Origin of the sequence: Streptomyces sp. NPDC048142 (genome assembly GCF_043202835.1) — a bacterium.
Lineage (GTDB): Bacteria > Actinomycetota > Actinomycetes > Streptomycetales > Streptomycetaceae > Streptomyces.
The window spans coordinates 1-54,249 of sequence record NZ_JBIDBC010000017.1 but is presented as its reverse complement, the minus strand read 5'-3'; the positions used below and the strand labels follow the sequence as shown (position 1 = coordinate 54,249).

At 71.5% G+C, this 54,249-nt stretch carries 57 protein-coding genes, 1 tRNA gene and 1 pseudogene (1 of these 59 only partly in view); 24 read left to right on the top strand and 35 right to left on the bottom strand.

Translation table 11 applies throughout. The annotated features are described in order from the left end of the window. Together ACGF2Y_RS21660 and cdgB are read right to left on the bottom strand one after the other, a co-directional pair. Positions 1-670, bottom strand: partial view of a carbohydrate-binding protein gene (locus ACGF2Y_RS21660; RefSeq protein WP_392949840.1) — the 5' portion only. Its footprint begins 359 nt before the window's first position; only the first 670 of its 1,029 coding nucleotides appear in the window; the start codon lies at positions 668-670; the stop codon falls past the left edge of the window. Between the two features lie 143 nt (positions 671-813). Beyond that, positions 814-2,469, bottom strand: a complete 1,656-nt coding sequence (gene cdgB, locus ACGF2Y_RS21655; protein WP_392949837.1) for a diguanylate cyclase CdgB — start codon at positions 2,467-2,469, stop codon at positions 814-816. 406 nt (positions 2,470-2,875) lie between these two features. Between cdgB and ACGF2Y_RS21650 the strand changes: the two genes are divergently transcribed. Continuing rightward, positions 2,876-3,382, top strand: coding sequence for a flavin reductase family protein (locus ACGF2Y_RS21650; RefSeq protein ID WP_392949834.1), 507 nt, complete (start codon positions 2,876-2,878; stop codon positions 3,380-3,382). Between the two features lie 158 nt (positions 3,383-3,540). Here ACGF2Y_RS21650 and arfB read toward each other — a convergent pair whose 3' ends face one another. Beyond that, positions 3,541-3,975 (bottom strand): alternative ribosome rescue aminoacyl-tRNA hydrolase ArfB, encoded by a 435-nt coding sequence (gene arfB, locus ACGF2Y_RS21645; protein ID WP_392949832.1) that lies wholly within the window; start codon positions 3,973-3,975, stop codon positions 3,541-3,543. Between the two features lie 178 nt (positions 3,976-4,153). Here arfB and ACGF2Y_RS21640 point away from each other — a divergent pair, with 178 nt between their 5' ends. Beyond that, positions 4,154-4,729 carry a TerD family protein gene (locus ACGF2Y_RS21640; protein WP_392949831.1) on the top strand — a complete coding sequence of 192 codons (576 nt, stop codon included), beginning with the start codon at positions 4,154-4,156 and terminating at the stop codon, positions 4,727-4,729. A gap of 208 nt (positions 4,730-4,937) precedes the next feature. Here the strand turns inward: ACGF2Y_RS21640 and ACGF2Y_RS21635 are convergent, their stop codons facing one another. From ACGF2Y_RS21635 to ACGF2Y_RS21625, 3 genes are all read right to left on the bottom strand, one after another. Continuing rightward, on the bottom strand, positions 4,938-6,185 hold the full coding sequence (locus tag ACGF2Y_RS21635) for a YncE family protein (RefSeq protein ID WP_392949828.1): 1,248 nt from the start codon (positions 6,183-6,185) through the stop codon (positions 4,938-4,940). Beyond that, complete coding sequence (locus ACGF2Y_RS21630; RefSeq protein WP_392949825.1) at positions 6,182-6,778, bottom strand: ankyrin repeat domain-containing protein; 597 nt, start codon at positions 6,776-6,778, stop codon at positions 6,182-6,184. The genes ACGF2Y_RS21635 and ACGF2Y_RS21630 overlap by 4 nt, the downstream gene beginning before the upstream one ends. 231 nt (positions 6,779-7,009) lie before the next feature. Next, positions 7,010-7,567: a heme-binding protein gene (locus tag ACGF2Y_RS21625; protein WP_392949823.1), complete on the bottom strand. Its 558-nt coding sequence runs from the start codon at positions 7,565-7,567 to the stop codon at positions 7,010-7,012. Positions 7,568-7,828: 261 nt separating this feature from the next. On the opposite strand from ACGF2Y_RS21625, the gene ACGF2Y_RS21620 reads away from it, so the two are divergent. Beyond that, positions 7,829-9,313, top strand: a complete 1,485-nt coding sequence (locus ACGF2Y_RS21620) for a sensor histidine kinase (RefSeq protein WP_392949820.1) — start codon at positions 7,829-7,831, stop codon at positions 9,311-9,313. After that, on the top strand, positions 9,310-9,948 hold the full coding sequence (locus ACGF2Y_RS21615; protein ID WP_392949817.1) for a response regulator: 639 nt from the start codon (positions 9,310-9,312) through the stop codon (positions 9,946-9,948). The genes ACGF2Y_RS21620 and ACGF2Y_RS21615 overlap by 4 nt, the downstream gene beginning before the upstream one ends. 58 nt (positions 9,949-10,006) lie before the next feature. Here ACGF2Y_RS21615 and ACGF2Y_RS21610 read toward each other — a convergent pair whose 3' ends face one another. Beyond that, positions 10,007-10,252 carry a hypothetical protein gene (locus ACGF2Y_RS21610; RefSeq protein WP_392949815.1) on the bottom strand — a complete coding sequence of 82 codons (246 nt, stop codon included), beginning with the start codon at positions 10,250-10,252 and terminating at the stop codon, positions 10,007-10,009. 218 nt (positions 10,253-10,470) lie between these two features. Between ACGF2Y_RS21610 and ACGF2Y_RS21605 the strand changes: the two genes are divergently transcribed. Further along, a complete protein-coding gene (locus tag ACGF2Y_RS21605) occupies positions 10,471-10,968 on the top strand; it encodes a hypothetical protein (RefSeq protein WP_392949813.1) in 498 nt (165 codons plus the stop codon). Between the two features lie 36 nt (positions 10,969-11,004). On the opposite strand, the gene ACGF2Y_RS21600 is transcribed toward ACGF2Y_RS21605, so the two are convergent. Further along, positions 11,005-11,778: a pentapeptide repeat-containing protein gene (locus ACGF2Y_RS21600; RefSeq protein WP_392949810.1), complete on the bottom strand. Its 774-nt coding sequence runs from the start codon at positions 11,776-11,778 to the stop codon at positions 11,005-11,007. A gap of 102 nt (positions 11,779-11,880) precedes the next feature. On the opposite strand from ACGF2Y_RS21600, the gene ACGF2Y_RS21595 reads away from it, so the two are divergent. Then, positions 11,881-13,074 (top strand): NAD(P)-binding protein, encoded by a 1,194-nt coding sequence (locus ACGF2Y_RS21595; RefSeq protein WP_392949808.1) that lies wholly within the window; start codon positions 11,881-11,883, stop codon positions 13,072-13,074. A gap of 155 nt (positions 13,075-13,229) precedes the next feature. Here the strand turns inward: ACGF2Y_RS21595 and ACGF2Y_RS21590 are convergent, their stop codons facing one another. Further along, a complete protein-coding gene (locus tag ACGF2Y_RS21590) occupies positions 13,230-14,144 on the bottom strand; it encodes an aminoglycoside phosphotransferase family protein (RefSeq protein WP_392949806.1) in 915 nt (304 codons plus the stop codon). 143 nt (positions 14,145-14,287) lie between these two features. On the opposite strand from ACGF2Y_RS21590, the gene ACGF2Y_RS21585 reads away from it, so the two are divergent. Next, positions 14,288-15,688, top strand: coding sequence for an NAD(P)/FAD-dependent oxidoreductase (locus ACGF2Y_RS21585; RefSeq protein WP_392949803.1), 1,401 nt, complete (start codon positions 14,288-14,290; stop codon positions 15,686-15,688). Between the two features lie 179 nt (positions 15,689-15,867). On the opposite strand, the gene ACGF2Y_RS21580 is transcribed toward ACGF2Y_RS21585, so the two are convergent. The 7 genes from ACGF2Y_RS21580 to ACGF2Y_RS21550 form a co-directional block, all read right to left on the bottom strand. Continuing rightward, positions 15,868-17,574 carry an FAD-dependent oxidoreductase gene (locus tag ACGF2Y_RS21580; RefSeq protein WP_392949800.1) on the bottom strand — a complete coding sequence of 569 codons (1,707 nt, stop codon included), beginning with the start codon at positions 17,572-17,574 and terminating at the stop codon, positions 15,868-15,870. Positions 17,575-17,583: 9 nt separating this feature from the next. Beyond that, positions 17,584-18,498, bottom strand: a complete 915-nt coding sequence (locus tag ACGF2Y_RS21575) for a diiron oxygenase (RefSeq protein ID WP_392949798.1) — start codon at positions 18,496-18,498, stop codon at positions 17,584-17,586. Positions 18,499-18,780: 282 nt separating this feature from the next. Further along, positions 18,781-19,572, bottom strand: a complete 792-nt coding sequence (locus ACGF2Y_RS21570; protein ID WP_392949795.1) for an ABC transporter permease — start codon at positions 19,570-19,572, stop codon at positions 18,781-18,783. Beyond that, complete coding sequence (locus ACGF2Y_RS21565; RefSeq protein ID WP_392949793.1) at positions 19,569-20,609, bottom strand: ATP-binding cassette domain-containing protein; 1,041 nt, start codon at positions 20,607-20,609, stop codon at positions 19,569-19,571. The genes ACGF2Y_RS21570 and ACGF2Y_RS21565 overlap by 4 nt, the downstream gene beginning before the upstream one ends. A 132-nt stretch (positions 20,610-20,741) precedes the next feature. Then, positions 20,742-21,632 (bottom strand): DUF4097 domain-containing protein, encoded by an 891-nt coding sequence (locus ACGF2Y_RS21560; RefSeq protein ID WP_392949790.1) that lies wholly within the window; start codon positions 21,630-21,632, stop codon positions 20,742-20,744. A gap of 118 nt (positions 21,633-21,750) precedes the next feature. Then, a complete protein-coding gene (locus ACGF2Y_RS21555; protein WP_392949787.1) occupies positions 21,751-22,275 on the bottom strand; it encodes a toxin-antitoxin system HicB family antitoxin in 525 nt (174 codons plus the stop codon). 328 nt (positions 22,276-22,603) lie between these two features. Continuing rightward, positions 22,604-22,677, bottom strand: a tRNA-Thr gene (locus ACGF2Y_RS21550). A gap of 199 nt (positions 22,678-22,876) precedes the next feature. On the opposite strand from ACGF2Y_RS21550, the gene ACGF2Y_RS21545 reads away from it, so the two are divergent. The 3 genes from ACGF2Y_RS21545 (at position 22,877) to ACGF2Y_RS21535 (ending at position 25,444) form a co-directional block, all read left to right on the top strand. After that, positions 22,877-24,013: an ABC transporter ATP-binding protein gene (locus ACGF2Y_RS21545; protein ID WP_392949784.1), complete on the top strand. Its 1,137-nt coding sequence runs from the start codon at positions 22,877-22,879 to the stop codon at positions 24,011-24,013. A 236-nt stretch (positions 24,014-24,249) separates the two neighbouring features. Next, the gene (locus ACGF2Y_RS21540) at positions 24,250-24,663 is read left to right on the top strand and encodes a hypothetical protein (protein ID WP_392949781.1); all 414 of its coding nucleotides are present in this window, start codon (positions 24,250-24,252) and stop codon (positions 24,661-24,663) included. A gap of 64 nt (positions 24,664-24,727) precedes the next feature. After that, entirely contained in the window at positions 24,728-25,444 is a 717-nt protein-coding gene (locus tag ACGF2Y_RS21535; RefSeq protein ID WP_392949778.1) for an NDP-sugar synthase, read from the top strand. Positions 25,445-25,532: 88 nt separating this feature from the next. Here the strand turns inward: ACGF2Y_RS21535 and ACGF2Y_RS21530 are convergent, their stop codons facing one another. From ACGF2Y_RS21530 to ACGF2Y_RS21500, 7 genes are all read right to left on the bottom strand, one after another. Continuing rightward, on the bottom strand, positions 25,533-27,137 hold the full coding sequence (locus tag ACGF2Y_RS21530; RefSeq protein ID WP_392949775.1) for a DoxX family membrane protein: 1,605 nt from the start codon (positions 27,135-27,137) through the stop codon (positions 25,533-25,535). Between the two features lie 222 nt (positions 27,138-27,359). Further along, positions 27,360-28,316, bottom strand: coding sequence for a 23S rRNA (guanosine(2251)-2'-O)-methyltransferase RlmB (gene rlmB / locus ACGF2Y_RS21525; RefSeq protein ID WP_392949773.1), 957 nt, complete (start codon positions 28,314-28,316; stop codon positions 27,360-27,362). A 98-nt stretch (positions 28,317-28,414) separates the two neighbouring features. Beyond that, positions 28,415-29,815 carry a cysteine--tRNA ligase gene (gene cysS / locus ACGF2Y_RS21520; RefSeq protein WP_392949771.1) on the bottom strand — a complete coding sequence of 467 codons (1,401 nt, stop codon included), beginning with the start codon at positions 29,813-29,815 and terminating at the stop codon, positions 28,415-28,417. A gap of 193 nt (positions 29,816-30,008) precedes the next feature. Continuing rightward, entirely contained in the window at positions 30,009-30,413 is a 405-nt protein-coding gene (locus tag ACGF2Y_RS21515) for a PPOX class F420-dependent oxidoreductase (protein WP_392949768.1), read from the bottom strand. Between the two features lie 170 nt (positions 30,414-30,583). Then, on the bottom strand, positions 30,584-31,102 hold the full coding sequence (ispF, locus tag ACGF2Y_RS21510; protein WP_392949766.1) for a 2-C-methyl-D-erythritol 2,4-cyclodiphosphate synthase: 519 nt from the start codon (positions 31,100-31,102) through the stop codon (positions 30,584-30,586). Further along, positions 31,092-31,859, bottom strand: coding sequence for a 2-C-methyl-D-erythritol 4-phosphate cytidylyltransferase (gene ispD, locus ACGF2Y_RS21505; protein ID WP_392949763.1), 768 nt, complete (start codon positions 31,857-31,859; stop codon positions 31,092-31,094). The genes ispF and ispD overlap by 11 nt, the downstream gene beginning before the upstream one ends. A 455-nt stretch (positions 31,860-32,314) precedes the next feature. Next, positions 32,315-32,797, bottom strand: coding sequence for a CarD family transcriptional regulator (locus ACGF2Y_RS21500; RefSeq protein WP_003953493.1), 483 nt, complete (start codon positions 32,795-32,797; stop codon positions 32,315-32,317). Between the two features lie 769 nt (positions 32,798-33,566). Here ACGF2Y_RS21500 and ACGF2Y_RS21495 point away from each other — a divergent pair. Then, positions 33,567-34,304 carry a DUF461 domain-containing protein gene (locus ACGF2Y_RS21495; RefSeq protein WP_392949761.1) on the top strand — a complete coding sequence of 246 codons (738 nt, stop codon included), beginning with the start codon at positions 33,567-33,569 and terminating at the stop codon, positions 34,302-34,304. A gap of 106 nt (positions 34,305-34,410) precedes the next feature. Here ACGF2Y_RS21495 and ACGF2Y_RS21490 read toward each other — a convergent pair whose 3' ends face one another. Continuing rightward, positions 34,411-35,091: a response regulator transcription factor gene (locus tag ACGF2Y_RS21490; RefSeq protein WP_003968183.1), complete on the bottom strand. Its 681-nt coding sequence runs from the start codon at positions 35,089-35,091 to the stop codon at positions 34,411-34,413. Continuing rightward, positions 35,088-36,350 (bottom strand): sensor histidine kinase, encoded by a 1,263-nt coding sequence (locus tag ACGF2Y_RS21485; protein ID WP_392949759.1) that lies wholly within the window; start codon positions 36,348-36,350, stop codon positions 35,088-35,090. The genes ACGF2Y_RS21490 and ACGF2Y_RS21485 overlap by 4 nt, the downstream gene beginning before the upstream one ends. Before the next feature lie 197 nt (positions 36,351-36,547). Here ACGF2Y_RS21485 and phoU point away from each other — a divergent pair, with 197 nt between their 5' ends. Both phoU and ACGF2Y_RS21475 read left to right on the top strand, forming a co-directional pair. Then, positions 36,548-37,225 carry a phosphate signaling complex protein PhoU gene (phoU, locus tag ACGF2Y_RS21480; RefSeq protein ID WP_392949758.1) on the top strand — a complete coding sequence of 226 codons (678 nt, stop codon included), beginning with the start codon at positions 36,548-36,550 and terminating at the stop codon, positions 37,223-37,225. A gap of 194 nt (positions 37,226-37,419) precedes the next feature. After that, complete coding sequence (locus tag ACGF2Y_RS21475; RefSeq protein ID WP_164494140.1) at positions 37,420-37,569, top strand: hypothetical protein; 150 nt, start codon at positions 37,420-37,422, stop codon at positions 37,567-37,569. Positions 37,570-37,685: 116 nt separating this feature from the next. On the opposite strand, the gene ACGF2Y_RS21470 is transcribed toward ACGF2Y_RS21475, so the two are convergent. After that, positions 37,686-39,020 carry an MDR family MFS transporter gene (locus ACGF2Y_RS21470; RefSeq protein WP_392949755.1) on the bottom strand — a complete coding sequence of 445 codons (1,335 nt, stop codon included), beginning with the start codon at positions 39,018-39,020 and terminating at the stop codon, positions 37,686-37,688. A 206-nt stretch (positions 39,021-39,226) separates the two neighbouring features. Between ACGF2Y_RS21470 and ACGF2Y_RS21465 the strand changes: the two genes are divergently transcribed. Continuing rightward, positions 39,227-39,988: a phosphoglyceromutase gene (locus tag ACGF2Y_RS21465; protein ID WP_103535427.1), complete on the top strand. Its 762-nt coding sequence runs from the start codon at positions 39,227-39,229 to the stop codon at positions 39,986-39,988. A 99-nt stretch (positions 39,989-40,087) separates the two neighbouring features. On the opposite strand, the gene ACGF2Y_RS21460 is transcribed toward ACGF2Y_RS21465, so the two are convergent. Both ACGF2Y_RS21460 and ACGF2Y_RS21455 read right to left on the bottom strand, forming a co-directional pair. Beyond that, on the bottom strand, positions 40,088-40,828 hold the full coding sequence (locus tag ACGF2Y_RS21460) for a class I SAM-dependent DNA methyltransferase (protein WP_392949751.1): 741 nt from the start codon (positions 40,826-40,828) through the stop codon (positions 40,088-40,090). Positions 40,829-40,953: 125 nt separating this feature from the next. Beyond that, entirely contained in the window at positions 40,954-41,076 is a 123-nt protein-coding gene (locus ACGF2Y_RS21455) for a hypothetical protein (protein WP_392949749.1), read from the bottom strand. Between ACGF2Y_RS21455 and ACGF2Y_RS21450 the strand changes: the two genes are divergently transcribed. The 3 genes from ACGF2Y_RS21450 to ACGF2Y_RS21440 all read left to right on the top strand — a co-directional run bounded on the left by ACGF2Y_RS21450 (position 41,075) and on the right by ACGF2Y_RS21440 (position 42,174). Beyond that, complete coding sequence (locus ACGF2Y_RS21450) at positions 41,075-41,464, top strand: hypothetical protein (protein WP_392949746.1); 390 nt, start codon at positions 41,075-41,077, stop codon at positions 41,462-41,464. The genes ACGF2Y_RS21455 and ACGF2Y_RS21450 overlap by 2 nt on opposite strands. Positions 41,465-41,686: 222 nt before the next feature. Next, positions 41,687-41,935 carry a hypothetical protein gene (locus ACGF2Y_RS21445; protein ID WP_392949744.1) on the top strand — a complete coding sequence of 83 codons (249 nt, stop codon included), beginning with the start codon at positions 41,687-41,689 and terminating at the stop codon, positions 41,933-41,935. Further along, positions 41,932-42,174 carry a hypothetical protein gene (locus ACGF2Y_RS21440; protein WP_392949742.1) on the top strand — a complete coding sequence of 81 codons (243 nt, stop codon included), beginning with the start codon at positions 41,932-41,934 and terminating at the stop codon, positions 42,172-42,174. Before ACGF2Y_RS21445 ends, ACGF2Y_RS21440 begins: the two co-directional genes overlap by 4 nt. Positions 42,175-42,223: 49 nt before the next feature. On the opposite strand, the gene ACGF2Y_RS21435 is transcribed toward ACGF2Y_RS21440, so the two are convergent. From ACGF2Y_RS21435 to mshA, 3 genes are all read right to left on the bottom strand, one after another. Continuing rightward, on the bottom strand, positions 42,224-43,030 hold the full coding sequence (locus tag ACGF2Y_RS21435) for a hypothetical protein (protein WP_392949739.1): 807 nt from the start codon (positions 43,028-43,030) through the stop codon (positions 42,224-42,226). A gap of 264 nt (positions 43,031-43,294) precedes the next feature. Beyond that, positions 43,295-43,807: a YbjN domain-containing protein gene (locus ACGF2Y_RS21430; protein WP_392949737.1), complete on the bottom strand. Its 513-nt coding sequence runs from the start codon at positions 43,805-43,807 to the stop codon at positions 43,295-43,297. 139 nt (positions 43,808-43,946) lie between these two features. Further along, on the bottom strand, positions 43,947-45,338 hold the full coding sequence (gene mshA, locus ACGF2Y_RS21425; RefSeq protein ID WP_392949734.1) for a D-inositol-3-phosphate glycosyltransferase: 1,392 nt from the start codon (positions 45,336-45,338) through the stop codon (positions 43,947-43,949). Positions 45,339-45,620: 282 nt separating this feature from the next. On the opposite strand from mshA, the gene ACGF2Y_RS21420 reads away from it, so the two are divergent. From ACGF2Y_RS21420 to ACGF2Y_RS21410, 3 genes are all read left to right on the top strand, one after another. Beyond that, positions 45,621-46,406, top strand: coding sequence for a class I SAM-dependent methyltransferase (locus ACGF2Y_RS21420; protein WP_392949731.1), 786 nt, complete (start codon positions 45,621-45,623; stop codon positions 46,404-46,406). 450 nt (positions 46,407-46,856) lie between these two features. After that, positions 46,857-47,942 carry an NlpC/P60 family protein gene (locus tag ACGF2Y_RS21415; RefSeq protein WP_392949727.1) on the top strand — a complete coding sequence of 362 codons (1,086 nt, stop codon included), beginning with the start codon at positions 46,857-46,859 and terminating at the stop codon, positions 47,940-47,942. Between the two features lie 421 nt (positions 47,943-48,363). Then, positions 48,364-49,800: a PP2C family protein-serine/threonine phosphatase gene (locus ACGF2Y_RS21410; RefSeq protein ID WP_392949724.1), complete on the top strand. Its 1,437-nt coding sequence runs from the start codon at positions 48,364-48,366 to the stop codon at positions 49,798-49,800. Here the strand turns inward: ACGF2Y_RS21410 and ACGF2Y_RS21405 are convergent. The 3 genes from ACGF2Y_RS21405 to ACGF2Y_RS21395 all read right to left on the bottom strand — a co-directional run bounded on the left by ACGF2Y_RS21405 (position 49,782) and on the right by ACGF2Y_RS21395 (position 51,505). After that, positions 49,782-50,126: a DUF2516 family protein gene (locus tag ACGF2Y_RS21405; RefSeq protein WP_392949721.1), complete on the bottom strand. Its 345-nt coding sequence runs from the start codon at positions 50,124-50,126 to the stop codon at positions 49,782-49,784. The two genes, ACGF2Y_RS21410 and ACGF2Y_RS21405, sit on opposite strands and share 19 nt — an antisense overlap. A 139-nt stretch (positions 50,127-50,265) precedes the next feature. Then, on the bottom strand, positions 50,266-50,922 hold the full coding sequence (locus ACGF2Y_RS21400; protein ID WP_392949718.1) for a hypothetical protein: 657 nt from the start codon (positions 50,920-50,922) through the stop codon (positions 50,266-50,268). A 34-nt stretch (positions 50,923-50,956) separates the two neighbouring features. Further along, positions 50,957-51,505 carry a helix-turn-helix domain-containing protein gene (locus ACGF2Y_RS21395; protein WP_392949715.1) on the bottom strand — a complete coding sequence of 183 codons (549 nt, stop codon included), beginning with the start codon at positions 51,503-51,505 and terminating at the stop codon, positions 50,957-50,959. A gap of 380 nt (positions 51,506-51,885) precedes the next feature. Between ACGF2Y_RS21395 and ACGF2Y_RS21390 the strand changes: the two genes are divergently transcribed. The 3 genes and pseudogenes from ACGF2Y_RS21390 to ACGF2Y_RS21380 all read left to right on the top strand — a co-directional run bounded on the left by ACGF2Y_RS21390 (position 51,886) and on the right by ACGF2Y_RS21380 (position 53,047). Continuing rightward, on the top strand, positions 51,886-52,356 hold the full coding sequence (locus ACGF2Y_RS21390) for a DIP1984 family protein (RefSeq protein ID WP_164195707.1): 471 nt from the start codon (positions 51,886-51,888) through the stop codon (positions 52,354-52,356). 270 nt (positions 52,357-52,626) lie between these two features. Further along, positions 52,627-52,788: pseudogene (locus tag ACGF2Y_RS21385) on the top strand (DUF5958 family protein); the annotation flags it as partial. Positions 52,789-52,843: 55 nt separating this feature from the next. Next, entirely contained in the window at positions 52,844-53,047 is a 204-nt protein-coding gene (locus ACGF2Y_RS21380) for a DUF5958 family protein (protein WP_392949712.1), read from the top strand. A 99-nt stretch (positions 53,048-53,146) separates the two neighbouring features. Here ACGF2Y_RS21380 and ACGF2Y_RS21375 read toward each other — a convergent pair whose 3' ends face one another. Further along, positions 53,147-53,659, bottom strand: coding sequence for a DUF4240 domain-containing protein (locus ACGF2Y_RS21375; protein WP_392949710.1), 513 nt, complete (start codon positions 53,657-53,659; stop codon positions 53,147-53,149). A 57-nt stretch (positions 53,660-53,716) separates the two neighbouring features. Here ACGF2Y_RS21375 and ACGF2Y_RS21370 point away from each other — a divergent pair, with 57 nt between their 5' ends. Further along, positions 53,717-53,878, top strand: coding sequence for a hypothetical protein (locus ACGF2Y_RS21370; RefSeq protein ID WP_392949707.1), 162 nt, complete (start codon positions 53,717-53,719; stop codon positions 53,876-53,878). Positions 53,879-54,249: the final 371 nt, after the last annotated feature.

Here is a 54,249-nt window from a genome sequence, read left to right as displayed (position 1 = left end):
CCGTGGAGTCCAGGGCCGCCGTGCCGCCCAGCGTCAGCGTCGCCGCGTCCTGCTTCGGCAGCTCGACCGGCTTCGGGGTCTCCTCGGGCTTCGTCTCCGGCTTCTTCGACTCCTCGACCTGGCCGGCGGAGCCCTGCGCGGAGGACGCCTCGTCCTTCTTGTCGTCCTTGTCGCCGTCGTCGCCCGTGAGCAGGGCGGCGCCGATGCCGACGAGGACGACCGCGACCACGGCGACCGCCGCGATCAGGAGCGCCTTCGTGTTCGGACCGCCGCGGCCCGGACCGCCGCCATGACCGCCCTGCGGCGGATACTGCCCGTCGGACGCGCCACCGGGGTACGTCTCGGGGGCCGCGTACTGCGGGTTCGGCCGGTTGTACTGCTGTGCGGGCTGGCCGTACTGCTGTGCGGGCTGCTGGCCGTAACCCTGCTGGGGCGGGTAGCCGTACCCGCCCTGCTGCGGCGGCACCTGCTGCTGGCCGTACTGGCGCTCGCCGACGGCACGCACCTGGTTGTAGGACGTTCTGGGCACGCCCGGCTGCGCGGCCGGACCCGGGTAGCCGTAACCGCCCTGGCCGGGCGGCTGGGCGCCTGCCGCCTGTCCGTCCGCGTACAGATAGCCGAACGGATCGTCGTCCTCGGGCTTGCTCGCGCCGTTGTTTCCGGCCGTCATCCCTGGGTCACTCCTCACCATGTCGCCAGCCGTCGCCGACCGGCCGAGCCTACCTCGAACGGAGCAGGCCCCGAATTGCGCTCACCGGCCGGGGAAGCCTGCGGGGAACGGGTCGGGGTGGTGAGAGAAACGGTTCGTGAACGTCATCCGGCCCTGCGGTGAACCTTCGACCGGGACCGCTTTTCCACGTACATCCGCTGGTCGGCGGAGCGCAGGACCTCTTCCACGGTCATTCCGCACTCGGCCCAGCCGATGCCGAAGCTCGCCCCGACGCGGACCGCCCGACCGTCGACCCTTATGGGCGGAATGATGGCATTTCTCAGACGAACGGCCAGGTCAGCGGCGTCCGCCGCCCCGAGGCCGTCGGCGAGGACGACGAATTCGTCACCCCCGAGCCGGGCGACGGTGTCACCGTCGCGCACACAGGTGCTCAGCCGCCGGGCGACCTCGATGAGCACGGTGTCGCCGGTGTGGTGCCCGAAGCGGTCATTGATGGACTTGAAGCCGTCGAGGTCGCAGAAGAGGACCGCGAGCCCCTTCGTCCCGTCGTCGTGCTCCGGATCCGGGGCCGCCGTGTGTACATGGTGGTCGAAGGGCCCGCCGCCGGGGATCGCCTCGCCCTCGTAGCCGTCGGCCCGGTAGCCATGGGTCAGGGACGACTCGACGTCTCCGTACGCCGCGTCCAGCGCCTCGATCGCGGTCGCGGCCGGGGAGTGCGGCCGCTCGCAGATCCGGGCGCTGAGCCGCGACCTCAGCTCGGCGCTGTTGGGCAGCCCGGTCAGCGCGTCGTGCGAGGCGCGGTGGGCGAGGTTCAGCTCGTGCCGCTTGCGCTCCTCTATGTCCTCGACGTGGGTGAGCAGGAAGCGCGGCCCGTCGGCGGCGTCGGCGACGACCGAGTTGCGCAGCGAGACCCACAGGTAGGTGCCGTCCCGGCGGCTCAGCCGCAGCTCGGCCCGGCCGCCCTCGGCGGAGGTGCGCAGCAGGGTGCCGATGTCCTCGGGGTGGACCAGGTCGGCGAAGGAGTAGCGGCGGAGCACGGAGGCGGGACGGCCGAGCAGCCGGCACAGGGCGTCGTTGGTGCGCAGCAGCCGGCCCTGCTGGTCGCCGCCCATCTCGGCGATGGCCATGCCGCTGGGCGCGTACTCGAAGGCCTGCCGGAAGGACTCCTCGCTGGCCCGCAGCGCCTGCTGCTCCCGCTCCAGGCGGACCAGGGCGCGCTGCATGTTGGACCGCAGGCGGGCGTTGCTGATCGCGATGGCGGCCTGGGAGGCGTACATCTGGAGCGCTTCGCGCCCCCACGCTCCGGGGCGGCGTCCGTTGCGCGGCCGGTCGACGGATATCACCCCGAGGAGATCCCGGTCGCCCCCGGAGGCGTACATCGGGGCGTAGAGCCGGTCCAGCGGGTGCCACTCGTCCTCGAACCGGGGCTCGGGCCCCTCGGTGTGCCACTGGGGTACGTCGTCGTCGAGGAGGACCCAGCCCTCGGTGTGCGGGATGAACCGGAGGTCGTCCCAGGCCTCGCCCATGGAGAGCCGGCGGTTCCAGGAGTCACGGGAGCCGACGCGTCCGGTGATCAGCGCCTCGGCGGCGGCGTTGCCCGCGAAGGCGGCGATGACGAGGTCGCCGTCCGGCCGGACCAGGTTGACGCAGCCGAGCTCGTAGCCGAGGCCCTCGACGATCCCGTCGGCCACGGCCTGCAGCGTGTCCGCCAGACTCCGCGCCGTATTGAGATCAGCGACGGCCTGATGCAGCTGCCGCATGGTCGCAAGGCGGACGTACGGTTCCGACTCGGCCTCCATCGCTCGCACTCCCCGAGACCTCGACAGCAACTCCAGGTTTCATATCGACGTACTTGTTGCACTGCCACGGCCACTGAATCACAGTGAGCTGTGCACCCGGTACACAGGGTCAGCAGAAAATGGACTCTGTGACTCAAGTCACAAGCGATGAATCAGGGGTTCCGGTGACTTATGGCGACGCCTGTCGTTCGGCGGTCACGGGAGGGACGGGTTCCCGTTGGATTCCCGTTGGGTGCGCCCGCGCACGCCGTCCTTCGGGAGTCCTGGGCCCGGCAGTCCCGGAGTCCTAGGACCGGCCTGGTCCCCTGGCCCGATGCGACCGCCCGGCCCCGGCGGTTAGCGTCGGGGTGTGCTCCAGACGAAACCTCCCACCCCGCGCCCCGAGCCCATCCCCCATGCTGAGGGAGTGAGCAACGACGAGTTCCGCGCCGCACTCGCGCGGCTGGCCGCCGGGGTGGTGCTGGTCACCGCCCAGGAGCCGCCCCTCGACGAGGACGGCCGGGGCGAGGACGTGGGCATGACGGCGACCGCTTTCATGTCCGTGTCCCTGGATCCGCCCCTGGTGACGGTGAGCCTGCGCAACGGCTCCCGGATGGACGACCTGCTGGACGAGCAGCCGCTGTGGGCGGTCTCCGTCCTGGCCGCGAGCCAGCGGCACATCGCGGGGCGGTTCGCCATGAAGGGCCGGATCAGCGACCGGCTGCTGTTCGAGGATGTCGCGTACGTACGGGGCGAGGTGACGCACGCACCGCTGATCGGCGGGGCACTGGCGACGCTGGAGTGCCGCACCGAGCAGCGCGTGGTGGCCGGGGACCACACCCTGGTGATCGGGCGGGTGCTCACGGCGGACCTGCCGAGCTCGGAGGGCGACCCGCTGACGTACTTCAAGGGGCGCTACCGCCAGTTGGGCTGACGGCTCGTCGTGTTGGGCCGACGATGCGTTGCGGCGGGCTGACGATACGTTGCGGGGCGGGTCGGGCCGGTCCGGGGGCTTCGGTTCCGGTTCCGATTCGGAGGGTGGGGGCCAGGTCCGGTCCGGAGGTTCCGGCTCCGGTTCCGCGTGCCTGGCGCCTACCAGTCGCGGCCCGAGCGCCCGCGCTTGGTGTCGCCGCGCTGCTTCTTCTCGCGCAGCCTGCGCTCGTTGATCCCGCGCGGGATCTTCCGCTTGATCCGGGGCTTGGGCGGCGGCGCCGTGGCCTCGGCCAGGAGGGCGGCGAGCCGCACGGAGGCCGTTTCGCGGTTGCGCCACTGGGAGCGGTGCTCGGAGGCCCGTACGGAGACCACACCGCCCACCAGCCTGTCCGCGAGCCGCTCCAGCGCCCGCGCCTTCCACACCTCGGGGAGCGCGTCGGTCGCCGCCAGGTCGAACCGCAGCTCCACCTGGGAGTCGCTGGTGTTGACGTGCTGACCGCCCGGCCCGGAGGACCGCGAGAAACGCCACATGAGCTCGGCCTCCGGGAGGGAGACCGAGCCGCGGATGACATAGGGCCCGGACATGACACCCATGGTCTCTTCCCCGCGCCCTGTTCGTCACCTTCTTTTGCACGCGGGGCCTCTTGGGGGCGAAGTTCGGCAAAGAAAGTAAAGCGACCAGGAACCTCGTGGTCTGCTGCTTGCGTTATGACGGATGACGGTAGCTTCGTGATGGCACGAAGCCCGCACACGACGAGGAAAGGGACTTCCCATGGCAGTAAGCCTGTCCAAGGGCGGCAACGTCTCGCTCACCAAGGAGGCACCGGGCCTTACCGCCGTCACGGTCGGCCTCGGCTGGGACGTCCGCACCACCACCGGCACCGACTTCGACCTCGATGCCTCGGCGATCGCGGTCACCCCGGAGGGGAAGGTCGTCTCCGACGGCCACTTCGTCTTCTTCAACAACAAGTCGACGCCGGACCAGACCATCGTGCACACCGGTGACAACGTCACGGGTGAGGGCGAGGGCGACGACGAGCAGATCAACGTCAACCTGGCGGGTCTGCCGGCCGATGTGGACAAGATCGTCTTCCCGGTCTCCATCTACGACGCCGAGAACCGCAGCCAGAACTTCGGCCAGGTCCGCAACGCGTTCATCCGCATCCTCAACCAGGCCGGCGGCGCGGAGATCGCCCGCTACGACCTGAGCGAGGACGCCGCCACCGAGACCGCCATGGTCTTCGGCGAGCTCTACCGCAACGGCGCCGAGTGGAAGTTCCGCGCGGTCGGCCAGGGGTACGCCTCCGGCCTGACCGGCATCGCCCGCGACTTCGGCGTCAACCTCTGACCCGAGCGCGTATCTGCTCCACCTGCTTCACCTGCTTCACGGGAGCCCCCGGCCGCCTTCGCGGCCGGGGGCTCCGCCGTGTGCGCAAAGAACGCGGGGGCGATTCACCCGGTCGATCCCAGATCTTGGCGCGACGTCGCCCGGGAGACGTCTCCCGGGAGGGGATTGAGGAGCCGCCCGCCTCGGGGGAAGAACGGACGGCTCCAGCTCAGAGGATGGCAATACCGAGGGGCCGGTTGCCCGCGTTCAGGCGAACCGGCTCGCTCTTCTCGTCGTCCAGGTCGACGACCGTGATCCCGTTCCAGTAGCCGTCGCGGGTGAAGCCGCCGGTGACGTACGCCGTGCGGCCGTCCTTCGACACCGCCACGTCCTCGTGCGGCCCGTCCAGCGGGACGACCCGTTCCTCGCCGTCGGGGGTGCGGACGGTGAGCGAGGGGTACTCGTCGTCCGAGCCGATCGGGCCGGTGCCGACGACGAGGAGAGTGCCGTCGGGGGCGAGGGCCGCGCCGTGCTGGTGGGTGTTCGCGGTCATCCGCTCGATGGTCACCTCCCCGGTGCGCGGGTCGAGAACCGCGAGCCGCTCCCCCTCGAAGGGCAGCAGCAGCTTGCCGTCGTCGGGGCGTACGACGGCGTAGTGCGGCTTCAGCCAGGAGCCGAGCCCGCCCTCCGTGCCGTACGGGGCGACTTCCATGCGCCGGGTCTTGAGTGTGTCCGCGTCCACCGCCGTGACGTCGAAGGAGTCGTGACCGGTGGCGTACACCGCTCGGCCGTCCGGCGACACGTCCACGTCGAAGGGGCGCATGCCGACCGGCGCGGTGCCGGTGACCTCGCGGGTCGCGGTGTCGATGACCTCGACCGTGCCGTCGCCGCCGGGCACGTTGACCCCGACGTAGACGTGATCCCCGTCCGGGGCCAGGGCGATGCCCATGCCGCCGCCCCGGTACTCGCCGGTGGTGACCGGGCCGGACTCCGTCTCGTACGGGACGAGCGCGAGCCGGGTCCGCTTCTGTGTGTCGACGACCGCGACACCCTCGGCGGTGGCGACCCAGGCCCGCCCGTCCTCGCCGACGACGAGACCGTAGGGCGCGGTGCCGACCTCCACCGAGGCGATGGGCGCCCCGCCCTGCCCGGAACCGTCCCGTCCGGGGTCGACGAACGTCACGGTGTCACTGCCGAAGTCGGCGACGAGGAGCGTGCCTTCGGGGGTGCGGCCGGTGGAGGCGCGGGAGGGGCCGGCGGTCGCGACGGCACCGGTCGCGGCGGACGCGGCGGACGCGTCCGGGGTGCCCGGTGCCGACTCCGTCGTACCGGTCGCGCACCCGGCGAGCAGGCCGGCGGCGACGAGGGTGAGGGTGAGGCGACGGGCGCGGGAGGCATTGGAGGCGCGGGGTCCACGGGACCCACGGGGCCAACGGGCGGGAGACGCTGCGGCGCCGGGGCCGCGCTCCCCGGTCACGCGGCGTCCCGCAGCAGGGCGGCCGGCTCGGCGAAGCCGCGTCGCTCGGCGTGGGCCAGGGGCGCCACCCCGTCGCCGTCGGGCAGGTCCCGCCTCGCCCCGGCCGCGAGCAGCAGCTCCACGACCTCCTGGTGCGCGAGGCCGCCGTCACCGAGGATCACCGCCTCCAGCAGGGCGGTCCAGCCGAGCCGGTTGACGTGGTCGACATCGGTGTCGGTGACCCGCAGCACCTCCCGTACGTAGGCGACATGGCCGCGTTCGCTGGCCGGGATGAGGGAGACGCCGCCGAACCGGTTGCGCAGGGTCACGTCAGGTCCGGCCGACAGCAGCACGTGCAGCATCGCGACGCTGCCGGTGACCCCGGTGGCCAGCCACGGGCTGTGCTCGCGCCGGTCCTGGGCGTTCGGGTCGGCCCCGGCGGCCACGAGCAGCCGGGCCGCTTCGACGTGGTCGCCGTGGACGGCGAGGAGCAGCGGCGTACGCAACTCCTCGTCGCGGACATCGACCCGTGCGCCGCCCTCGATCGCGGTGCGCACACCTTCGGTGTCGCCGGTGCGTGCGGCGGTGAGCAGGTCGTGATCGAGGGCGTTCATGGAGTGCTCCGTTCTCGGCTGCCTGTGCGGATATGACGACCGGGTGCGTCTGTACGGACGTTGACGACCGGTTACGTCTGTCCGACCTGGCTACCGGCTACATCCGTGCGTCCTGGCTACCGGCTGTGCCGGTGCGGACGTGTCCTGCCCGCTCCGTCCCGTTCGGCCTCCCGGGCGCCGGGGGCGGGGCGCCGGGGACAGGGACGACCGGCTGCGTCTACGCGGTCGTGACTACCGGGCGAGGGCGGCGACGCCCGCCCGCGCGAACTTCTCGTCGAGGTCGCCGCTGGGCGCGCCGGCCACGCCGATGCCCGCCACCGGGGCGCCCTTGACCTGCACCGGGGCGCCGCCGCCGAGGAACAGGGTGCCAGGGATGTCCTTCAGGTTCGGGGCCTGCTCCAGACGCTCGACCAGCTGGGAGGTGGGGGCGTTCCAGGAGACGGCGGTGTACGCCTTCTTCGCCGCGGACTCGGGGGACTGCGGGCCCGCGCCGTCGCCGCGCAGGGTGACGATGGTGTTGCCGTTGCGGTCGACGACCGCGACGGAGATCCGCTGGTTCTCCTTCTTCGCCGCGTCCAGCGTGGCCTGCGCGGCCTTGGTGGCGGCGGCCACGGTCAGGTGGGTGGTCTGCTGGAGGTTGCGGTTGCTCGTGTCGGCCTTGACCGCGGCGGCGGGGGCGGCGGCCGGGGAGGAGGCGCTCGCGGACATCGCGCCGAAGGTGCCCGCCCCGAGGGCGGCGACGACGACGGCGCCGGTGACGACACGGGTGCGCAGCGACAGCTTCTTCATAGTGGCTCCTTGGTGATCCGGGACAGCCCGGTGCGTCGGGGGGAGGGGGAGCGGCCCGGAGAGGTCCGGGCGTTTCGCTCTGGTATCGATCCTCCCGGCGGATCCGGCCCCCCACGGTCGACGTACCGGCTGGAAGCGGCGCGCGGTTCGGTCGACGCCCCCATCAGCCGATCGGTTGATGCGGGGGTGGCCGGACCGGGTCACCATGGAGGGATCTGTGCAGGTCAACTGGGTCGGGCGAGACGGAACACGAGGTACGAGGTGGACCACCGGAGCAATCCGCGGGCCCCGGAGAGGGCCGGGCCGTCCGGCGACGCCCCCGGTCCGGGCCCCCGCTCGGGCCTCCGCGACGCCCCCGGCCCGTACCCCGGATCAGGCCTCCGCGGCGACTCCGGCCCGGCCCCCGGCACCGACGCCGGCTGGGGCCCCGACCCCGACGCCCGCTGGCTCGCGCTCCTCATGCACGCCGCGTTCTTCCTGCTGCTCGGCGCCTCGCTGACCCGGTTTCTGATGCGGCACCCCGGCGAGGCCCGCACCCCATGGATCATCGCCCTGTCGATCACCCTGGCGGTGCTGTACCTCCTGGGGCCCGTACTCGGCTCGCGCCCCACCCCGCGCCGGCTCGCCTGGCTCGGCGTGCTCGTCCTCGTATGGATGGTGCTGGTCGTCCTCGCGCCGAGCTTCGCGTGGTGCGCGGTGCCGCTGTTCTACACCGGACTTCGCATCCTGCCGCCGCGCGCGGCGCTCGCCCTGGTCGCCCTGCTCACCGCGTTCGTCGTGGCCGCACAACTGCGCCTGGCCACCGGGTTCGACCCGAACCTGGTCCTCGCCCCGCCCGCCGTGGCGGCCGTGGCGACCGCCGTCTTCGTCCATATGCAACGCCAGGCGGTACGTCAGCGGGAACTGGCCGCACGCCAGCGCGAGCTGATCGACGACCTGCTGCGGACCCGGCGCGAACTGGCGGCCACCGAGCGGCGCGAAGGGACCCTCGCCGAGCGGCAGCGGCTCTCCATGGAGATCCACGACACCCTGGCGCAGGGCCTGTCCAGCCAGCAGATGCTGCTCCAGGCGGCCGACCGCACCTGGAACGCCGACCCGGACGCCGCCCGCCGCCATGTGCGTACGGCCACGGGCATCGCGGAACGCAACCTCGCCGAGGCCCGCCGCTTCGTCCATGACCTGGCCCCGGCCGACCTGGCGGAGGGCGGCGGCCTGGAGGCGGCCCTGCACGCACTGGCGGCCCGCGAGACGGCCCAGGCGGCGGGCGCGCTCACCGTCCACTGCCACGTGGAGGGCACCCCGCACGCCCCCCTGCCGGACCGGGTGCAGTTCGCCCTGCTGCGCATCGCCCAGGGGGCCCTGGCCAATGTGCGGGAGCACGCCGACGCCACCGCCGCCGGGCTGACCCTGACGCACCTGGACGACCGGGTCGTCCTCGACATCGGCGACAACGGCCGCGGCTTCACCGCCGAGCCCGACGGCCCCCGCCCGGCCAACGGCGTACCAGGCGCGGACGGCACGGGCGACGCAAGTGACACAGACCGCGTACGCGGCGTACGAGGAGCAGGCGGCACAGGCGGTGTACGCCGCGTACGCGGGCACGGGCTTCCGGCGATCCGCGCCCGTGTGCGGCAGCTCGGCGGAACGCTCACGATCGAGTCGGCGCCGGGCGAGGGCACCGTGCTCTCGGCCGAGGTCCCCCTCACCGCGGCCCCGCTCCCCACCACCCCGGAGGCCCCCGCATGACCAGCCGGCCGACAGCTCCCGTACGGATCCTCCTCTGCGACGACCACGTGGTCGTCCGCGCCGGGCTGCTCGCCCTCCTCGGCAGCGAACCGGACATCGAGGTCGTCGGCGAGGCGGGCAGCGGCGAGCAGGCCGTGGTGCTCGCCGCCCGGCTCACCCCGGACGTCGTCCTGATGGACCTCCAGCTCGGCGAGGGCATCGACGGCGTCGAGGCGACCCGCCGCATCGCGGCCGACGGCACGGTGCACGTCCTGGTGCTGACCACGTACGACACCGACGCCGACATCACCCGGGCCATCGAGGCGGGGGCCACCGGCTACCTGCTGAAGGCGGAGCGCCCCGAGGAGCTGTTCGCCGCGATCCGGTCCGCCGCCCAGGGCCGCACCACGCTCTCGGCCCCCGTCGCCAGCCGGGTCATGGCCCGGATGCGCAGCCCCCGCCCCAGCCTCACCGACCGCGAACGCGACATCCTGGCCCAGCTCTCCCAGGGCCTCGGCAACCGCGACATCGCCCGTGCCCTGTTCATCAGCGAGGCCACGGTCAAGACCCACCTGGGCCGGATCTACGACAAGCTCGGCGTCGACACCCGCGCGGGCGCGGTGTCGGTCGCGAAGGAACAGCGGCTGCTGCCCTGAGCTGTCGCGCTCCGGCCGCCGCTGTCTCCGCTTCTGCTTCTGCTTCTGCTTCCGAGGGTCAGCTGTCGTCGAACACCGCGTCGGCAGTCGGTGCGGTGACAGCCCGCTCGAACCACACGTCGAGTACCGCGAGGTCCGTGCAGGCGGTGACGCGCTGCCGCGCCTCGTCCGGGACGGACACACCGCGCACCGCGAGGATCCGCAGAATGTCCTCGGCCCGGCCCTCTACGCGACCCTCTACGCGGCCTTCGTCGCGGAAGCTCTCGGCGACGAAGCCGCGGAAGTGACTGAGACCAGTGCCCATCAGGTTCCTCCAGATCTCACGGGCCGGGGAAAACGCCCAAGGCGCGGAAGGCACTCGCGAATAGGCCCGGATTCTCCTGAAAGATCCGATGATGGGCCTCGTGAGGCGAACTGAACCATACGCCGGAGGCCAGAGGCCGCCCCGCATATGCGTCCGGCACATCCGGCACACTCACTCGATCGTGTCAGGCCCACCCCCGGGCATGACACCATCGATCCGTGCTCGACATCGGCTACTCCCTCTCCCGTCGCTTCCCCGATCCCCCGCAGACCGACTACCGCCGCGCGGACGTCCGCGCGCTGCGGCACGATCTGTTCTCCGGTGACGTCTACCTCGCGGACACCAAAGCGGACCGCGAGGTGTCCACAGCCTGGGGATGGGTGCCGGTGCTCGACTTCGCGTGGGCGCTGTGCGACATCGTCGAGCAGATCGACCAGGATCCGCGCGGCAACCGCTCGCACCGGCAGCAGTACGCGGAGCTGGACTTCACCGAGTCCTCGGACCGGATGCTGTTCGAGCGGCGCTTCGGGTGGGTCGACGTCGAGGCGGACTGGATGCCCGGCGACGAGCCCCCGCTCACCTTCAGCCACTCCCTCCTGCGCCGCGAGGCCCGCGACTTCCTGCACGACCTGATCGCCGACCTGTCCGACATGCACGAGGGCCTCTCCGACAACCCCGTGATCTGGGACCTCCAGGCCCGCTTCCCCCGGATGTGACCACCGGCCGGCGCCCCGTGACCGCGCCGGGCGGCCTCACCCCTCCACCCGCACCCCGATCTGCGCCGCGAACGCCGGGGCCAGCTCCATCAGCTGCGACGGGCTGATCACCGCGCCCGCCAGCCGGTCCACGCCCCGGGCGATGTCCAGCTCGGCCACCGCGCGCAGGTCCACCGACTCCATCCGGACCCCGCTGAAGTCCGCCCGCTTCAGCACGCAGTCCCGGAACTCGACCCGGACCAGATGCGCGTCCCCGAAGTCCGGCTCGGAGAGCACGCAGCCCTCGAAGACGACGTCCTTCAGCCGGGCCTTGCGCAGATTCAGATAGTCGATCTTGCCGCCGCGCACCACCACCCGTTCCAGCACCGCTCCGTGCAGCTGCACCCCGCCCAGCCGTGCGTCCACCACCTCCACATCCCGCAGCGACGCCTCCGCGAGGTCCGTGCCCACGCCCCGTACGCCCGTCAGCACCGCGTCGATGAAGCGGGCCCGCGCCAGCTCCGTACGGTCCAGGCAGCAGTCGTCCAGGGCGCAGTCCATGAACCGGGCGCCCCGGCCCGAGGCGTCCGCCAGGTCCACCCCGTCGAACCGCACCCCGTCGTAGTCCCCGTCCGGCTCCAGGCCCTCGCCGTCGTAGGGAACGAGCGGCGGCAGCCGCACCTCCGGCCGCCGCGCCGCCGCGATCGCGTCCTTCTTGCCCTTGGCCGCCCCCGTCCCCCTGGCCGTCCCCGTCGCCCTGGTCGTGCCCCTCGCCCTGGCCGCCCCCGTCGTGCCCGTCGTCCTGCTCACCCTGCCCTCGCTCGCTGCCATGCCTCCATCGTGACGCACACCACTGACAACGCCCCGGCGACCGTGTCACGAGCCGCCGCCCCCGATCCGTCGCATCATCAAAGTTGCGAAGGAGATCCAGCCATGGAACAGATCCACGTCATCGGCGGCGGCCTCGCCGGGCTCACCGCCGCGATCACCGCAGCCGAATCCGGCGCCCGGGTCACCCTGCACGAGGGCCACCGCGTCCTCGGCGGCCGGGCCAGGACCACGGACGGGCCGTACCGCGCCAACGAAGGTCCGCACGCGCTGTACCGGCGCGGGCCGCACTGGACCTGGCTGGCCCGGCGCGGTCTTCTCGGTCCCGTCGTCCCCGTACCGCCCGTCGAAGGCCTCCGCTTCCGCTTCCGCCGCGCGGGAGCCGCCCGCAGGCTCCCGCCCGCCGCCCTGCCGCGACTCTCCCGCCGGGACCCCCACACGGCCCCGGTGGACGGCACCTTCCTGGACTGGGCCACCGGCCAGGTCGGCGAGGAGGGGGCGCGGGCCGCCGCGAACTTCGCCGCCACCGCGCTCTTCCACCACGACCCCGGGTCGCTCTCCGCCCGGTTCGTCCAGGAGCGCTTCCGCCGCCTGACCTCGCTCCCGCCGGAGGCCCGCTACCCGGTCGGCGGCTGGGCGCGGCTCATCGAACGGCTGGCCGCGCACGCCTGCGGCCTCGGGGCCGTCATCGAGACGGCCGCGCGCGTCGACAACCGGACGCTCGGCGAACTCGCCCGTACCGGACCGGTGATCGTCGCCACCTCCCTCCCTTCCGCCCGCGTCCTCCTCGACGACGCGTCCCTCACCTGGGAGAGCGGCCGTACGGTCCTGGTGGACCTGGCGGTACGCACCCGGCGCGGCGACGCGTCCGTCGTGTCGGACCTGGACGCGCCCGGCTGGCTGGAACGGTTCACCGCCCAGGACCCCGGTCTCGCCCCGGCCGGCGAACAGCTGCTCCAGGGCCAGTTCCCGATCGGCCCCGACGCGCGCAGGGCGGCAGGCACCGCCCGCGCCGAGGAGCTTCTCGACCTCGGCTTCCCCGGCTGGCGGGAGCGCACCACCTGGCGCAGCGAGGCCCTCGCCGAGGGCCGCACCGGGGCCGTCGACCGCCCCGGCACCACCTGGCGGGACCGGCCCTCCGTCGTCCGGGGCGACGGAATCTTCCTCGCGGGCGACCAGGTCGCCGCCCCCGGACTCCTCAGCGAGGTGTCCTTCACCAGCGGCCTCGAAGCCGCGATGCTCGCCATGAAGGCCGCCGGACAGCGCTCCGGCTCCGGGATCGGCCTCAACCGGACCTGAGGTACGAGGCCGGGGGCGCGGCCCCGGACCGGGACGCCAGGGACGCGACCGGGACGTCAGGAACACAACACGGCCGGGACGTCAGGCGTGGCCAGGACGCCAGGGATGTGGCCGGGTGCCAGGGACGTGACCGGGGCGTCAGGCGTGGCGGTCCCTCACCGCCCCAGCAACCGCCGCGCGATCTCCGCATGGTCCGGGGCGATCCGCCGCTCCCCGTCCCCGGCCGCCCACAGCCCGGACTGGAGCGCCCGCCCCAGCGTCCAGGCCCGCGCCCGCTCCCGGTCGCGCTCCAGGCCCAGCGCCTCCGTCAACGCGTCGAACCGCCACAGCACCTCCTCGGCGTCGAACAGGTTGCCCAGCGCCGGGAACAGCTCGAAGCCCGGGTCCCCCGCGAGCGGCTTCGGGTCGAGCGCCACCCACTCCCCCGCCCGCCCCGCGTCCGCGCGCCCGGCCAGGACGTTGTCGTAGTGCAGGTCCCAGTGCAACAGCCGGTCCCCCGGCTCCCCCGCGACCTCCCGCACCGCCGCCGCGCAGTCCACGAGCAGCCGCCGGTCCGCGTCATCGGCCAGCAGGCCCACCCGCTCCGGCACCGCCGCGAGCATCCGCTCCGCCACCTCGCCCAGCGTGCGCAGCCCCTCCGGCGCGGGCACCGCCACCAGCCGGGCCAGCACCGCACCCAGGGCCGTCACCGCCTCCCGCACATCGGCCTCGCCGGACAACGGCCGCCGCTCGTCCAGCCGTTCCAGCAGCAGTGCGCCGGTCCCGGGGTCATGGTCGAGCAGTTCCACCGCCCCGGCCCCCGCGGCCGACCACGCCCGCAGCGCGACCGGTTCGTCCACCGTCTCCTCGTTCACCGCCTGGAGCTTCAGGGCGGCGGGCCGCCCGTCCGCCTCCCGCACCACCGGCAGGACCAGCGCGCACATCCCGTACATCGACGCGCCGTCCGGCCGCAGCCCCCACCGCTCCAGGAAGCTCTCGGCGAGGTCCGGCAGGGCGGCGACGAAGGCCCGGCCCGCGTCTCCGTCGAAGGCGGACTGAGCAGCGATCAGTTCGTCCGGGATGTCGATCACACCACCGATCCTAGGAACCTACGTCAAACGGATTCACGCCCCGCCAGCCCCGCCCGCCCTGCCTACCTCGCCGGCCCCCCGCGCAGTAACGTCCCGCCACACGTACGCTCGGCATCTCACCGGACAGGGACACCAGGGGCATCATGAGCACCGTCAGTACCGTCGTCGGCGGCATATCGTTCTGGTACGCGCAGGAGGGCACCCCCGCCCCGCGCGAACCCCTCCCCGGCGACACGAGCGTCGACGTCTGCATCGTCGGCGGCGGCTACACCGGCCTCTGGACGGCGTACTACCTGAAGAAGGCCGTCCCCTTCCTCAACATCACCGTCCTGGAAGCCAAGTTCTGCGGTTACGGGGCCTCCGGCCGTAACGGCGGCTGGCTGTACAACGGCATCGCGGGGCGCGACCGTTACGCCGAACTGCACGGCCACGACGCCGCCGTACGGCTCCAGAAGGCGATGAACGAGACGGTCGGCGAGGTCGTCCGGACCGCCGCCGAGGAGAAGATCGACGCCGACATCCACCAGGGAGGCGTCCTGGAGGTGGCCCACACCCCCTCCCAACTCGCCCGCCTCAAGGACTTCCACAGCGTCGAGATCGCCTTCGGGGAGACCGACCGGGTCCTGCGCGGCGCCCGCGAGACGGCCGAGCGCGTCCATGTGACCGGGGCCGTCGGCTCCACCTGGACCCCGCACGGCGCCCGGCTGCACCCGGCCAAGCTGGTCAAGGGCCTCGCGGACGCGGTCGAGGCGCTCGGCGTCACCATCCACGAATCGACGCCGGTCACCGAGATCAAGCCCAAGCACGCGGTGACGCCGTACGGCACGGTCCGCGCCCCGTACGTCCTGCGCTGCACCGAGGGCTTCACCGCGAGCCTCAAGGGCCAGAAGCGCACCTGGCTCCCGATGAACTCGTCCATGATCGCCACCGAGCCGCTCCCCGCCCGGATCTGGGACACGATCGGGTGGGAGGGCCGCGAAACCCTCGGCGACATGGCCCACGCCTACTTCTACGCCCAGCGCACCGCGGACGACCGCATCGCGCTCGGCGGGCGCGGCCACCCGTACCGCTTCGGCTCGGCCACCGACAACGACGGCCGCACCCGGCCCGCCACCGTGGCCGCCCTGCGCGACCTGATGGTCAAGCTCTTCCCGACCACGGCGGGCGTCCACGTCGACCACGCCTGGTCCGGCGTCCTCGGCGTCCCGCGCGACTGGTGCGCCACGGTCACCCTGGACCGCTCCACGGGCCTGGGCTGGGCGGGCGGTTACGTCGGCTCCGGCGTCGCCACCGCCAACCTCGCCGCCCGCACCCTGCGCGACCTGATCCAGCAGGACTCCGGCCAGGCGGGCCCGACGGATCTCACCGCCCTGCCCTGGGTGAACCACCGCGTGCGCCGCTGGGAGCCGGAACCCTTCCGCTGGCTCGGCGTCCACGCCATGTACGCGGCCTACCGCACCGCCGACCGCCGGGAGACGGCCTCGCCCCGCCCCGGCACGGACCCCATCGCCAGGGCGGCGGACCGCATCGCGGGCCGCCACTGAGCCGCGCGGGCACGGAAGTCGACGCGGGGCGCGGAGGTCCGCGGGGGCACGGAAGTCCGCGCGGGCCCGGGTCCGGCGTCAGTCGCGGGGCCGGGGCCGCCCGTCGAGACAGCGCGTCAGCAGGTCACCGGGGCAGCGGTCGCCGGGTTACCGGGGCAGCCCGTCACCGGGTCAGCACATCACCGGGTCAGCCGTAGCAGCCGCCCGGCTCTCGCCGTCGTGACGAGCTCCTCGACGGTGGCGAGCTTCACCCGGGGCCGCCCGTCGCGCCGCCCCCGGTCCCGTTCGGCACGGTCGATCGCGGCCAGGCCCCGGGCGTCCACGACCCGGCGGTTGCGCTGCCGGACCAGCCGCCGGAACGCCTTGGCATCGCCCGCCGGCGCGGGCAGCGTCCCGGCGACCGCGTCGGCCAGGAGCGTGCCGACCGTCTCGGCCGCGCAGGTGCGGTTGGCGCCGATCCCGCCGGAGGGCCCCCGCTTGATCCAGCCGACCACATAGCTGCCGGGCAGCCCGGCGACCCGGCCGCCCTCGTGCGGGACGGTGCCCGTGGCCTCGTCGAACGGCAGCCCGGGGACCGGCAGCCCCCGGTAGCCGATGGCCCGCAGCAGCAGTCCGGCGCGGAGATCGGCCGTTCCCCCGCCGCCGTCCGTGACGCGTACGGAGCGCGTGCGCCCGTCGCCCAGGATCTCCACCGGCTCGGAATGGAAGCGGAGCACGATGCGCCGGTCCGCCCCTCGACCGGGCGCGGGTGACGCGGCGTCCGTCCGTACCCGGCCGAGCCCCCGGAGCACCCCGGCCCGGTCGCCCGCCCCGGCCGCGTCGATCGCCGCCCCCGTACGCGGATCGTGGTCGTCCACGACCAGCTCCACGCCGGGCAGATGCTTCAGCGCGAGGACTTCGGAGCGGGTGTACGCGGCGTCCTCGGGGCCCCGCCGTCCCAGCACCACCACTTCCCGGACCCGGCTCGCCCGCAGAGCGTCCAGCGCGTGGGCGGCGATGTCGGTGCCCGCGAGCGCGTCCGGGTCGGCGACCAGGATCCGGGCGACGTCGAGGGCGACGTTGCCGTTGCCCACCACGACGACCCGCTCGGCGGACAGGTCGACGCTCTGCGCGACGGCCTCCGGATGGGCGTTGTACCAGGCGACGAACGAGGTCGCCGACAGGCACCCGAGGCCTCCCGCGCCGGCCCCTCCCCCGCCGGGGCTCTCCTCGCCGGGGATGCCGAGCCGCCGGTCCGCCGACGCGCCGACCGCGTAGATCACCGCGTCGTGGTGGGCGGCCAGTTCCTCCGCGGTGACATCCCGGCCCACCTCGATGCCCAGGTACATCCGGACCCGGGGGTGGGAGTGGAAGCGGGAGAAGGTGTCGCCGACCTTCTTCGTCGCGGGGTGGTCGGGGGCCACCCCGTACCGGACGAGCCCGCCGGCCACCGGCAGCCGGTCGATCAGGGTCACCTCGGCGGCGGTGTGCAGCAACAGGTCCTGGGCGGCGTACATCCCGGCGGGACCGGTGCCGACGACGGCCACCCGCAGCGGCCCGAAGTCGGACGGCAGACTGCGCCCGAAGACCGGCTCGCCCCAGACGTGGAAGGTGGGCCCGTCGACGTCCGCCCCGGCGGGAGGCTGCTCCTCCTCCCCCGCGAAATAGGCGGCGTTGATGTCCGCGTACTCCCGCTGCCCGGCTGCCAACGCGTCCACCGGGAAGATCGCGTCCACCGGGCAGGCGTCCGCGCAGGCTCCGCAGTCGATGCACGCCCGGGGATCGATGTGGAGCATCTCCGTGCTGCCGAAGGCACGTTCCTCCGGCGTCGGGTGGATGCAGTTGACCGGGCACACGGCCACGCAGGTGGCGTCGTTGCAGCAGGTCTGGGTGATGGCGTAGGTCATGGCCCCGGCTCAGATCAGGTTCGCGCGCTTGTAGAACGCGAGGGCGGGCTTGGTGAGCAGGCGGGCGGAGGCCAGGAAGTCCATCAGCCCCGAACAGCTGGACCGCATCATCGACTTGTGGTGCTCGTTGCTCCGGGCGGCGGCCAGTGCACGCTTCTTGTCCAGCCCGGCCTTCCGGTAGACCTCCGGATTCACCATGCTGGTCACGATGAAGTACGAGGCGACGGCGACGACGAACGCGTTGATCTGCCGCCGCGCCCACCCCGCTCCCGCCAGGCGCTTGAGGGTCTCGTCCCGGGCGAACTTCATGTGCCGGGACTCCTCCACCACATGAATGTTGTTGATCGTGCGGACGAACGGCACGACCCGCCCGTCGCGCATCCAGTCCCGCTGCATCACGTCGAGGACCTCCTCGGCGACCAGGATCGCCGCGTACGCCGCCTCACCGAACGCCAGCGTCTTGAAGGCCCTGCCCAGCTCCATCACCGCGCGGCGGGGGCGGTAGTGGGGTGCGCCGAGCTTCTGCGCGCCGCGCGCGAACATGATCGAGTGGCGGCACTCCTCGGCTATCTCGGTGAGCGCCCACTGGAACTCCGCGCCCGCCGGGTCCTTCATGTAGATGTCGCGCAGCACCATCTGCTGGAGGATCATCTCGAACCAGATCCCGGTGCTGGCGACCGAGGCCGCCTCCTGCCGGGTGAGCTCCTTGCGCTGCCCCTCGGTCAACTCGCGCCAGTACGCGGTCCCGTAGAGACTGCTCCACTCCGGGCTCGCGCCGTGGAACTCCTTGTCCAGCGGCGTCTCCCAGTCCACCTCGGTGGCCGGGTCGTACGCCAGCTGCGCGGCCGAGTCGAGCAGCCGCCGCGCGACGTCGTCGTCCTCGGGTCTCTCCTGGACCTTCGACGGAACGGTGCTGCCGGCCATGCTGCGGCTCCCTTGGGTCGAGTGCGGTGATCCTTGTTCGTGGTGCGGTGCGGTGCGGTGCATACAGCCTGGTGAAGTGCGGTGCGTACAGCCTGCTGTGGTGCATGCGGCCTGGTGAGGCGGGCGTACGGCGTGGCGGCGGGAGTACGGCGACAGCCCTGCTGCCCGGATACCGGACCCCGGACGCCCATCCGCTTGTTAGACGCAAGGTATAACAAGGAGCGCGGGCCGCCTACCCCTCGGTAGAAAACAGCCCGGCCCCGCACCGCACCTCCTCGCCGACTACCGGGGATCCTGGCTGAACTTCGAGGTCGACCAGAGGTAGCCGAGCACCACGAGACCGAGGCTCCAGCCGACGGCCAGCCAGCCGTTGTGGCCGATCTCGCTGCCGAGCAGCAAGCCGCGCAGGGTCTCGATGGCGGGGGTGAACGGCTGGTACTCGGCGATCGGCCGGAACCAGCCCGGCATCGTCTCGACCGGGATGAAGGCGCTGGACAGGAGCGGGAGCAGGATCATCGGCAGGGCGTTGTTACTGGCGGCCTCGGCGTTCGGGCTGATCAGGCCCATGCCGACCGCGATCCAGGTGAGGGCGGCGGCGAAGAGCACGAGCAGCCCGAACGCCGCCAGCCACTCCACGGCCGTGGCGTCCGTGGACCTGAAGCCGATGGCCACGGCGACGGCGCCCACCAGGACCACGCTCAGCACGCTCTGCAGCACGCTGCCGAGGACATGCCCGACGAGCAAGGAGCCGCGGTGGATCGCCATGGTGCGGAAGCGGGCGATGATGCCCTCGGTCATGTCGTTGGAGACGGACACCGCGGTCCCGATCACGGTGGAGCCGATGGTCATCATCAGCAGCCCCGGAACGATGTAGGCGATGTACTCGGAACGGTCGGCCCCTCCACCGCCGATGCCCGCGCTCATCACGTCGCCGAAGATATAGACGAAAAGCAGCAGGAGCATGACAGGTGTGAGCAGCAGGTTCAGTGTGAGGGAGGGGTAGCGCCGGGCGTGCAGAAGGTTGCGGCGCAGCATGGTGTTCGAGTCGCGCAGGGCGAGGGAGAGAGAGCTCATCGGACAGCCTCCTTCGGCTGGTTGCCCCGGGCGGGGACGGTGGAGCCCGTGAGGGCGAAGAACACGTCGTCGAGGTCGGGGGTGTGCACGGTCAGCTCGTCCGCCTCGATACCGGCCGAGTCCAGCCAGTCGAGGATGGAGCGCAGTTCGCGCTGACTGCCGTCACTGGGAATCCGGAGCGACAGCGCCTCGTCGACGGGGGTCCCCCCTGCTCGATCGGAGCCGAGAGCTTGGGGAAGGGTGGCCTCACGCAGGGCCAGGGCGGCGGACCGGTAGGCGTCCGGGCCGGTGAAGCGGAGCCGGACGTGCCCGCCCGGGACGATCCTCTTCAACTCGTCGGCGCTGCCCTCGGCGGCGATCCGCCCGTCGTTGAGCACGGCGATACGGTCGGCCAGCTCGTCGGCCTCCTCCAGATACTGGGTGGTGAGGAAGACGGTGACGCCGTCGGCGACCAGCTCGCGGATGATTCCCCACATGGTGTGGCGGGAACGCGGGTCCAGGCCCGTGGTCGGCTCGTCGAGGAAGATGATCCGCGGGGAGCCGACCAGCGTCATCGCGATGTCCAGGCGGCGCTTCATACCGCCGGAGTAGCCGGCGGCGGGCTTCTTCGCCGCCTCCACGAGGTCGAAACGCTCCAGCAGTTCGGCGGCGACCCGGCGGCCCTCCCGGCGCGGAAGGTGGTGCAGGTCCGCCATCAGCAGCATGTTCTCCTCGCCGGTGATCAGCCCGTCCACGGCGGAGAACTGCCCCGTGACACCGATCGCGGCACGTACGGCCTGCGGGTCGGCGGCCAGATCATGGCCGCCGACGCTCAGTTCGCCGGCGTCGGCGGTGACGAGCGTGGAGAGGATCTTGACGGCGGTCGTCTTGCCCGCGCCGTTGGGGCCGAGCAGGGAGAAGACGGTGCCCTCGGGCACCGACAGGTCGATGCCGTCGAGCACGACCTTGTCGCCGTAGGACTTGCGCAGTCCGGTGGCGGTGATCGCCTGTGCGGTGCTGTGCGCGGCGACCGGTGCGGATGTCCGGATGGTGGCCATTCCGATTTCCCTTTCACGAGGGCGAGTTGGGCACATGCGGGGGCGCGGACGGGTCAGGGGCAGGGGCAGAGTCGGTGGATCAGGCGCGGGACCGGGATCAGGCACAGGGCCAGGCCAGGGCCAGGCGCAGGATCAGGCGCGGCGGACGATGATGTCGCCGGCACCGCTCCGGGCGTGCACCTCGACGGTCTCGTCGGAGTCCTCGGGGCCGGCGGCGGCGCCGAGCGAGTTGCGTACGGTGCCGAACTTGGGGTTCAGGTCGAGCCAGGCGGCGGTGCCCTCGTGGATGCCGACTTCGAGGTCGCCGACGGAGGTGCGCAGAGTGATACGGCCACGGGTCACGTCGCCGACACGGATACGCCCGTTGGAGGTGGTCGCCTCGACACCGGCATGGGCGACGTCGATCTCGATCCGCCCGTTGGCGGACTTGGCGACGACGCTGCCGTGCGCGACGCCCACGGAGATGTCGCCGTTGGCCGCGTTGACCTTCAGCTCACCACCGACCTCGTCGATCCCGGTCGTGCCGTTGCCGTTCTTGACGACCGCCGCCCCGGCGACCGCACCGATCTCCACCCGGCCGGATCCGACGACTTCGGCGTCCCCGGTGGAGCGGACCAGCCGGATGTCGCCGTGGTCGGTCCTGAGCTCGGCGCGGGCCGACTCGTCCACCTGGAGGTCGCCGAGCGAGGTCGTGAGCCGGACCTCACCGAGCGGGCCTTCGCAGGAGAAGCCGCCCAGGGCGGAGGTGCCGCGCACCTCGGACCCCGCGGGCAGTTCGACGCTCACGACGACGGCGCCCGGCTTGCCGAACAGGGACCGCTTCTTGGGGGTCTTGACGGTGAGGCGACCGCCCGCGCAGGAGACCTGGGTCTGCCGCACGGCGCGTACGTCGTCCTCGTCGGATCCGTTGCCCGGCAGCACCTCGACGACCGTGTCGGTGCGCTTGCCGGCGGTGATGCGGGCGGTGCCGGCGTCCAGCTCGATGACGGCGGAGATCGGCTCGGGGGTCTCGAAAGAAGGCATGGCTGTTCCGTCCTCTTGGCTAGGTGAGTGGATCAGTGGCGTCGGCCGGACCGGCGACCCGCTGGTGAAAGTGGTACGGGAATGACCTGGCCCAAGGGGGCGTCCTGGCCCGCCCCCCTCAGCGGACCCAGCCGGTGAAGCCGCGACCGCCCGAATCCCTGCCCCGGCCCGATGCGCCCGCGTGCCCCCCGCCGTCGAGGGAGACGGACACGGCCCGCACGAGCCAGGCGTTGACCGACAGCCCCTCGGCCGCCGCGGCGCTCTCGGCGCGGCCCTTGAGGTGGGCGGGGAGGCGAAGGTTGATCCGCACCATGGTGCCGTCGTCGGCCTCCCCGCCCAAAGGCGCGGCCACGGCGGGAGTCACGACCGGCTCCCGCGCCTCCCGCACCGGCTCGGGCACGGTCGGCGGTGTCACCACGAACTCGGGATCGAGCCCGCGCAGCCGTACGTCGACCGAACCGGGAGCCAGCTCGCGGGTCACGTCACCCATCGCCGCGGAGAGCACGTTGAGCAGGGTCAGCCGGACAGCGGACTCCAAGGGTGTGCTGAGCCGCTCGGCCAGGGCGCGGGCTTCGTCGCCACCGGCATCCGCGGCGACGGCGAGTTCCCGCCGGAGATTGTCGACGTAGGGGGTGAGATCCATGACGCCATCATGGCACACAGGTGGCACCACGTCGAGCCATCCTGGCGCACCACTCGCAGGAGAGCCCCTGACCTGCGACGTTACGATCAGCAGCGCGGCAATGGCGCCGCAGGAGCACCTCGATCGACCGAAGGTGGCACCACGACGGCACCAGATGGCGCCACCCGGCACGCCAGTGGCTCCACGCACACCACACCCGCCACCGCACCGGCCGCCACGCCCGCCCACGCACCGCAGGCCCGCACCGGGGCCGCCACGGCAGGGGGAATGGGCGCGAGGGAACAGAAAAAGCCCAGGTCAGAGCGCATCTGACCTGGGCTTCCCGCCGAGCCCCCTGTCGGATTCGAACCGACGACCTACGCATTACAAGTGCGTTGCTCTGGCCAGCTGAGCTAAGGAGGCGTGCCGGAGCAGTCTAACCAACCCCGCGCCCCCGTCGTCCGCGTTTTCCGTGTGCTCCGGGCCACCGATCCGTGTGCTCCGGGCTACTGACAGATCAGGAAACGCCAGGTAGCGTCACGGCAGGTTCGCGTCTGTGGACCAGACCACTCCCTACTCGGATCGTCCGGCACGTTCCTGCCGGTTGAGGAGAAGATTCAGCATGGCCAGTGTCACGTTCGACAAGGCGTCCCGCGTCTACCCCGGCTCCACGAAGCCGGCCGTGGACCAGCTCGAGATCGACATCGCGGACGGCGAGTTCCTCGTCCTCGTCGGTCCCTCCGGTTGTGGCAAGTCGACCTCCCTGCGCATGCTCGCGGGTCTTGAGGATGTCAACGGCGGTGCGATCCGCATCGGCGACCGCGATGTCACGCACCTGCCGCCGAAGGACCGGGACATCGCCATGGTGTTCCAGAACTACGCGCTCTACCCGCACATGTCCGTCGCGGACAACATGGGCTTCGCACTGAAGATCGCCGGTATCAACAAGACCGAGATCCGGGCGAAGGTCGAAGAGGCCGCCAAGATGCTGGACCTCACCGACTACCTGGACCGCAAGCCGAAGGCGCTCTCCGGTGGCCAGCGTCAGCGTGTGGCGATGGGCCGGGCCATCGTGCGTGAGCCGCAGGTCTTCCTCATGGACGAGCCGCTGTCGAACCTCGACGCCAAGCTCCGTGTCTCCACGCGTACGCAGATCGCCTCGCTGCAGCGCCGTCTCGGCATCACCACCGTGTACGTCACGCACGACCAGGTCGAGGCCCTCACCATGGGCGACCGGGTCGCGGTGCTGAAGGACGGACTGCTCCAGCAGGTCGACTCGCCGCGCAACATGTACGACCGCCCCGCGAACCTCTTCGTCGCCGGCTTCATCGGCTCCCCCGCGATGAACCTCGTCGAGGTCCCGATCACCGACGGCGGCGTGAAGTTCGGCAACAGCGTCGTCCCGGTCTCCCGCGAGGCGCTCTCCGCCGCCGCCGACCGCGGTGACACCACCGTCACGGTCGGCATCCGCCCCGAGCACTTCGACATCGTCGAGCACGGTGGCGCTGCCGCGAAGTCGCTGGCCAGTGACGCCTCGGACAAGCCGGCCGGCCTCGCCGTCTCCGTCAACGTCGTCGAGGAGCTCGGCGCCGACGGCTTCGTCTACGGCGGTGCCCAGTTCGCCGGCGAGCACAAGGACCTGGTCGTCCGGGTCGGCGGCCGTGACGTCCCGGAGAAGGGCACGGAGCTGCACGTCGTCCCGCGCCCGGACGAGCTGCACGTCTTCGCGACCTCCACCGGCGAGCGTCTCACCAACTGACGCGCCGCACCCCGTGCCGTACGCACGGCCCCGCGCCACTGGCACGCCCAGGGACGCGGGGCCGTTTGCGTGGTCCCGGCGGGTTTGGGTTTCGACGCCGGGCGGCGGCAAATACCCCGGCACACAGGGCATTTCACCCCAGCTCGTCAACTTCGTATTCGAAAGGGCGCGTCGAACCGTCCCTCGCGAGGGTGACGAATTGTCGCCAAGTCATCACCGGCAGCTACGCTCGCTGCGTGACCCACACCGCGCGCCGCATCGGCCGATCCCTCGCTCTCGTCCTGCCCGTCGTCATGGTTCTGTCCGGGACCCTCGCGGTCACCAGCGTTCCGTGGGCGGCGTCGGACAACGATTCCCAGCTGCTGGCCGCCTCCTCGGAGACGGTGTCCAAGCCCGCGAAGCCGCACGCCCCGCAGGACGTCCTGCGCGAGAAGCTGCTCATGGAGCTCCAGGAGAAGGATCCGGGCACCGCGCTCACCGGCCTCCAGCGTGCCGTCGAGCAGCGCCCGTCCCTCGCCCGCCACTGCATGTCGATCGCGAAGGCCCTCGGCAAGGCGGCCGTCGAGCAGTACGGCCCGACCCGTGCGCACCGCTTCTCCCGGCCCGTCTGCGACACCTCGTTCGCCTCCGGCGTCGCGCAGTTCAGCTGAGCCCGAGAGGGGCCGCGCGGAGCGCGCCTCCTTCCGTCGGCGGGCACCGCATATCGTGCCTGCCATGCATACGTATCCGACGCAGGCCGTGATCCTTGCCGGTGGCCAGGGGTCGCGGCTGCGGCCGTACACCGATGACCGCCCCAAGCCGATGGTCGAGATCCCGGGAACCGGGACTCCGATCATCGGCCATCAGCTGTCCTGGCTGGCCGCCGAGGGGGTCACCGACGCCGTGGTCTCCTGCGGGCATCTCGCCGAGGTGCTCCAGGAGTGGCTGGAGGCGGCCGTGCTGCCGCTCCGGGTCACCACCGTCGTGGAGACCGAACCGCTGGGGCGCGGCGGCGGCCTGAAGTACGCGGCCGGGCGGCTGCCCGATCCGGAGCAGCCCTGGTACGCCACCAACGGCGACATCTGGACGCGCTTCTCCCTGCGTGAGATGGCCGCGTTCCACGCGGAGCGCGACGCCACCGCCACCCTGGCTCTCGCCCGGCCCCGGATCCCGTGGGGTGCCGTGGAGACCGACGCGTTCGGGCACATCACGGACTTCATCGAGTCGCCGCCCTCCCCGTATCTGATCAACGCCGGGGTGTACGTGTTCTCGCCCGCGTTCACGAAGCTGCTGCCGGACCGGGGCGACCACGAGCGGACCACGTTCCCGCGGCTGGCCCGGGAGCGCCGGCTGGCCGGGTATCCCCTGCCGAACGGGGCGTACTGGCGGGCCATCGACACCGCGAAGGACCTGACCGAGGCGGCCCGCGAGCTCGGCTCCCGTACGGGCTGACAGCCGCCCGCACGCGCACAAAGGGCGGCCCCCACCCGGTTGTCCGTCCGGGTGGGGGCCGCCCTCGTCGCTCTCGTACGGGTACGGGTCAGCCGAGGAGGCCGCCGATGGGGTTCCGGCCGCCGCCCGAGGTCGATCCCTCGCCGCCGGAGGTGGAACCGCCGGTGGGTGCCGGTTCGCCGCCGCCGGAGGAGCCGTCGCCGGCGGAGCCGGACGAAGTGGGTCCGGCGCTGGTGGTGGCGGGGGGCTCCTGCGGGGCGGACTGCTGCGGGGGTGCCTGGCCCGTGCCCTGGGTCTGGCTGGGCTCGGTGCCCGAACCGGTGCTCTGGCCGCCGGAGTCGCGGGTCGCGCCCGGCCCGGGGGCGGGCGTGGTGGCCGCGCCGGAGCGGGTCGGCTCCGGCGCGCGCTCCCGCTCCGGCGTACGGGAGGCCTGGCGCTCACCGGTGGATTCCTGGGGCAGCGGCATGCCGGGGAGGCGGTTGGTGGGGTTGTCGTTGCGGCCGGGGACGGTGACGACCTCGGTGGAGCGGACGGCGCCGCCGAGGATGGAGCCGAGCAGCAGGGTGAGGCCGACGACGACCGCCGCGACGACGGTGCCCCGGCGCAGCACCCGGCGGCGCAGGTCCCAGATCTCCGAGCGCGGGCCGAGCTTGCGCCAGGCTTCCCCGGCCAGCCGGCCGTCCACGGAGTAGACCGGCGCGCCCGCGATGATCAGCGGGCTCCAGGCGGCCAGCAGGATGATGTCGGGGGCGTCGTACACCGCGACCGTGCGCCAGCTCACCGTCACCAGCAGTGCGGCGGAGAGCAGCGCGCCGAACGCGGCGGCGACCCGCTGCCAGAGGCCGAGGACGGTGAGCACGCCGACCACGACCTGGAGGAAGGCGACGGTCAGTCCGGCGCCGACCGGGTGGGAGAGCGCGAAGTCGCGCAGCGGCTCGGCCAGCGCCCACGGGTGCAGGGAGGTCAGCCACTTCACCATCGAGCCGCGCTCGCCGCCGTCGAAGTAGACGGGGTCGCACAGCTTGCCCATGCCGGCGTAGATGGAGATGAAGCCCAGGAGCACCCGCATGGGGAGCAGGACGACGCCCAGGTTCATCCGGTGGCCGGGGTAATAGGCGTGCCGGACGGGGTCGTTGTTGCCCTTCCGGGCGCGGGACTCGGCGGATTCGTCGGCCGCGTCGTAGTCATCGACGGCGCCGGGCCGGCCGGGCCCGTCGACCGGGCCGTCGTACGCGCCGACGGCCTGCCGCATGGGCGGCAGCAGCGGACCGGTGCGTCCCGGCTGGTGGGGGGCGGTCAGTACGGGGGTGGGCTGCGTCTCCTCCAGGAGCGGGATGACCTGTGTCGCGCCCGCTTCGCTCCCGCCCCCGGAGACCCCGCCGAGTCCGGCGTCGAGGTGTCCGGCGGTGGAGTTGCGCACGGCCTGGAGGAGGCCCGTAGCGCCGGGGTCGCCGGGAGCGGACTTGCCGCTCCAGACGACCGGTGCCCGCCGGCGGCCTCCGGCGGCGCCGCTCATGGCGGGGATGCGGGCCGTCTCCGCGGGGGCACCGCGCAGCCGTGCGCGCTGGCCCGGGGCGAGCTGCACCCGGAAGCTGGCGTGGTTGACGATGACCTGCGCGGGGTCGCTGTCCACCTTGGTCATGCTCAGGGCGGGTTGCTCGTCGAACCGAGGCGTTCTGGTGTCCACACTCATCTAACCGAGTGATGTGTGGTTAGGACACTGCCTTGACCACCCGGATGTGTCCGAGACCCGTCAAGATCAGGCCAAACTCGGGCATCCTGGAACTGTGTTCGGCGTTCGCGCGTCAACTCGCCCGTCGGGCGAGCCGGTTGCCGGGCGTGTCGCCGCGCGAACGCCGCGGCCCCGTCGGGCCCGCGCGACCGCCCCGCGGCGGCGCGCCGACTCCGCGCGCGGCTATCCGCGGCGGCGCGCCACCTCGTACAGCACGATGCCCGCAGCGACGCCGGCGTTGAGCGACTCCGCGCCGCCGGGCATCGAGATCCGCACCCGGTAGTCGCAGGTCTCACCGACGAGCCGGCCAAGGCCCTTGCCCTCGCTGCCGATGACGATGACGACCGGCCCCGCCAGCTGCTCCAGGTCCTCCACCGTGTGCTCGCCGTCGGCGGCCAGGCCGACGACCGTGAGGCCCGCCCTCTGGTAGCCCTCCAGCGCGCGGGTGAGGTTGGTGACCCGGGAGACGGGCGTGCGGGCCGCCGTACCGGCGGAGGACTTCCACGCGCCGGCGGTCATGCCGGCCGCGCGGCGCTCGGGGACGACCACGCCGTGGCCGCCGAACGCGGAGACCGAGCGGACGATCGCGCCGAGGTTGCGCGGGTCGGTCACGCCGTCGAGGGCGACGATCAGCGGGTCCTCGTTGTTGTCGTACGCGGCGGCGGTGAGGTCCTCCGGGTGCGCGTACTCGTACGGCGGGACCTGGAGGACGAGGCCCTGGTGGTTCAGGCCGTTCGTCATCCGGTCCAGCTCGGGGCGCGGGGCCTCCATCAGGTTGATGTTGCCGCGCTCGCCCGCGAGCTTGAGGGCGTCGCGGACGCGCTCGTCGTTGTCGATGTACTGCTGGACGTACAGGGTGACGGCGGGCACGCCGTCGCGCAGGGCCTCGTAGACCGGGTTACGGCCGACGACCATCTCCGAGGTGCCCTTCACGCCGCCGCGCCGGGGGGCGGGGCGGCGGGCCGCGGCCTGCTTGGCCTGGGCGCCGGCGATCCGGTTCTTCTTGTGTCCCTTGCGGGCGGAGGCGGGCGGCGTCGGTCCCTTGCCTTCGAGACCACGGCGTCGCTGGCCACCGCTGCCGACCTGCATGCCCTTCTTGTTGGACGTGCGGCGGTTCCTGCGTTGGCTGTTCCCGGCCATGATCTACCTGTTTCGTTGCTTTCAGACGTACGTACGTATAGGGAAAGTGTGCCGCCCGGACCGCCGGGCGGCACAATCTCACTGCTCGGAGCGGGTGCTCAGCGCGGTCCCAGCGTCCATCGGGGGCCGGTGGGGCTGTCCTCGATGACGAGGCCGGACCGGCCCAGCTGGTCACGGATGGCGTCGGCGGCGGCCCAGTCCTTGCGGTCGCGGGCCGACTGCCGCTGGTCGAGGACGAGGCGGACGAGGGTGTCGACGACGTCGTGCAGGTCCTCGCCCCGGTCGCTCTCGCCCGCCCAGTGCGGGTCGAGCGGGTCCAGGCCGAGGACGCCGAGCATCGCCCGGACCTCGGCGAGGCGGGCGGCGGCGGCTTCCTTGTCGTCGGCGGCGAGCGCGCTGTTGCCCTGGCGGACGGTGGTGTGGATGATCGCGAGGGCCCCGGGGACGCCGAGGTCCTCGTCCATCGCCTCGGCGAAGGCGGCCGGCACTTCGGCGGCGGGGGGAACGACCTCCCCGGCCTTCTCGATGGCGCGCTGGACGAACCCCTCGATCCGCGCGAACGCGGACTCGGCCTCGCGCAGGGCCTCCTCGCTGTACTCGATCATCGACCGGTAGTGCGGGGTGCCGAGGTAGTAGCGCAGCACGATCGGGCGCCAGTGCTTGACCATCTCGCTGACGAGGACGGAGTTGCCCAGCGACTTCGACATCTTCTCGCCGGACATGGTGACCCAGCCGTTGTGCACCCAGTACGTGGCGAATGCGTCGCCGTACGCCTTGGCCTGGGCGATCTCGTTCTCGTGGTGCGGGAAGATCAGGTCGATGCCGCCGCCGTGGATGTCGAAGGCGGAGCCCAGGTACTTGTGGGCCATCGCGGAGCACTCCAGGTGCCAGCCGGGCCGGCCGCGGCCCCAGGGCGTCTCCCAGCTGGGCTCGCCCGGCTTCGTGGCCTTCCACATGGCGAAGTCGCGCTGGTCGCGCTTGCCGGTCTCGCCGTCGCCGGAGGGCTGGCGCAGATCGTCCAGCTCCTGGTTGGAGAGCTCCAGGTAGCCGGGCAGGGAGCGCACGTCGAAGTAGACGTTGCCGTCGGCCTCGTAGGCGTGGCCGCGCTCGATCAGGCCGCGCATCATCTCGATCATCTCGGGGATGTGGCCGGTGGCGCGGGGCTCGTAGGTGGGCGGCAGGCAGCCGAGCGCGTCGTAGCCGTCGTTGAACGCGCGCTCGTTCTCGTAGCCGATCGACCACCACGGGCGGCCCTGTTCGGCGGACTTCGCGATGATCTTGTCGTCGATGTCGGTGACGTTCCGGATGAACGTGACGTCGTAGCCGCGGTACGTGAACCAGCGGCGCATGATGTCGAAGTTCAGGCCCGAGCGGATGTGGCCGATGTGCGGTGCTGCCTGGACCGTGGCGCCACAGAGGTAGATCGAGACGCAGCCCGCTGTGAGCGGGACGAAGTCACGGATCTGCCGGGCGTTGGTGTCGTGCAGGCGAAGAGTCACGTCTCAAGGGTAGTAGGCCCGCACCAGTGCCCCGCGACCCTTGGGGATCGCGGGGACAACTTTCTGGTACCGGGATGCCCCGAACCGGTCGCCGGAGCCCCCGAACCGGTCACCGGAGGCCCCGGAGAGCGTCCTCACGCCTCTCTCCGGGGGTCCGAAAGCTCGCTCTGGGGCTACACGGGCTCCAGGCGCGCTACAGGCTGCCGACGACCTTGCGCGGGGAGACGCGGACGACCACGCGGGGGGCGTCGGCGCCGGAGTTCGGGTTGAACTCCGCGTACGGCTTGCCGGTGTACTTCACCGAGAGCTCGTCGATGAGTTCCTGCCCGCCGTCCGTCGTCAGCGTCGCCTCACCGCGGATCTCGGCGTAGGTGTACGGGGAGTCGAAGGGCTGGACGAGCACGGTGACGCGCGGGTCGCGGCGGAGGTTCTTCTCCTTGCGGCGGCCGACGGTGGTGGAGATCAGGACGTCGTCGCCGTCGCGCTTGACCCAGACCGGGGAGACCTGCGGGCTGCCGTCGGGCTGGATGGTGGCGATGTTGACGAACACGGGACTGTCGAGCAGGTTCTTGAGCTCGGCGGAGAGTGCGGCGGTCATGCGTACGTCCTCCTGGTGCCTGCGGAGCGATCGGTCCGATGCTTCTACCCCGTAACCGTGCGCGCCCCCTCTTCCTTCCCGCCGCGTCCCGCCGGACGAGTGAACGCCGGTGCCGCCGCCCCGGCCGGTACGCCGACGAGGGCGAGGCCGAGGACGAGGGCCCCGGCGGGTCAGCCGGTCCGGTAGACCAGGGCGGTCGCGATGCCCGCGATGCCCTCGCCCCGGCCGGTGAAGCCGAGCCCGTCGGAGGTGGCGGCGGAGAGCGAGACCGGCGCGCCCACCGCGGCGGACAGCACCTTCTGGGCCTCATCGCGCCGCTTGCCGATCTTCGGGCGGAGGCCGACGACCTGGACGGCGACGTTCCCGATCTCGAAGCCCCCGGCGCGGACGATCCGGCCGGCTTCGGTGAGCAGCGTGATGCCCGCGGCCCCGGACCACTCGGGGCGGCCGGTGCCGAAGTGCTGCCCGAGGTCGCCGAGCCCGGCGGCGGAGAAGAGCGCGTTGCAGGCGGCGTGCGCGACGACGTCGGCGTCCGAGTGGCCGGCCAGACCGGGGCCCTCGCCCTCCCACTTCAGGCCCGCGCACCACAGCTCGCGGCCCTCTTCGAAGGCGTGGATGTCGGTGCCGATCCCGACGAGCGGGATGACGGGCGCGGCGGGGCCCCCCGCCGCGTGCTGCTCAGAAACCATCGTTGGCCCTCCTGCGGGCGAGTACCGCTTCGGCCAGTACCAGGTCGAGCGGACGGGTCACCTTGAACGCCTCCTCGTGGCCGGGGACGACGACCACCGGCTGCCCGAGGCGTTCCACCATGCCCGCGTCGTCCGTGGCGCCCTCTCCGTCGACCGCGACCTCGGCGTGCGCCCGCTCCAGCGTGTCCCGGTCGAAGCCCTGCGGGGTCTGCACCGCGCGCAGCCTGGCCCGTACGGGAGTGGCGAGGACCGGCTCCGGCTCCCCGGGCGTCCCGGCGGGCTCGACCTCCTTGACGGTGTCCGCGAGGGGCAGCGCGGGGACGACGGCGGGCGCTCCGTCCCGTACGGCGGCGGCGACCGCGTCGACCGTGTCGACCGGCACCAGCGGGCGGGCGGCGTCGTGGACCAGGACGACGGAGACGTCCTCGGGCAGTGCGTCGAGGCCCAGGCGCACGGACTCCTGGCGGGTTTCACCGCCCGGCACCACCAGATAGTCGGTGCGTTCGGGCAGCGCGTGCTCGTCCAGGAGGTGCTTCACCTCGGGCGCGCCGTCCGGCGGCGCGACGACCACGACGAGGGAGACGGCGCGGGACGCGGCCATGGCGCGGATGGCGTGGATCAGCATGGGCGTCCCGCCGAGCACCCGGAGGGCCTTGGGCGCGCCCGGCCCGAGCCGCACGCCCCGCCCGGCGGCGGGGATCACCGCGGCGGTACGGGGAGGGCGCGGCCGGTCGGTCGGGGGTGGCGTCGATGACATCGGTTGCACTCCGAAGGTCCGAGAAGGTCCGAGAAGGTCCGAGGGGGTCCGAGAAGGTCCGAGGGGTCCGAGTGGGAAGGTCCGAAGGTTCGGCAGGTTTGTTTCCACGACCGACATGGGTAGGGGCCCAGCGAGCCGGGCGTGACGCCCTGACTCGCACCGGGCCCCTTCCGTGACACCCGGTCGAGCGCAGGTCGCATCGGACGCTCACGCAGCACCGGGGGCCGCCACCTTCCGACGGCCACCGCCTACACGGGTCACACCGCAGGCACGGGGATGACCGGCAGTCGGACACCGGAAGCGGAATCTGTCGGTCCGGTCGACTCCGTAAGCGCGCTTGTGGGTCCGGATGCACGGATTCAGGTCGGAACATGCCGCAGCGCCCGACGACACAGCGTGAAAACGGCTGGTCAGCGGGCACCGCGGCACATTCATACGACCGGTGTGATCCGGTTTCAGGACGCGAGGACCTCGTCGAGCAGCGCCTCGGCCTTGTCCTCGTTCGTGTTCTCCGCGAGAGCGAGCTCGCTCACCAGGATCTGGCGGGCTTTGGCGAGCATGCGCTTCTCGCCGGCGGAGAGACCGCGCTCGCGCTCCCGACGCCACAGGTCACGCACTACTTCGGCGACCTTGATGACATCGCCGGAAGCGAGCTTTTCGAGATTTGCCTTGTACCGCCGGGACCAGTTCGTCGGCTCTTCGGCATACGGTGCGCGCAGCACCTCGAAGACCCGGTCCAGCCCGTCCTGCCCGACTACGTCGCGCACGCCCACGAACTCCGCATTGTCCGCCGGCACACGAACCGTCAAGTCGCCCTGGGCGACCTTGAGCACCAAGTAGGTCTTGTCCACGCCTTTGATCTGGCGAGTTTCGATAGCCTCGATCAGCGCGGCCCCGTGATGGGGATAGACCACGGTGTCGCCAACCTTGAACGTCATGTGACAGGTACCCCTTCCGTGGCTATCCAGAGTAACACGAGAACCGCATCTCCTGAATGGCGTTTTCGCAGGTCAGGGCATATCTCGGGGCTTGACAACTGCAACACGAACGTGCTGCGGAAGGCTTCCGGAAGACGGTATTCGCAGGTCGGAGCCGCTGTGCACCCGGAGCGAAACATCCACGTCGCACGGACCGGAAGCCCCGCAGAAGAGGGCGAAAGTACCGGTTTGTCGGTTTCAGGATGACGATCATTCCCTACTCCGTTCGGTGACCGCTCACCCGTACGAACGTAACTGCCGGGCCACAATGAAATTGATCAAGCCGCACCGGTGCGGCACCTTTCCGCCGCGAAGCGGGGAAATGGAGAAGAAGCCACAACGCGGGCGGAAGAATTGATCACGCGGATTACGTGAACGGCACATGGCGTACCGGCCGGTAGAACACCCCACGACAACACCGCGCGGACCGTTCGGCGGACTTGCCGCGGTGGGGCGGCCCGCCGGGAGGGTCCCGGAGGGCCGCCCCCGCTCGAACGGAGCCGAGAGCTCGACGAAGGGCTCAGGGGGCATTTCGGCAACGCCGCGAGCGCGGCTGCCCGGCATCGCCCGGCAGGCGGGAAGGTGACGACTGGCCCCGGGGGGCGGGTCGGGTGCAGGGCGTGCACGGCGGCTCGGTAGCCTAAGCGCGCTGACACACCCTTAGGGCGGCTTTACACCGCGCCCGATGTCCGAAGCCCGCAGTCCGATTGTTCAAGGAGTTGCCGCCGCCGTGAGCCGCAGCCTTCGACACGGCGCCCTCGCCGCCACCGCCACCGTGCTCTCGATCGTCTCCCTGTCCGCCTGTGCGGCGGGCAACAACGCCGAGACGCTCAAGGTCAGGCCGGACAACCCGGCCACCTCGGTGGGCGACATCAAGATCCAGAACGTGAACGTGCTCACGCTGCCCGATGGCGGTGCGGACGGCCCCGCCGTCGTCTCGGCGACGCTGTTCAACGACGGCACCGAACGTGAGGTGCTGGAGGCCGTCACGCTGCCCGGCAGCGACGCCGAGGTGAAGCTCCGGGCCGCCACGGGCAAGGGCCCCATCGTGGTCCCGGCCGGCGGCCAGGTCATCATCGGTGGCAAGGGCAACGCCGCCGCCGTGATCGAGAACGGCGGCGAGGCCGCGCGCGACGGCGACGTCCAGCAGGTCGTCTTCAAGCTCAGCCGGACCGGCGATGTCGGTCTCGGCGCCAGCGTCTTCCCGGCCGAGGGCTTCTTCAAGGACTTCGGCCCCAGCCCGAAGGCGGAGGCGCCCGCGCCGAACCCGGCGTCCTCGGACGACGCGTCCGGCGACGGGGAGACCACCGGCGCGACCGAGGGCGAGACGTCCGGTACGCCGGCGAACGGCGCGGACGCCGAGGGCGCCCAGGGCGATGCCGGTACGCAGGGCGAGACGGGCACGCAGGGCGACGCGGGGACGCAGAGTGCGGGCGACGACGCCGCCTCGGTGCCCGCGGCCCACTGACACGGCTGCTCCGGCCCCGTAACGCGGGCACACAGCGCACAGCACGCACGCCGAAGGGGCGCTTCCCGGCCGGGAAGCGCCCCTTCGGCGTCTGCGGACCCGCGGTTTACGGCTCGAACTTGTACCCCAGGCCCCGCACGGTGACGAGGTAGCGCGGCGCGCCCGGGTCGGGCTCGATCTTGGCGCGCAGGCGCTTCACGTGGACGTCGAGGGTCTTGGTGTCGCCGACGTAGTCCGCGCCCCAGACCCGGTCGATGAGCTGCATCCGGGTCAGCACGCGGCCCGCGTTGCGCAGGAGCATCTCCAGCAGGTCGAACTCCTTGAGCGGGAGGTCGACCTTGCCGCCGGAGACGGTGACCACGTGCCGGTCCACGTCCATCCGGACCGGGCCCGCCTCCAGGGCGGCCGGGGTGACCTCCTCCGGCTCCCCGCGGCGGCGCAGGACGGCGCGGATGCGGGCGACGAGCTCCCGCGAGGAGAAGGGCTTGGTGACGTAGTCGTCGGCTCCTATTTCCAGCCCGACGACCTTGTCGATCTCGCTGTCCTTGGCGGTGACCATGATCACCGGAACGTTGGAGCGGCTGCGGAGCTGGCGGCACACCTCGGTGCCGGGCAGGCCGGGCAGCATCAGGTCGAGCAGGACCAGGTCGGCGCCGTTGCGTTCGAACTCGTCCAGCCCGTCGGGGCCGGTCGCCGCGATGGCGACCTCGAAACCTTCCTTGCGCAGCATGTAGGACAGGGCGTCGCTGAAGGATTCCTCATCCTCGACGACAAGCACTCGGGTCACGGTCGAGCCTCCGGGGCAGGGAAGGGGTCAAAGGTGTCGGTCTCGTACGGCCCCTCGTCGTCGCCGTCGACGATAAGCGGTCCGCCGGTGGTGCGCTCCCTCGTGGTGCCCGATTCGGGCAGCCGGAGGGTGAAGGTGGAGCCCTGTCCCTCGGAGCTCCAGACGGTGACCTCCCCGCCGTGCGAGGCGGCCACGTGCTTGACGATGGCGAGGCCGAGACCGGTGCCACCGGTGGCCCGTGAGCGGGCCGGGTCGACGCGGTAGAACCGCTCGAAGACCCGTTCGCGGTCCTTCTCGGAGATGCCGATCCCCTGGTCGGTGACGGCTATCTCGATGAGGTCCCCGCCGGGCGACGCCATGCGCCGTGCGGCGATGCCGACGCGGGTGTGGGCGGGGCTGTAGTTGACGGCGTTCTCGACGAGATTGCCGAGCGCGCCGACGAGCTGGCCGCGGTTGCCCCAGACCGTGAGGCCCTCGGCTCCCGCGGAGGCCATGGTGATCTGCTTCGAGCCGGCCTGCTGGCGGCAGCGGTCGATCGCCTCGGCGACCAGCGTCTCCACCTTGACCGGCTCGGCGTCCTCCAGCGGGTCGTCGTTCTGCACCCGGGAGAGGTCGATGAGCTCCTGGACGAGATTGGTCAGCCGGGTCGCCTCGATCTGCATCCGCCCGGCGAACCGCTCCACCGCCTCCGGGTCGTCCGAGGCGTCCATGACCGCCTCGGAGAGCAGGGAGAGCGCTCCGGTCGGCGTCTTGAGCTCGTGGCTGACGTTGGCGACGAAGTCGCGCCGTACCGCTTCTATCCGGCGGGCCTCGGTGAGGTCCTCGACGAGCAGCAGCACCAGCCGCGAGCCCAGCGGGGCGACCCGGGCGGAGACGGCGAGGGTGTCCCCCCGGCCCGTACCGCGCCGGGGCAGGTCCAGCTCGACCTGTCGTATCTCCCCGTCCCGCCGGGTGTCCCTGGCCATGTTGAGCATGGGCTCGACGGCCAGCCGGCCGCCCCGGACCAGACCCAGGGCATACGCCGCGGAGCTGGCCTTGACCACGCTGTCGCTCTCGTCGAGGACGACGGCGGAGGAGCTGAGAACGGAGAGGACGGTGTCCACTCCGGGAGGAAGGGCGGCATTGCCGTCCGGCCGCAGCGACGTACGGGTGGGCCGTTTCAGGTCGCGTTCGCTCCAGCGGAACGCCAGCATGGCGATCACACCGGTGCACAGCCCGGCGATCGCTGCAGCTGCGGCGACCGCCGCGTTCACGTCCATGCTTCAAGGTTATGCGGGTGCGACGACACTCACCCAGCCGTCCGAGTGCCTTCTCGAACACTCGTCGCTCAGAGTTCACCGAGGGGATGGGGCTGGTTCACTTAGGGGGTTGGATCCGGACGCGTTGCGGCCGCACCGTGGGAGCGTGGGGGTCGGCCCGAGACCCCGGCCTCAGTTGGAACTGGAGAGGGACTTCCATGCGCGACGCTTACCACGAGGAACTCGATTCGATCGGAGAAGGCCTGGTCGAGATGGCCCGGCTGGTCGGCTCGGCGATCGGACGGGCGACCACGTCCATGCTCGACGCCGATCTGACGCTGGCCGAGAACGTGATCGCCGGCGACCAGAAGGTCGACGACCTCCAGCACGAACTGGAGGCCCGCGCCATCGCGCTCCTCGCCCGCCAGCAGCCGGTGGCGACCGACCTGCGCATCGTGGTGACCTCGCTGCGGATGAGCGCCGACCTGGAGCGCTCGGGCGACCTCGCCCAGCACGTGGCGAAGCTGGCCCGGCTGCGCTTCCCGCAGTCGGCGGTCCCGCACGATCTGCACGCCACCATTCTGGAGATGGGCCAGCTCGCGCAGCGCCTGATGGCCAAGGCGGCCGAGGTCATCATCACCAAGGACGTCGATCTGGCACTCCAGCTGGAGCACGACGACGACGAGATGGACCTGCTGCACCGCACGCTGTTCCGGCACCTGATGGACGACCGCTGGAAGCACGGCATCGAGACGGCCGTCGACGTGACGCTGCTGGGCCGCTACTACGAGCGCTTCGCCGACCACGCGGTGTCGGTCGCCAAGCGCGTGGTCTACCTGGTGACGGGCGAGCACGCGGACGAGATCCAGGCGGCGGCCCCGGTCGAGGGCGCGTAGCGGCCGCTCCGGTACGGCGACGCCGTACCGGAGCGCCACCGGCGCATCTCGGGCGCATCACCGGCGTACGCGAGTCGCACATACGTTCCTGCGCGCGTGCGCCGTTGATGCGCCTGCCGGGATGGGCATGCAATGGGGTGGGGGCGGTGCACCATGCCGACCGCCACCCCAGCCGCACGCCCTGAGGAGGGACCATGGCCGACTCCCCCATGACCGAACCCCAGCAGGAGACCCCGACCGAAGTGGTGCACCTGACCGTGCTCGGCGCCTGCGGCTGCGGCTCGGGCTGCGGGTGCGGCTGCCAGTCCGGTGCCCCGTGCCAGTGCGGCGGCTGCTCCGGCTGACCCGCGCCCCATACGAAACGGACGGCACCCGCCCGGTTTCCCGTTCGGGCGGGCGCCGTTCGCGTACCGATGTTCCGGGCCCCCGGGGGGCGCCGTTCGCGTGCCGGACTTCCGGGTCAGACGGCCCGCTCCACCGCCGCTGCGGGTGCGGGTGCGGCCTCCGGCTCGGACCGTACCGGCCGGGCCTCGGCCGGTACGGGAGCGGGCTCGGGCAGGGCGTCCGCCACGGCGTGCTCCTCGCGCGGCAGGTCGCGCATCAGAAGCCAGTAGCCGAGGCCGGCGACCGTGCCGATCACGGCGCAGGCGGCCCACAGCCAGGCGGCGCCGTAGTGGTCGATCACGAAGCCGGACATCAGCGGCGCGACGAGCGCCGCCACCGACCACGACATCGTGTACATGCCCTGATAGCGGCCCCGGCCCCGGGCGGGCGACAGCTGCACGACCAGACCCGTCTGGGTGGGCGCGTTGACGATCTCGGCCAAGGTCCAGACGCACACCGTCAGGGCGTACGCCGCGACCGACCCGGCGAAGGCCGTCAGCCCGAAGCCGTACCCGGCGAGCAGCGAGGAGATGATCAGCAGCCGGCGCGGATCGCGGTGCTGGATGAAGCGGGTGACGGGGATCTGGAGGACCACGATCAGCACGCCGTTGACGGCGATGGCGGTGCCGAAGTCGGAGCTGGAGAGCCCGTCCGTACCCATCGCCACCGGCAGTCCCACGTACCCCTGCTGGAAGATCAGCGCCACCAGGAACGACAGCCCCACGACGCCCATGAAGCGCCCGTCGCGCAGGACGGTGGTGAGCCGCACGTCGTCCTTGGGCCGCTTGCCGCCGACGCGCTTCGCGGGTACCTGCTCGGGCCGCGACTCCGGCACCTTCAGGAAGACGAGAACGGCGCACACGAGCGTCATCAGGGCCTCGCCGATGAAACCGGCGAGGTAGCTGTGCTCGGCGATGAACCCGGCACCGGCGGCAGAGATCGCGAAGCCGAGGTTGATGGCCCAGTAGTTGAGCGAGAAGGCCCGGATCCGGTCCTTCGGGGGCACGATGTCGGCCATCATCGCCTGGACGGCGGGGCGGGAGGCATTGCTCGCCATGCCGACGAAGAACGCCACGGCGGCGATGGCGAAGGGATGCACCATGAACCCGAGCACCGCCACCGACACCGCGGTGGAGACCTGGGCGATCAGCATGGTGGGCCGCCGCCCGAGCCGGTCGGTCATCACACCCGCGCCGAGCGAGGAGACGACCCCGCCGAGCCCGTGGAGGGCGGCGACGAGCCCGGCGTACGAGGCGGAGTAGCCCCGGTCCAGGGTCAGATACAGGGCCATGAAGGTCGCGACGAACGCGCCGAGGCGGTTGACCAGGGTGCTGGTCCACAGCCACCAGAACTCGCGGGGCATCCCCGAGACGGTCTCGCGGGCGGCTGTGCGCAGACCGGCGACGGACATAAGGTTTCCCCCCACGGGACGTACGGAACGAGCGCCTCGGGTAATACTCCCGACGACCTTCGAGACATTACGAAGCCCGGCTCCCCGACCGCCACCGGATTGACGCCCGCCGTCAATCGTCCGGCCGCCGAGCGCTCCCGGCCCCGCTCTGTCCGCGGTGCGGGCGGGCGCGCGGAGGCCGCACGGGTTCGATTACGCTCGGACTCATGGCCGACGCACCGTACAAGCTGATCCTCCTCCGCCACGGCGAGAGCGAATGGAACGCGAAGAACCTGTTCACCGGTTGGGTGGACGTCAACCTCACCGAAAAGGGCGAGAAGGAAGCAGTCCGCGGCGGTGAGCTGCTCAAGGACGCCGGTCTGCTCCCCGACGTCCTGCACACCTCCCTCCAGCGCCGCGCGATCCGGACCGCCCAGCTGGCCCTGGAGTCCGCCGACCGCCTCTGGATCCCGGTCCGCCGCTCCTGGCGCCTCAACGAGCGCCACTACGGCGCGCTCCAGGGCAAGGACAAGGCGCAGACGCTCGCCGAATTCGGCGAGGAGCAGTTCATGCTGTGGCGCCGCTCCTACGACACCCCGCCGCCGCCGCTGGCCCGCGACGACGAGTACTCCCAGTTCGACGACCCGCGCTACGCGACCCTCCCCCCGGAGCTGCGCCCGGACACGGAGTGCCTGAAGGACGTCGTCGTCCGCATGCTCCCGTACTGGTTCGACAGCATCGTCCCGGACCTCCTCACGGGCCGCACGGTCCTGGTCGCCGCCCACGGCAACAGCCTGCGCGGTCTGGTGAAGCACCTGGACGGCATCTCGGACGAGGAGATCTCGGGCCTCAACATCCCGACCGGCATCCCGCTCTCCTACGAGCTGGACGCCGACTTCAAGCCGCTGAAGCCGGGCGGCACGTACCTCGACCCGGACGCGGCGAAGGCCGCCATCGAGGCTGTGAAGAACCAGGGCAAGAAGAAGTAGCCTCTTCTCCTCTCCGGCTCACCGAGCCCCCTGCTCGCGGTTCGTCCGCGAGCAGGGGGCTCGTTTCCGCCCCGGGGCCGTTGTTGGGCCGACAAGGTCTCAGACCGGCTTGCGCCAGACGGAGATGTGCTTGCCGGAATCCTGGGTGAAGGGTGCGCCGTCCCAGTCCGCGACACGGCGCTCCAGGTCCAGCCCCGCGATGCGGGCCATCAGGTCGAGCTCCGCCGGCCAGGCGTAGCGGTGGCGGGAGGCATCCCGGCGGTAGTGGCCGTCGTCGCCGTCGCGGGTGAAGTGGTGCGAGACGAGGATCTGCTCGACCAGGTCGAAGGTGTCGAAGCCGAGATGCCGGTCGGACACGTCGAACGGCACCGCGACCTGGCCGGGCGGCAGGAACCGCAGCGGGGGCACCCCCAGTTCGATGACGAACCGGCCGCCGGGACCCAGATGACGGGCCGCGTTGCGGAAGCACTCGACCTGCTCGTCCTGGGTGAGCAGGTTCGAGATGGTGTTGTAGACGAGATAGACCAGGGTGAACTCGCCGGGGACGACGGTGGTGGCCATGTCCCCGATGGTCACCGGGAGGGTGTTCGCGTCGGCCTTGCGCCGGAGCACCTCCGCCATGGGTTCGGACAGTTCGATGCCCACCACCGGAACGCCGCGCTCCCGGAGGGGCACGCCCACGCGCCCGGTCCCGATGGCGAACTCCAGGGCCCGGCCGTCACCGGCGAGTTCGGCGAGGAAGGCGAGGGCCGGTTCGAGGGCGGCGGCCGAGGAGTTCTCGGCCTCTTCGGCGTCGTAGCGGTCGGCGGTCGCACGGGTCCACAGTTCGCTGCTCGTCACGGTCGGCCACTCTGCCGGGCGCCCGCGGGCTCTGTCGACGCAATTTCCCGCGGTCAACTCCCCTGCGCAGATGTGCGGCTGCCGCCCGGCTGCGGGCGACAGCCGATACGCCCTGGTCCGTCGCCTCACTGCCAGGCGTAGAAGCCGATCACCGTCGCCACGAGGAACGTCACCGACGCCGCCCCGGCGAGCCTGCGGCCCCGGCCCGGCCCGGCAGTGTCAGTGCCCCCTGCCACCATGGTCATCATGGCGACCTACCTGCTCACCGACATCGAACAGGCCCTCCGCAGCAGTTGGAGCGCCGAGACCTGCACCCCGGAGTACCGGGACCGCTGGAGTCCGGACAATCCGGCGCGGGATCAGTGCGGGGTGACCGCCATGGTGCTCAACGACCTGCTCGGCGGCGAGCTGATCCGAGGTGAGGTGCATGTCGACGGCGTGCGGACCGACTACCACTGGTGGAACCGCCTGGGCGCGGGCGTGGACATCGATCTGACGCGGGAGCAGTTCGGGCCCGAGGAGGTCGTCGTCGGCGGTGACGTCATAGTCCGGCCGCCCGTCAGCGAATGGCGGCGGCTTCGGGAGGAGTACGCGATCCTGCGCGACCGGGTCGCGGAGCAGCTCGGGCAGGACTGAGGCCCCGGTGACGGCGCGTGCCGCGCTGCCGTCGGACAGCACGGGCCGAGCCGCGGCGTAGCTGCGGCGCATCCCGGTTCGCGGTCGCGCACCTGCGGCGCGCACCCCGATCCGTGCTCGATCCGTGACCTCGCCGGACCGGCCGAAGTGCCCCTCGTACGCACTACGGTGGGCGCATGCCGTCCGCGTGCTTCCAGGGCAAGGAGATCGAGGAGAGCGATCATGGGTGAGTCTCTGAAGACCTTCGTCGGCGGTGCCGAGGTGGAGGTGCCCAACAGCATCCCGGACATCCGGGCCGCGCTGCCCGAGGAGAGACGCGAGGAGTTCGATCTCGCGATCAACGAGGCCGGGGTGCACGAGATCCAGGCCGTCATGCGGCACTGGATGCTGGAGGCCGTCCCCGATCCCGAGGCCGAGAAGATCCTGGACCGGCTGGCGCAGGACGAGGCCGAGAGGCGGAGCGTAGCTTGAGCTTCCGCATCTCCTTCGCACCGCCCGCCGACGACACCCTGGCCAAGATGCGCGGCGGCGAGTCCTTCCGGGACGCGATGGCCCGCACCCTCGGCGAAGAGCCGTACGGCCACGCCTCCTCCGCCGTCAAGAGCGAGCGGGACCGGCGTGAGGCGACCGTCTCCGGGGCCATCGTCCTCTACTACGTCTCCCGGTCCGTCCTGACCGTCACCGTCGTGCGCCTCGTGCCCCTGCCCTGAATCACCCGCGGGAGCAGGCGAGAAGGCCAGGGGCCACGGCGGCCGTCCGTCAGGCGAGCTTCTTGTCCTGCGCCGCCACGACCTCGGCCGGCACCTCGAACTTAACGTCGCCGCTCGCCGCCGCCAGGTTGAAGGCGAAGAACGTCGCCACGGAGCCACCCTTGCGCAGCGCCACCAGCTTGAACGGGGCCTGGTCGCCGTCGTCGTCGGAGGTGACCGTCCATGCCGCGGACTCGTCGCCGCCGGTCACCTTCTCCTCGGTGACCGAGGCGATCTTCGTCGGCGCACCGGCGACCGTGGCGGTGAAGCCGCCCGCGCAGTCCGCCGCGGCCTTCTTGAGCGCGGCGAACGCGTCCGGGCCCGCCGTTCCCTCGTACGAGTTCAGCGCGACGAGCGTGGACGTCAGGTTGAACGCGTCCTTGAACGCGTCCTCGGCCTTGCCGTCCGCCAGGTCCTCCAGCGACTTCTTGCCGTCGGCCTTCGGCTCGTCGATCACCTTGCGCTTCGTGGTGGCCACCGAACCCTCCTGCGCCACGCCGAACATGGCGTGGGCGACCGGCAGGCACTCCTTCTTGTCGACGGTGACACCGTCCGCCGGAACCTCGTCGTCCGGACCGGCCTCGGTGACCTTGCGGCCCTTCACGTCGCCCTGGGCGAGGGTGGCCTTCTCCAGCTCGGCGGCGGTGAGCGCCTCGACCGGGGCCTTCGGGGCCGAGCTGCTTCCGCTCGCGGCGCCCTTGTCGTCCTTCCCGTCCTTGGCGTCGGCGTCCGACGAGCCGCCGCAGGCGGTGGCCAGCAGGACAAGAGCGGCCGCGGAGGCGGCGAGGGCGGTACGGCGTACGGAAGTGGCGCGCATGGTTCTTCTCTCGAGTTCGGGGAGCAACCGCCCCTGCCCCGTGCGGCACTTCAGCACCGTGCGGGACGGGCCGTCGCAGTGATCCACACTTTACGATCGAACCTGTGAGCGATGGCCGGTCCGGCGGCCCCTTCCCGCGATCGTGATTCTGCTGTGATCATCCGGTGGGCGCACGGCGTGGAACCGCAGCGCAACCCTCCTGTGAGCCCGGCAAGAGGGGTGCGAAATGGGGAGGGTGGAGTGGGGAGGTGTGGAGTGCGGGTGTCAGCCGGAGGTCGGGCGCTGGGTCAGGTGGCTGAACGCGTCCAGGTTCCGGGTGGACTCACCGCGCGCCACCCGCCACGCGTACTCCTTGCGGATCGAGCTCGCGAAACCGAGTTCCAGGAGGGTGTTGAACGCCCCGTCGGCCGCTTCGAGCACCACGCCGAGCAGCCGGTCCAGTTCCTCGGCGGTGACCACCGAGAGCGGCAGCTTGCCGACCAGATAGACGTCACCGAGCGAGTCGATCGCGTAACTCACCCCGAACAGGCGGAGGTTGCGCTCCAGCAGCCAGCGGTGCACCTCGGCGTCGTTCTCGTCGGGGTGCCGGACGACGAACGCGTTGAGGGAGAGCGAGTGCTTGCCGACGATCAGCGAACAGGTCGTCGACAGCTTGCGGGTGCCGGGCAGCGTCACGACGTAGTTGCCGCGCTCCGGGCTCTCCCATACGAGCCCGGCGTCGTTCAGCGTCGCCTCGATGACCTGGGCCGCTGCAGTTTCGTCCGGTACGTCAGCCATGCAGCGAGCGTACGACAGGAGCACCGGAACGTACGGGACGGGCTCAGCCTTGATCCGTACGGGCGCGCAGGCCGTGGGTGCGTACGGACCCGGCGGCGGTGATCCGCACGGGCGCGCAGGCCGTGGGTGCGTACAGGCGTCAGCCGTGGTGCGTACTGGCCCGGCGGCGGTGGTCGCAGAGCGCGGCCGTATATACGTCGGCGGTCGCCGAGGCGGCCGTGTCCCAGCCGAAGGACTGGGCGTGCGCCGCGGCGGCCGCCCCCATCCGCTCGACCAGCTCCGGCGCGTCCGCGAACCGCCCGAGCACGCGAGCGTACGCCTCCGGCTCGTGTCCTGGCACGAGAAAGCCGCTGATTCCGTCGCGCACCGCCACCGGCAGCCCGCCCACGGCCGCGGCGATCACCGGGGTGCCGGCCGCCTGGGCCTCTATGGCGACCAGGCCGAAGGACTCGCTGTACGACGGCATGACCAGCACCGACGCGGCCCGGAACCAGTCCGCGAGCCGGTCCTGCCCCACCGGCGGGTGGAACCGTACGACGTCGGCGATGCCGAGGCGGGCGGCCAGCTTCTGGAGCCCCTCGGGCTTGGCGAGTCCGCTGCCGCTCGGGCCGCCGACCACCGGCACGACGATGCGGGACCGCAGCGACGGATCCCGGTCCAGGAGCACGGCCACCGCGCGCAGCAGCACGTCCGGGGCCTTCAGCGGCTGGATGCGGCCCGCGAAGAGCGGGATCAGCGCGTCCTGCGGCAGGCCGAGCCGGGCCCGCGCGGCGGCGCGGGCGGACGGGGCATCCCCTGGACGGAACGTGCCGGAGTCCTTGGGGAAGGGGCGGAAGCGGTCCAGGTTGACGCCGGGGTGCACGACGGCGACCGCGGTGGGGTCCGCGTCGTAGAAGCGGACGAGTTCGTCGGCCTCCTCGGCGGTGTTGGCGATCAGCCGGTCGGAGGCGTTCACGATCTGGGTCTCGCCGATGACCCGGGCGGGCGGCTCGGGGGTGTCGCCCTCGGCGAGCGCGGCGTTCTTGACCTTGGCCATGGTGTGCATGGCGTGCACGAGCGGGACGCCCCAGCGCTGCGCGGCGAGCCAGCCGACCTGGCCGGAGAGCCAGTAGTGGGAGTGCACGAGGTCGTAGTAACCGGGGCGCTGACCGGCCCAGGCCTGCATCACGCCGTGCGTGAACGCGCAGAGCTGAGCGGGCAGGTCCTCCTTGGCGAGGCCCTCGTACGGCCCCGCGTCGACATGGCGGACCAGGACGCCGGGGGCCAGCTCGACCGAGGGGGGCAGGGAGCCGGTGGTGGCCCGGGTGAAGATCTCGACCTCGATGTCGATCGCGGCGAGGCGCTTGGCCAGCTCGACGATGTAGACGTTCATCCCGCCCGCGTCGCCCGTGCCGGGCTGGTGGAGCGGGGACGTGTGCACGGAGAGCATCGCGATGCGGCGCGGCTTGCGGGAAACCCCGGAGAAGCCTCCGGGGAATCTGAGGCGCGCGGCCGTCCGGGTGGAGCCGAGCCGGGAGACGTACTGGCTCACCTCGTCGGTCCTCCTCGCTCGGGACATGCTGGGCAGAGGGCCGCGGGGCCCTCCGAAGGGCGAGAACAGTGGAATCCCGCCTTTCATTTCCGCTTTGCCAAATCATTACGTTGCCGGGCGGCGCGTCGCACGGCCCGGGGAGCACGGGGCGGGGCAGGGCACAGCCCGGACGGCGCGCGGCGGCGCGGCGCGCGGCCCGGACAGGCCGGGACGGGACGGGACAGGCCGGGACGGGATGGGGCGTCCGGGTATCCGCCCCGCTCCGTCGCATACGCTCGACCCATGCGCCAGCGCCCCATCGGCACCGCCACCCGCGGGACCACCAACCCGAACCGGCTGCGCCGCATGGACCGCTGGATCGCCGACGCGCACGGGCCCGCCCTGCGCCGCGCCGGGACGCCCGTGGCCGTCGATCTCGGGTACGGGGCGGCCCCCTGGACCGCCGTCGAGCTGCTGGGCCGACTGCGTACCGCCGAGCCGCGCACCGTGGTGGCGGGCATCGAGATCGCCCCCGAGCGGGTCGCCGCCGCGCAGCTGTACGCCCGCGAGGGCCTCACCTTCGTGCACGGCGGCTTCGAGGTCCCCCTGGAGGTCCGGCCGCTGCTCATCCGGGCGGCGAACGTGCTGCGCCAGTACGACGAGGACCAGGTCGCCGAGGTCTGGGCACGGCTGTGCTCCCGGCTCGCCTCGGACGGACTCCTGGTGGAGGGGACCTGCGACGAGATCGGGCGCCGGCACGTCTGGGTGGCCCTGGGACCCGAGGGGCCGCGCACGGTCACCTTCGCGACCCGGCTCGGCTCGCTGGAGCGCCCCTCCGACCTCGCCGAACGCCTGCCGAAGGCGCTGATCCACCGCAATGTGCCGGGCGAGCCGGTCCACGCGTTCCTGCGGGACTTCGACCGGGCCTGGGCCGCGGCCTCCCCGTACGCCTCGCTCGGCGCACGGCAGCGCTGGATCGCGGCGGTGCGGGCGGTGGCGGCCGACTGGCCGGTGACGGACGGGGTACGGCGGTGGCGGCAGGGCGAGATCACCGTGCCGTGGGACGCCCTGCGGCCCAACAACCGCTGACAACGGCTGACAACGGCTGACAACGGCTGACAACGGCTGACAACGGCCGAATGATTGCCCGGAAGGCAGAACTCTTCCGCTCCGGGAACGCGACAGGGGCATCGTTCGTCCCAGTGAGAGGGAAAGGCGCAGATCGCAGCGCCGCGCGAGTCGGGGGAATCATGACGAAGTGGCCATATGGGGACGGCATGTGACGCGTCAGGTGCCGTCGTCCTCTGTTGCTTTACGGGACGGCATGGCACGATCACGACGTTGCAGAAAAGTTACTGACGGTAAGTCAGGTAGGCGATACCTGGCTCCTGTTGCGTTCTTACTTCTGCCGCTTCTGCCACCTTTCCTGCTTCTGCTGCTTTTCTCGCATTCATTGCATCCACCACATTCGCCGTATTCGTTGTCTTTGTCGCCTTCGTCCCGGAGGCGGGCCGGAGTAACAACCCGGAGGGGGAGCTCGTGAACCGACGCCACTGCGCCACTGCCGCCATCACGCTGGTCTGTGCGCTGGCCCTGCTGACGTCCCCGGGCCAGGCCCTGGCTGCCCCCGCGCCGGACCCGTCGCCCTCTCCGTCCTCCTCCCCCGCCGGCTCACCGCCCCGCTACTCCAACGCGGACCTCGAAAAGGTCCGCGAGCAGATCGAGACGCTGTACCGGAAGGCGGGCGCGGCGACGGACGCGTACAACCTCGCCGAGGAACAGACGAAGAAGCAGTCCGGCGAGATCGTGAAGCTGGCCAAGGCGATCGTCGACGGCCAGGCGCGCATAGCCGAGCTCAAGGACCAGGCCGGAGCCCAGGCCCGCGAGCAGTACCGCAACGGCGGCCTGCCGCCCGGCGCGCAGCTGGCCCTGAGCAACGACCCGAAGCTCTTCCTGGACGGGATCAACAAGGTCCACCAGAGCCAGCAGGCCTCCAAGTCGCTCCTGACCGACCTCAACCAGACGCAGGAGGACCTGGAGACGTACACCCAGGACGCCAGCGCCAACTGGGAGAAGCTGGAGACGATCCGGGTCAAGCAGGCCAAGGCCAAGAAGAAGATCAACGCCCAGATCAAGGCGGCGGAGAAGCTCGAATCGCAGCTGGCGGAGAAGGAACGCGAGCGGCTCCGGCAGCTGGAGCGGAACGCCGCGGACAAGGCGCAGACGGCCTGGCTCTCCTCCGGCGCGGTCAAGGACGTCAGCGGCGAGGCGAGCGAGGGCGGTGCGGCGGCGGTGGCCTTCGCGACGGCCCAGATCGGCAAGCCGTACGTCTGGGGAGCCGAGGGCCCGGCCTCGTACGACTGCTCCGGGCTGACGTCCCGGGCCTGGCTGGCGGCGAAGCGGCCGATCCCGCGCACCTCGCAGGAGCAGTGGCGGCTGCTGCCGCGCATCGACATCCGGGACATGCGCCCCGGCGACCTGATCATCTACCACGCCGACGCCAGCCATGTCGGGATGTACGTCGGCGACGGCACGATCGTCCACTCCCCGCGCCCCGGCCGCAACGTCACCCTGGCGGGGGCGGGCTCGATGAAGATCCTCGGCGTGGTCCGCCCGGACAAGTAGGACCGGGCACGAGGGCTGGGCACGAGGGCTGGGCACGAGGGCTGGGCACGAGAGCCGGACCCGTAGGAGCGGGGACACGAGAGCCGGCCCCGCAGGGCCGGACACGAAGGCCGGACCCGCAGGGCCTGACTTACGCGACCCGGGCCGCGTAAGCCGGGCCGCATGAGCCGGGCCGCATGAGCCGGGCCGCTCCGCCGTTCGTGCGTGCGTGCGTGATGTTTGTCATGGACGATTCCTCGCCTGTACGGCGGCCCATCGCGCCGGATCCGTGTCGGGACGCGGCTTATGACGGCGCATATGACGGAGGCCGGTCCCCGCGCGCCATTCCGTTCCCCCACCGCGGACCGCTATCGTCCCCGACTGGCGGATCGTCGATCGTCGGCCCGCCGCACCCTCGGGGGAGGGAAGGAAACCCGAACCGATGCCCGTACCCGTACCGCAGCAGCGCCCCGTCCCCGCTGCGGAGACTTCGCACGGCGACCTCACCCTGCTGGTGATCGAGGACGACCCGGCGGGCACCACCATCACCGTCCCCGAGCTCTCGGCGGCGGCCGGGACCCGGGTCCGTATCCGTACAGCCCGCAACCTCACCGAGGCCGCGCGGCTGCTCACCGACGACGTCGACTGCATCCTGCTGGACCTCGCGGTGCCACTCACAGGCTCCGGAACCGGCCCCGGGCCCGGACCTGGCCCCGGCACGCCCACCGCCGACGGGACGCCCGACAGCGGAACGTCCGGCAGCGGTCCCCGGCCCGAGCCCGTCTCCGGGCGGGCCGACGAGCTGGCGGCCCTCACCCACGTACTCCGCATCGCTCCGCTGCACGCGGTCCTCGCGCTGACCGCGCAGGACGACACGGAGCTGGCGGCCGAGGCGGTACGCGTCGGGGCGCAGGACTACCTCTTCCGGGGTGAGCTGGACGCACGCGTCCTGAGCCGCGCGATCCGGTACGCCGTGGAGCGCAAGCGCGCCGACATCGCCCAGCACCAGCTGACCGAGTCCCGGCTGCGCGCCCAGGAGAACGCCCGCCTGGAACGCGGCCTGCTCCCCACCCCGCTGCTGGACGGCTCCGGCCTGAGCTTCGCCGCCCGCTACCGCCCCGGCCGCAGCCGCGCCCTCCTCGGCGGCGACTTCTACGACGTCGTCCGCACCCCGGACGGCACGGTGCACGCGATGATCGGCGACGTCTGCGGACACGGCCCGGACGAGGCGGCACTCGGCGTCGAGCTGCGGATCGCCTGGCGGGCGCTGACCCTGGCCGGGCTGTGCGGGGACGAGCTGCTCTCCACGCTCCAGCAGGTGCTGGAGCACGAACGGCAGAGCGAGGAGATCTTCGCGACGCTCTGCACCGTCGACATCGCGCCCGACGGGCGACGGGCCGGGCTCTGCCTGGCCGGACACCCCGCGCCGCTGCTCGCCCGCCACGGCCGGCCGGCGCGGCTGCTCCCGTACGAGGACGGCGGCCCGGCCCTGGGACTGCTGCCGCGGGCCCGGTGGCCGCGGCGGCAGGTCGAGCTGGGCGGCACCTGGAGCCTCATGATGTACACGGACGGGCTCATCGAGGGGCGCGTGGGAACCGGCGGCAGCGAGCGGCTCGGCCAGGACGGCATGGTCGCGATGGTCAACAGCCGGCTGGAGCAGGGCCTGGCGGGCGAGGAGCTGCTGGAGGCGGCGGTCGCCGAGGTGCGGGAGCTGAACGGCGGCGAGCTGACCGACGATGTGGCGGTCCTGCTGCTGGGCCGCGACCCGGAGCGGATACGACGATGGGGCGGCAGCGCACCGCGCTCCCACCCCGCGTCCGTCGACCGGCCGCCGTCCCCGCCCGCGAGGACGGCGAGGGCTCAGCGCCCGCCGTTGTAGGGACCGTACGGGCCGTCGCTGCTGGAGCCGCCCCTGCGGCCACCACCCCCGCCGCCGCCCGAGACCTCCTTGAGCGCGGGGCGCACGTCGACCATGAACACGATCGACGCGACCACGCCCGCGAGCTGCAGGAAGAGCAGCGGGATCAGCAGGTTCACCGCGACGGCCACGCCGAGGATCACCAGCCAGAAGGACTTCTTCTTCTTGTCGGCGGCACGGTAGGCGTCCTCACGGGCGGTCGCCGCGAAGACGAACGCGACCACGGCCAGCACCAGCATCGCCAGATAGAGCAGCTGGAGAATCGTGCCGAATCCTGAGAGCAACATGCTGTGTACCGCCTAGTGAGTGGATGAGCGCCCTTCGACCGAGAGGGCCAAGGTACCGGGACAACGAGCCGGCCACCCGTAAAGGTGCCCGGCCCGCGCCCCGGTCACGCGTACCGCGTCCCGGAAGGACCCGTGGGGGTCACTTGTCGGCGGGCGGCGGGGTCTTCCTGGCCGCGGGCTTGCGCGGCGCGGGCGTCTTCTTGGCCGGCGCGGCCTTGGCCTCGGCGGGCTCGGCCTTCGTGGCGGCGGGCTCGGCCGGGGCGGCGGGCTTCGCGGAGCCGCCGTCGACGGGAGCGCTCTTCGTCGCACCCTTCGGCGCGGCCTTGGCCTCGCTCTTCGGCGCGGCCTCGACGACGGCGGTGATCTCGACGATCTCCTCGGCCGTCTCCCCGCGCCAGGTGCGTACGGTCTGCTCGCCGCGCTCGGCGACCTTCTCGTACGTCTCCCGGGCCTTGATCGCGTACTCGGCGGCCACACCCACACTGCGGAGTGCCAGGTCCTGAGCGTTCTCGCCCAGCTTCTTCAGGTCGGCGGCGTCGAAGGACCCGAACACCTCGGTGACCTTCGCCTGCACGGTGGCCTGGGCCTCCTTGGCCTGCGTGGTCACCTTCTCCTGCACGGCCTTGGGGTCGGTGTTGCGCACGGCGTCGATCCGCTCGGGCGCCTCGGCCCGCAGCTGCTCGATCAGCGCCGGGACCTTGCGCGCCTGCCGCACGGCCAGGTCGGCCGTACCGGCGGCGAAGTAGAGGGGGGTGGGGTCGGTGAGGGTCTTGCGCAGGTCATCGGTGATGGCCATGACTGTGGTCCTCCCGGATCATCAGAACCAGCTGCTAGCTGCGAGGGTCTTGGTCTTTGGTGACGTGGTCTTTGGTGACGTCCGTACCGGCGTCGTCCTTGGTGCCGTCCGTACCGGCGTCGTCCTTGGTGCCGTCCGTACCGGCGTCGTCGCCGCCACGGGGCCCGGCATCGCCGCCCGCGTCGGCGCCGGCGTCCGCGTTCACGTCCGCCTTCACGTCCGCGTCAGGCCCGGGGACGAATCCGTTCTCGCGGCGGAAGGAGTCATAGATCTGCAGCAGAACGTTCTTCTGCCGCTCGTTGATCGACGGATCGGCCAGAATGACCGCCCGCGTCTCCAGCTCCTCCCGCTCCCGCTCGTCGAGGATCCCCGCACGTACATACAGGGTCTCGGCCGAGATCCGCAGCGCCTTGGCGACCTGCTGGAGCACGTCCGCACTGGGCTTGCGCAGACCGCGCTCGATCTGGCTGAGATACGGGTTCGACACCCCGGTGGCATCGGCGAGCTGCCGCAGCGAGAGCTGCGCTGCACGGCGCTGCTCCCGCAGGTAATCACCGAGATTGCCGACGTTGAGTGATGCCATGACCCGATAGTGCAACACTCTTGCTAACTTTTGCAAGCACATGCTTGCAAAAGTGTCGCGCACCACTGATGGATGGGCGCTGTGACTCGCAGCGACAACTGTCCGCTCTCGGTGGATGTGGCGAGTCCCAGCGCTTCTGGCGAACGACTTGGCGGAGTCCCGGCGAAGCTGGCCGGCCGGTTGTCCCGCCTCGCTGCCACTGACGGATTCCCACTCGCTCCCAGTCGTGCTGTCGGAGTCTCTTTCGTGACGCTCTGAGCGGTTGTCCGCTCTCGCTCCAGTGGCTGGTCAGAGCCTCCTGCGGATCAGAAATCCACGTGCGTATGAGCTGGTTCGCACTCGTATACTCGTGCGGGTTCATGGAGGGGGAGGTGGAGACAGTGAAGCTTGCTGAGGCACTGGCAGAACGTGCGGAGGCGACTCGCCGTGTCGAACAGTTGCGAGCGCGCGTCGTCAGCAGTGCGCGGTACCAGGAGGGGGAGACGCCCGCCGAGGATGCCGCCCAGTTGTTGGCTGAGGCCGGTGAGGTGCTGAGCGCTCTGGAAACGTTGATCCGGCGGATCAACCGGACCAATGCCACCGTGGAGATGGGTCCCGACGGGACGCTCACCGATGCTCTTGCACGCCGGGATGTCCTGCGGTTGCGTCACTCTGTGGTCACCGCGGCGGCGGACGCTGCGGCGGGTAGCGGCGAGCGGGGATACGGCCGGCAACTCCGGTCCGAGCTGATGATGCTTTCCGCGCTTCCGGTCGCGGAACTGCGCGGTCAGGCGGATGTTCTCGCGCGGGAGATCCGCGAGGTCGATGTGCGGATCCAGCGTACGAACTGGGAGGTGGATCTGCTGGACTGAGTAGTCCAGCAGGCGGGGACGATGTGGAGCAGGTAGCAGCTTCGGAGGCGTGCACACACCGAGGGCCGGCGGTTTCCAGCCCACTCCTGGTGCGTGAAGAGCAACGCGGGGGTTCAACTCCCCATCAACAGTGCAGCTCAGCACGGCGTACAGGTAAAGGTGCACATCGCACAGCACATCACCACGTGCAGATCCGAAGCGGTGAGGGCGGGTTCGGGGCTTTCCACATCGCAGCACCATGGACAACGGCTATTCGAGCGCAACGGGGGCATGCGAATGGCTGATCCATACATCACTCTCGACGAGCTCGCCCAGGAGCTTCGGCCGATGGCACAGGGCATCGAGTGGTTCGAGGGCCTCTCCGCTGAAGAGCAGTCCAACACCCTGCGCTTCCTTGCACATTTCTGCGTTCAGGCCCGCGCCACCGCCGAGGACGGCTCGAAAAGTATCCGACGCGCCGGGCTCCGCGCCACGCACACACCGGCAGTTGCTGATCGCCCGAGGGCGGATCGACCAGCAACTCCGAAAGATCGCCAGTCTCACCCCGCACGACGAGCGCCTCACGTCATTCCGGCTACTGATCGCGGTGCCGGCCGTCGCCGACGAACGCCGACGAGAGCGCTTCTGCTCCGACGGTTGCGGCCACGCGTGGCATCGCCTGTCTGTCGACACCCCCGAAGGCTCGGCCTGAACCCTCGCGCTTTCGCGCCTACCGGGCCAGTGGCCGGAGGGGAAACATCGCGCTCAGTCTCGGCAGTTTACGCATCGCCTCGTCTTCGCATCGCACGTCTCACTGCTCGCCGCGCGGCCCTCGATCGCCGCCTACATCGCCCTGCTCGGCTTCGACGGCTTCATAGAATGCGTCGCCGAAGTCGTCATCAGCGCGGGTGAGTAGTCCGTACGCCTCCATGGCGACGTGGTCGAGAGACTCCCACTCCGGCCAGTCGTCGTTCCAGAGCTCCCGAGGGCGACCCACCAGGCACTGAACCTCTGGAATGTCGGCCAGAGCGTCGGGATCGATCACTGCCCGCGCGAAGGCTTCCCGACCGATCCCCACCATCCACAGGCCGAAGTAGCAGAATCCGTCGTCCGAACACCAGCCGCCGAAGATCCGTTCCGCCGCAGCCCATAGATCCCAGGTGAAGGCTTCACGCGTCACTTCGTCCAGGCGAACCTGGAACTGCACGATCTCTGTCAGCGACCTCCGCGACAACTCGTCACGCAACCACGCCAGCCGTTCGTCCCGGCCCCGCGTCTGCCGTCGGCACTCTTCGATGAGCTTCCAGAAGGAATCGAAGTCCACGGCGGCACTGTGCCAGGCACCTCTGACACCGCAGGGTCGGCAAACGATGTTCGAGCAGTGGAGAACACGGAGATCATCATCAAGCTCACCTCTGATGAAGCGCTGGACCTGTCGGACTGGCTGGAGCGAGTGCAGATGACGGACCTCAGCCGTCTCGTCGACGACGAGGCGGTCTGGGCCCCCAGTTTCAGCCCAGGACTTCTGGTGGATTCCCATTGATTCTGGACAGAGAAGTCCATGGGGCTGGGTGGGGCGAGTGATATGGCACCGCTGGACGTGGGCGGATTCGAGGTCGGTTGGCGGGATGCCAAAGGTGAACACCGCCGACCGCTGAGTGAGGCGGAGCAGGTCGAGTTCGAGACGGGACTGCCAGTACGTGGCTTCCCTTCATGCCGCGGTCAGCGGAACTTCCCGGGCCTGTACTGGTCGGCCACGACAGGCGGGCGCGTGGGGTTCGAGTCGTGGCTGGAGCGGGATCACGCGATGCTGCTGGACGGGTCTTGTCCCCGAGGGGTGGACACCTGTTCGTATCGTTATGCGGCGAGTGTCAGGGTAGCTGACTGCTGTTCGTAGGCGATCGGTGCTTGCTG

Excerpts from the sequence above, each read along its gene's own strand:
- cdgB (WP_392949837.1), bottom strand. The coding sequence starts at position 2,469 with ATGGAGGCCGAGTCGGAACCGTACGTCCGCCTTGCGACCATGCGGCAG.
- arfB (WP_392949832.1), bottom strand. The coding sequence starts at position 3,975 with ATGGGTGTCATGTCCGGGCCCTATGTCATCCGCGGCTCGGTCTCCCTC.
- ACGF2Y_RS21640 (WP_392949831.1), top strand. The coding sequence starts at position 4,154 with ATGGCAGTAAGCCTGTCCAAGGGCGGCAACGTCTCGCTCACCAAGGAG.
- ACGF2Y_RS21630 (WP_392949825.1), bottom strand. The coding sequence starts at position 6,778 with ATGAACGCCCTCGATCACGACCTGCTCACCGCCGCACGCACCGGCGAC.
- ACGF2Y_RS21625 (WP_392949823.1), bottom strand. The coding sequence starts at position 7,567 with ATGAAGAAGCTGTCGCTGCGCACCCGTGTCGTCACCGGCGCCGTCGTC.
- ACGF2Y_RS21615 (WP_392949817.1), top strand. The coding sequence starts at position 9,310 with ATGACCAGCCGGCCGACAGCTCCCGTACGGATCCTCCTCTGCGACGAC.
- ACGF2Y_RS21610 (WP_392949815.1), bottom strand. The coding sequence starts at position 10,252 with ATGGGCACTGGTCTCAGTCACTTCCGCGGCTTCGTCGCCGAGAGCTTC.
- ACGF2Y_RS21600 (WP_392949810.1), bottom strand. The coding sequence starts at position 11,778 with ATGGCAGCGAGCGAGGGCAGGGTGAGCAGGACGACGGGCACGACGGGG.
- ACGF2Y_RS21595 (WP_392949808.1), top strand. The coding sequence starts at position 11,881 with ATGGAACAGATCCACGTCATCGGCGGCGGCCTCGCCGGGCTCACCGCC.
- ACGF2Y_RS21585 (WP_392949803.1), top strand. The coding sequence starts at position 14,288 with ATGAGCACCGTCAGTACCGTCGTCGGCGGCATATCGTTCTGGTACGCG.
- ACGF2Y_RS21580 (WP_392949800.1), bottom strand. The coding sequence starts at position 17,574 with ATGACCTACGCCATCACCCAGACCTGCTGCAACGACGCCACCTGCGTG.
- ACGF2Y_RS21575 (WP_392949798.1), bottom strand. The coding sequence starts at position 18,498 with ATGGCCGGCAGCACCGTTCCGTCGAAGGTCCAGGAGAGACCCGAGGAC.
- ACGF2Y_RS21570 (WP_392949795.1), bottom strand. The coding sequence starts at position 19,572 with ATGAGCTCTCTCTCCCTCGCCCTGCGCGACTCGAACACCATGCTGCGC.
- ACGF2Y_RS21565 (WP_392949793.1), bottom strand. The coding sequence starts at position 20,609 with ATGGCCACCATCCGGACATCCGCACCGGTCGCCGCGCACAGCACCGCA.
- ACGF2Y_RS21560 (WP_392949790.1), bottom strand. The coding sequence starts at position 21,632 with ATGCCTTCTTTCGAGACCCCCGAGCCGATCTCCGCCGTCATCGAGCTG.
- ACGF2Y_RS21555 (WP_392949787.1), bottom strand. The coding sequence starts at position 22,275 with ATGGATCTCACCCCCTACGTCGACAATCTCCGGCGGGAACTCGCCGTC.
- ACGF2Y_RS21545 (WP_392949784.1), top strand. The coding sequence starts at position 22,877 with ATGGCCAGTGTCACGTTCGACAAGGCGTCCCGCGTCTACCCCGGCTCC.
- ACGF2Y_RS21535 (WP_392949778.1), top strand. The coding sequence starts at position 24,728 with ATGCATACGTATCCGACGCAGGCCGTGATCCTTGCCGGTGGCCAGGGG.
- ACGF2Y_RS21530 (WP_392949775.1), bottom strand. The coding sequence starts at position 27,137 with ATGAGTGTGGACACCAGAACGCCTCGGTTCGACGAGCAACCCGCCCTG.
- rlmB (WP_392949773.1), bottom strand. The coding sequence starts at position 28,316 with ATGGCCGGGAACAGCCAACGCAGGAACCGCCGCACGTCCAACAAGAAG.
- ACGF2Y_RS21515 (WP_392949768.1), bottom strand. The coding sequence starts at position 30,413 with ATGACCGCCGCACTCTCCGCCGAGCTCAAGAACCTGCTCGACAGTCCC.
- ispF (WP_392949766.1), bottom strand. The coding sequence starts at position 31,102 with ATGGTTTCTGAGCAGCACGCGGCGGGGGGCCCCGCCGCGCCCGTCATC.
- ispD (WP_392949763.1), bottom strand. The coding sequence starts at position 31,859 with ATGTCATCGACGCCACCCCCGACCGACCGGCCGCGCCCTCCCCGTACC.
- ACGF2Y_RS21500 (WP_003953493.1), bottom strand. The coding sequence starts at position 32,797 with ATGACGTTCAAGGTTGGCGACACCGTGGTCTATCCCCATCACGGGGCC.
- ACGF2Y_RS21485 (WP_392949759.1), bottom strand. The coding sequence starts at position 36,350 with ATGGACGTGAACGCGGCGGTCGCCGCAGCTGCAGCGATCGCCGGGCTG.
- phoU (WP_392949758.1), top strand. The coding sequence starts at position 36,548 with ATGCGCGACGCTTACCACGAGGAACTCGATTCGATCGGAGAAGGCCTG.
- ACGF2Y_RS21475 (WP_164494140.1), top strand. The coding sequence starts at position 37,420 with ATGGCCGACTCCCCCATGACCGAACCCCAGCAGGAGACCCCGACCGAA.
- ACGF2Y_RS21470 (WP_392949755.1), bottom strand. The coding sequence starts at position 39,020 with ATGTCCGTCGCCGGTCTGCGCACAGCCGCCCGCGAGACCGTCTCGGGG.
- ACGF2Y_RS21465 (WP_103535427.1), top strand. The coding sequence starts at position 39,227 with ATGGCCGACGCACCGTACAAGCTGATCCTCCTCCGCCACGGCGAGAGC.
- ACGF2Y_RS21450 (WP_392949746.1), top strand. The coding sequence starts at position 41,075 with ATGGCGACCTACCTGCTCACCGACATCGAACAGGCCCTCCGCAGCAGT.
- ACGF2Y_RS21455 (WP_392949749.1), bottom strand. The coding sequence starts at position 41,076 with ATGATGACCATGGTGGCAGGGGGCACTGACACTGCCGGGCCGGGCCGG.
- ACGF2Y_RS21445 (WP_392949744.1), top strand. The coding sequence starts at position 41,687 with ATGGGTGAGTCTCTGAAGACCTTCGTCGGCGGTGCCGAGGTGGAGGTG.
- ACGF2Y_RS21435 (WP_392949739.1), bottom strand. The coding sequence starts at position 43,030 with ATGCGCGCCACTTCCGTACGCCGTACCGCCCTCGCCGCCTCCGCGGCC.
- ACGF2Y_RS21430 (WP_392949737.1), bottom strand. The coding sequence starts at position 43,807 with ATGGCTGACGTACCGGACGAAACTGCAGCGGCCCAGGTCATCGAGGCG.
- ACGF2Y_RS21420 (WP_392949731.1), top strand. The coding sequence starts at position 45,621 with ATGCGCCAGCGCCCCATCGGCACCGCCACCCGCGGGACCACCAACCCG.
- ACGF2Y_RS21410 (WP_392949724.1), top strand. The coding sequence starts at position 48,364 with ATGCCCGTACCCGTACCGCAGCAGCGCCCCGTCCCCGCTGCGGAGACT.
- ACGF2Y_RS21405 (WP_392949721.1), bottom strand. The coding sequence starts at position 50,126 with ATGTTGCTCTCAGGATTCGGCACGATTCTCCAGCTGCTCTATCTGGCG.
- ACGF2Y_RS21400 (WP_392949718.1), bottom strand. The coding sequence starts at position 50,922 with ATGGCCATCACCGATGACCTGCGCAAGACCCTCACCGACCCCACCCCC.
- ACGF2Y_RS21395 (WP_392949715.1), bottom strand. The coding sequence starts at position 51,505 with ATGGCATCACTCAACGTCGGCAATCTCGGTGATTACCTGCGGGAGCAG.